The sequence below is a fragment of the Williamsia sp. R60 genome (genome assembly GCF_054063855.1).
In genome coordinates, this window is the sequence record NZ_JBSSGR010000005.1 from 114242 (window position 1) to 156042 (window position 41801).

The 41801-nt window shown below is 62.6% G+C and carries 36 protein-coding genes (1 of these 36 cut by a window edge); 24 read left to right on the plus strand and 12 right to left on the minus strand.

Features of this window, described 5'->3' with window-relative positions; genetic code table 11:
• Positions 1-2068 carry the 3' portion of a cation-translocating P-type ATPase gene (locus ACVWY6_RS23315; RefSeq protein WP_457541341.1) on the plus strand. It extends 689 nt beyond the left edge of the window, so the window shows 2068 of its 2757 coding nt (coding positions 690-2757); its start codon lies off the left edge, out of view; its stop codon occupies positions 2066-2068.
• Between the two features lie 10 nt (positions 2069-2078).
• Positions 2079-2612: an N-acetyltransferase family protein gene (locus ACVWY6_RS23320; protein ID WP_457541343.1), complete on the plus strand. Its 534-nt coding sequence runs from the start codon at positions 2079-2081 to the stop codon at positions 2610-2612.
• Positions 2613-2659: 47 nt separating this feature from the next.
• Here the strand turns inward: ACVWY6_RS23320 and ACVWY6_RS23325 are convergent, their stop codons facing one another.
• On the minus strand, positions 2660-3550 hold the full coding sequence (locus ACVWY6_RS23325; protein ID WP_457541345.1) for a universal stress protein: 891 nt from the start codon (positions 3548-3550) through the stop codon (positions 2660-2662).
• Between the two features lie 185 nt (positions 3551-3735).
• Here ACVWY6_RS23325 and ACVWY6_RS23330 point away from each other — a divergent pair, with 185 nt between their 5' ends.
• The 3 genes from ACVWY6_RS23330 (at position 3736) to ACVWY6_RS23340 (ending at position 6409) form a co-directional block, all read left to right on the plus strand.
• Positions 3736-4626, plus strand: coding sequence for a universal stress protein (locus ACVWY6_RS23330; protein WP_457541347.1), 891 nt, complete (start codon positions 3736-3738; stop codon positions 4624-4626).
• Between the two features lie 85 nt (positions 4627-4711).
• Positions 4712-5362, plus strand: a complete 651-nt coding sequence (locus tag ACVWY6_RS23335) for a response regulator (protein ID WP_457541349.1) — start codon at positions 4712-4714, stop codon at positions 5360-5362.
• Between the two features lie 66 nt (positions 5363-5428).
• Positions 5429-6409, plus strand: a complete 981-nt coding sequence (locus ACVWY6_RS23340) for an Acg family FMN-binding oxidoreductase (RefSeq protein WP_457541351.1) — start codon at positions 5429-5431, stop codon at positions 6407-6409.
• A 106-nt stretch (positions 6410-6515) separates the two neighbouring features.
• Here ACVWY6_RS23340 and ACVWY6_RS23345 read toward each other — a convergent pair whose 3' ends face one another.
• Both ACVWY6_RS23345 and ACVWY6_RS23350 read right to left on the minus strand, forming a co-directional pair.
• On the minus strand, positions 6516-7409 hold the full coding sequence (locus tag ACVWY6_RS23345) for a universal stress protein (protein ID WP_457541353.1): 894 nt from the start codon (positions 7407-7409) through the stop codon (positions 6516-6518).
• 126 nt (positions 7410-7535) lie between these two features.
• Positions 7536-9251, minus strand: a complete 1716-nt coding sequence (locus ACVWY6_RS23350; RefSeq protein WP_457541355.1) for a GAF domain-containing sensor histidine kinase — start codon at positions 9249-9251, stop codon at positions 7536-7538.
• Positions 9252-9481: 230 nt separating this feature from the next.
• Here ACVWY6_RS23350 and ACVWY6_RS23355 point away from each other — a divergent pair, with 230 nt between their 5' ends.
• Entirely contained in the window at positions 9482-10360 is an 879-nt protein-coding gene (locus tag ACVWY6_RS23355) for a universal stress protein (protein ID WP_457541357.1), read from the plus strand.
• Positions 10361-10463: 103 nt separating this feature from the next.
• Here ACVWY6_RS23355 and ACVWY6_RS23360 read toward each other — a convergent pair whose 3' ends face one another.
• Together ACVWY6_RS23360 and ACVWY6_RS23365 are read right to left on the minus strand one after the other, a co-directional pair.
• Entirely contained in the window at positions 10464-11936 is a 1473-nt protein-coding gene (locus ACVWY6_RS23360; protein WP_457541359.1) for a bifunctional aminoglycoside phosphotransferase/ATP-binding protein, read from the minus strand.
• Positions 11933-12706, minus strand: a complete 774-nt coding sequence (locus ACVWY6_RS23365; RefSeq protein ID WP_457541361.1) for an SDR family NAD(P)-dependent oxidoreductase — start codon at positions 12704-12706, stop codon at positions 11933-11935. Before ACVWY6_RS23365 ends, ACVWY6_RS23360 begins: the two co-directional genes overlap by 4 nt.
• 226 nt (positions 12707-12932) lie before the next feature.
• Between ACVWY6_RS23365 and ACVWY6_RS23370 the strand changes: the two genes are divergently transcribed.
• The gene (locus tag ACVWY6_RS23370; protein ID WP_457541363.1) at positions 12933-13916 is read left to right on the plus strand and encodes an Acg family FMN-binding oxidoreductase; all 984 of its coding nucleotides are present in this window, start codon (positions 12933-12935) and stop codon (positions 13914-13916) included.
• A gap of 17 nt (positions 13917-13933) precedes the next feature.
• Positions 13934-14857 carry a 1-phosphofructokinase family hexose kinase gene (locus ACVWY6_RS23375; RefSeq protein WP_457541365.1) on the plus strand — a complete coding sequence of 308 codons (924 nt, stop codon included), beginning with the start codon at positions 13934-13936 and terminating at the stop codon, positions 14855-14857.
• Positions 14858-14977: 120 nt separating this feature from the next.
• Here ACVWY6_RS23375 and ppsA read toward each other — a convergent pair whose 3' ends face one another.
• Positions 14978-17284 (minus strand): phosphoenolpyruvate synthase, encoded by a 2307-nt coding sequence (gene ppsA, locus ACVWY6_RS23380; protein ID WP_457541367.1) that lies wholly within the window; start codon positions 17282-17284, stop codon positions 14978-14980.
• A 215-nt stretch (positions 17285-17499) separates the two neighbouring features.
• Between ppsA and ACVWY6_RS23385 the strand changes: the two genes are divergently transcribed.
• Genes ACVWY6_RS23385 through ACVWY6_RS23410 form a run of 6 tightly spaced genes read left to right on the plus strand, consistent with a single transcriptional unit; the run spans position 17500 to position 23484 of the window.
• Positions 17500-18426: a universal stress protein gene (locus ACVWY6_RS23385; RefSeq protein WP_457541369.1), complete on the plus strand. Its 927-nt coding sequence runs from the start codon at positions 17500-17502 to the stop codon at positions 18424-18426.
• A 51-nt stretch (positions 18427-18477) separates the two neighbouring features.
• A complete protein-coding gene (locus ACVWY6_RS23390; RefSeq protein ID WP_457541371.1) occupies positions 18478-20016 on the plus strand; it encodes a DUF4389 domain-containing protein in 1539 nt (512 codons plus the stop codon).
• Positions 20013-20555 (plus strand): flavodoxin domain-containing protein, encoded by a 543-nt coding sequence (locus ACVWY6_RS23395; protein WP_457541373.1) that lies wholly within the window; start codon positions 20013-20015, stop codon positions 20553-20555. Before ACVWY6_RS23390 ends, ACVWY6_RS23395 begins: the two co-directional genes overlap by 4 nt.
• 8 nt (positions 20556-20563) lie before the next feature.
• Entirely contained in the window at positions 20564-21469 is a 906-nt protein-coding gene (locus ACVWY6_RS23400) for an ABC transporter ATP-binding protein (protein ID WP_457541375.1), read from the plus strand.
• Positions 21466-23046: an ABC transporter permease gene (locus tag ACVWY6_RS23405; protein WP_457541377.1), complete on the plus strand. Its 1581-nt coding sequence runs from the start codon at positions 21466-21468 to the stop codon at positions 23044-23046. Before ACVWY6_RS23400 ends, ACVWY6_RS23405 begins: the two co-directional genes overlap by 4 nt.
• 15 nt (positions 23047-23061) lie before the next feature.
• Positions 23062-23484 (plus strand): hypothetical protein, encoded by a 423-nt coding sequence (locus ACVWY6_RS23410; protein WP_457541379.1) that lies wholly within the window; start codon positions 23062-23064, stop codon positions 23482-23484.
• Here ACVWY6_RS23410 and ACVWY6_RS23415 read toward each other — a convergent pair.
• On the minus strand, positions 23469-23789 hold the full coding sequence (locus ACVWY6_RS23415) for a hypothetical protein (protein WP_457541381.1): 321 nt from the start codon (positions 23787-23789) through the stop codon (positions 23469-23471). The genes ACVWY6_RS23410 and ACVWY6_RS23415 overlap by 16 nt on opposite strands.
• 145 nt (positions 23790-23934) lie before the next feature.
• Between ACVWY6_RS23415 and ACVWY6_RS23420 the strand changes: the two genes are divergently transcribed.
• The 6 genes from ACVWY6_RS23420 to ACVWY6_RS23445 all read left to right on the plus strand — a co-directional run bounded on the left by ACVWY6_RS23420 (position 23935) and on the right by ACVWY6_RS23445 (position 33125).
• On the plus strand, positions 23935-24366 hold the full coding sequence (locus ACVWY6_RS23420; protein WP_457541382.1) for a hypothetical protein: 432 nt from the start codon (positions 23935-23937) through the stop codon (positions 24364-24366).
• A gap of 55 nt (positions 24367-24421) precedes the next feature.
• Positions 24422-25549, plus strand: a complete 1128-nt coding sequence (locus ACVWY6_RS23425; protein ID WP_457541384.1) for a cation:proton antiporter — start codon at positions 24422-24424, stop codon at positions 25547-25549.
• Positions 25543-26184 (plus strand): YoaK family protein, encoded by a 642-nt coding sequence (locus tag ACVWY6_RS23430; protein WP_457541386.1) that lies wholly within the window; start codon positions 25543-25545, stop codon positions 26182-26184. The genes ACVWY6_RS23425 and ACVWY6_RS23430 overlap by 7 nt, the downstream gene beginning before the upstream one ends.
• A gap of 192 nt (positions 26185-26376) precedes the next feature.
• Complete coding sequence (locus tag ACVWY6_RS23435) at positions 26377-30864, plus strand: amino acid adenylation domain-containing protein (RefSeq protein WP_457541388.1); 4488 nt, start codon at positions 26377-26379, stop codon at positions 30862-30864.
• Between the two features lie 286 nt (positions 30865-31150).
• On the plus strand, positions 31151-32587 hold the full coding sequence (locus tag ACVWY6_RS23440) for a wax ester/triacylglycerol synthase domain-containing protein (protein WP_457541389.1): 1437 nt from the start codon (positions 31151-31153) through the stop codon (positions 32585-32587).
• 73 nt (positions 32588-32660) lie between these two features.
• Complete coding sequence (locus tag ACVWY6_RS23445; RefSeq protein ID WP_457541391.1) at positions 32661-33125, plus strand: GyrI-like domain-containing protein; 465 nt, start codon at positions 32661-32663, stop codon at positions 33123-33125.
• Positions 33126-33288: 163 nt separating this feature from the next.
• Here the strand turns inward: ACVWY6_RS23445 and ACVWY6_RS23450 are convergent, their stop codons facing one another.
• Positions 33289-33627, minus strand: coding sequence for a hypothetical protein (locus ACVWY6_RS23450; RefSeq protein ID WP_457541393.1), 339 nt, complete (start codon positions 33625-33627; stop codon positions 33289-33291).
• Between the two features lie 226 nt (positions 33628-33853).
• Here ACVWY6_RS23450 and ACVWY6_RS23455 point away from each other — a divergent pair, with 226 nt between their 5' ends.
• The 4 genes from ACVWY6_RS23455 to ACVWY6_RS23470 are packed head-to-tail and all read left to right on the plus strand — an operon-like array spanning position 33854 to position 38522.
• Entirely contained in the window at positions 33854-35293 is a 1440-nt protein-coding gene (locus ACVWY6_RS23455) for an amino acid permease (protein WP_457541394.1), read from the plus strand.
• 34 nt (positions 35294-35327) lie between these two features.
• Complete coding sequence (locus ACVWY6_RS23460) at positions 35328-36560, plus strand: arginine deiminase (RefSeq protein ID WP_457541395.1); 1233 nt, start codon at positions 35328-35330, stop codon at positions 36558-36560.
• Entirely contained in the window at positions 36557-37582 is a 1026-nt protein-coding gene (gene argF / locus ACVWY6_RS23465; RefSeq protein ID WP_457541397.1) for an ornithine carbamoyltransferase, read from the plus strand. The genes ACVWY6_RS23460 and argF overlap by 4 nt, the downstream gene beginning before the upstream one ends.
• Before the next feature lies 1 nt (position 37583).
• The gene (locus ACVWY6_RS23470; RefSeq protein WP_457541399.1) at positions 37584-38522 is read left to right on the plus strand and encodes a carbamate kinase; all 939 of its coding nucleotides are present in this window, start codon (positions 37584-37586) and stop codon (positions 38520-38522) included.
• A 9-nt stretch (positions 38523-38531) separates the two neighbouring features.
• Here ACVWY6_RS23470 and ACVWY6_RS23475 read toward each other — a convergent pair whose 3' ends face one another.
• From ACVWY6_RS23475 to ACVWY6_RS23490, 4 genes are all read right to left on the minus strand, one after another.
• A complete protein-coding gene (locus ACVWY6_RS23475) occupies positions 38532-38693 on the minus strand; it encodes a hypothetical protein (RefSeq protein ID WP_457541401.1) in 162 nt (53 codons plus the stop codon).
• Positions 38694-39110: 417 nt separating this feature from the next.
• A complete protein-coding gene (locus ACVWY6_RS23480; RefSeq protein ID WP_457541403.1) occupies positions 39111-39824 on the minus strand; it encodes a hypothetical protein in 714 nt (237 codons plus the stop codon).
• A 122-nt stretch (positions 39825-39946) separates the two neighbouring features.
• A complete protein-coding gene (locus ACVWY6_RS23485) occupies positions 39947-40894 on the minus strand; it encodes an ABC transporter ATP-binding protein (RefSeq protein ID WP_457541405.1) in 948 nt (315 codons plus the stop codon).
• 487 nt (positions 40895-41381) lie between these two features.
• A partial coding sequence (locus tag ACVWY6_RS23490; RefSeq protein WP_457541407.1) for a mycothiol-dependent nitroreductase Rv2466c family protein occupies positions 41382-41801 on the minus strand: 420 nt, incomplete at its 5' end.

The following is a 41801-nucleotide window of genomic DNA, read 5'->3' on the forward strand; positions in this document are numbered from 1 at the left end:
TCAGCGAGTCACCCACGAGGAAAGCCCGCTGGAAGCGCAAGTGAAGCGGGTAGCCTGGCTGATCGCGGGAGTGGCGGTGGTGATGGGTCTCGCCTTCATTCCTCTGGGAACTCTCCTGGCCGGCCTCTCACTGCAGGATTCGGTGAACTTCGCGATCGGTCTGCTTGTCGCAAATGTTCCCGAAGGTCTGTTACCCACCATCACCCTCGCCCTCGCACTGGGTGTCCGTGTGCTTGCCCGCAATGGGGCGCTGGTGAAAAGGATTTCAGCAGTCGAAACGCTCGGCTCCACGACGGTGATCTGCACCGACAAGACCGGCACCCTCACACAAAACAAGATGCAAGCGACGAGGATGTGGACGCCTCAGGGTGCCATCGCACTTCCCACTGACCACCCGGACGCGGCAGCGCAGCGTGCAGCTCGGGTGATGATCAACTGCTGCACGGCCACAATCACCACCGACGACGCGGGCAACACCCTCGAGCACGGGGACCCCACCGAAGTGGCCGTGCTGCGCGCCGCGAGAGAAATGCTTCTCCCATCGTCCGCACACGGCGACGAGGTATTACGTGGATACCATTTCGAATCCGCCTTGCGCCGGATGTCCACGGTGACGCACTCAGCCGGCGGCGCCACCATCAATGTCAAAGGTGCTCCGGAAGAGTTGCTGCAGCGGTGCTCTCGAATTGTCGATGACACCGATCGATTGCTCACCGCTGATGACCGCTCACAGATCTCCGCGCTGGTGAATCAGTGGGCCAGTGAAGGACTTCGGCTCCTGGCTGTCGCCGACCGAAGCATTGACGCCGCCGCCGTCGCCACCCTTGATCGCAACGACGCCGAGACCGATCTGACTCTGGTCGCCATCGTGGCGCTCATCGACCCGCCTCGGCCAGAGGTGGCTGATGCGGTGGCCAAATGCCACTCGGCCGGTATACGCATTCTCGTGGTGACCGGCGATCACGGGCTCACCGCCAAGGGAATAGCGGAGAGCGTGGGTATCGGTTCCACCACGGGCCTTCGTGTGGTCAGCGGCGCCGAGCTCGAGGCCATGCCGGAGACGGATCTTGACACGTTGCTCGCCGCACCAGGTGAGATCGTGTTCGCTCGCAGCTCCCCAGAAGCCAAACTCCGAATAACCGACGCATTGCGCAGCCAGGGCCACGTGGTGGCGATGACCGGGGACGGCGTGAACGACGCACCGGCCCTGCGCCGTTCGGACATCGGTGTCGCGATGGGTAGATCGGGCACCGACGTCGCGCGAGAAGCCGCAACCATGGTGCTCACCGACGACAACTTCGCCACCATTGTCACGGCCGTGCAGGCCGGTCGACGGGTCTATGACAACGTCCGCAAGTTCATCGTGTACATCTTTGCCCACGCCACTCCTGAAGTGGTTCCCTTTCTGCTGTACGCCCTTTCGGGTGGACAGATACCGTTGCCGCTAACGGTCATGCAAATTCTCGCCATCGATCTCGGCACCGAAACGTTGCCGGCGCTGGCGTTGGGGCGCGAACGCGCCGAACCCGGGTTGATGGACCGCCCACCACACAAGCGAACTCAGAACGTCGTCAGCCGTGAGGTTTTACTGCGGTCCTGGGGAATCCTTGGCGGTGTCTCAGCGGTGCTGGTGCTCGGGCTCTTTCTGGGAACATTGCTCGACGGTGGTTGGAGCTGGGGCGCCTCGGTGTCGCACGGAGCGGCCCACGACACCTGGCAACTCGCCACAACCATGAGTTTTCTGGGGATCGTGTCCTGCCAAATCGGTACAGCCCTGGCGTCCCGGACCCAACGTGCGTCGTTACGCCAGGTCGGAATCGGCACCAATCGGCTGTTGCTGGGGGGAATCGCGTTCGAGATCGCTTTCGTTGCACTCATTGTCACAGTCCCGTTCTTGCAGAACATCTTTGGGACAGTCAACCCACCTCTGCATCTCGCCATGTGGCTGCTACCCATGCCGTTCATCGTCTTGGGCGCCGATGAGATCTTCAAGGCGCGCGGCCGACGACGGGCTGCCGTAGGTGCCGCCACAGCGAAGACAGCAGTGAAAAGTCAGCACAGTGAGTAGTATTCGCCCCGTGCCAGGACCCGTTGTCCATGCTCTTCCGTCTGATGTGTCGATCAGGTCCCTGGATCAGGACGACGTGCCCGCTGTCGAACAGCTGTATGCCCGACTGAACGAGCACGACGCATATATGCGCTTCTTCGGAGCCCGCCCCAAACATCTACGGGCGCTGGCCCAGTACACGTGCCGGCACGATGACGGGGACTGCGCTCTCGGCGCGTTTCGAGACGACCACCTTCTCGGTGTCGCAAACTACGTGCGCGGACCGCTGCCCCACAACCGTCCACACTCCGACGTCGAGATCGCGATCATCGTCGACCACAACGCACAATCACACGGCATCGGATCCGCACTGCTCACGCGTCTGGCAGCACACGCCCGCGCTGCGGGGATTCGATGGATGACCGCTGAAGTCCTGGCAGAGAACAGTCTCATGCTCCAGGTCATCCGCGAGCTGGGTCTTGGTCACCGGCTACATCTAGACGGCTCCACCATGTCTCTGGACATCGACCTGAAGGCCGGCGACCTCGCTGCTCCCCCTGCGTGACGACCTTGCCCGCCCTGAACGTCGATCGGTGGGGGGCCTCGTTCCGATCAACGCGCTGTGGGAACGATCATCACCGGTACCTGCACGGTGTGCAGGACTGCCTGGCTGGTCGAGCCGATCAGAATGGACGGAAAGCCGCCTCGCCCGCGGCTACCCATGACCACCAGCTGGGAGGTGTCGGCTTCGTGGACCAGTTGCCGAACAGGTCGGTCGCGTACCACCCGAGGCCGGATCTGAACGTTCGGGAATCGCTCTTGCCAGCTCGACAGCATCTGCGCCAACGCCATCTCATCGAGAATTTCCGGTGGGAACAGGCTCTTTGCCAATCCTTCGGGGAACGCCCGGTCGGCGTCCACGTCGACCAGCGCGTGCACCGCCACCAACTCGACGCCCCGCAGGGCTGCCTCACACAGCGCTTGCTCCAACGCCGGCTCACTGTTTGTGGTGCCATCGACACCGACAACCACCGGAGCCGTTCGCCCGAGCGAAATGTGCGCCGGCGGTTTGACAACCGTCACCGGGCATCGGGCGTGCGTTGCGACCGCCGTGCTCACTGATCCGATCAGCCCACCGGTGAATTCGCCCAGGCCGCGGGATCCGACCACCAGCATCGCTGCGGTCTGGCCAAGACGTACCAGGACGTCGGCCGCCGGGCCCCGTTCGATAAGCGTGGAGACCTGAAGCTGTGTCTCCGCCGCCCATTCTCGGGCCACCTTCTCCGCCTCGGTGAGTATCCCCTCCGCGTGATGCCTCTCGATTGCCGAACTGTCGCTCCGCAGATTGACGGCATCGGAGAACGATGGGGTCCGTGCATGAAGCGCGGTGACGATGGTCAGCGGCAAAGAGCGCAGCGCAGCGTCCTTCGCAGCCCACCTCACGGCGTCGAGCGCCTTCGACGATCCGTCGATCCCCACGATCACCGGCAGAACACTCGACATGGCAGCACCTTTCGACAGCGGCATGTGGCAACCGCACCAATGAACTCTTCCCAGTCTTGCCGGGTGCGTCCGCGGTCCCAAGTGCCTTTGGGCACCCAGGCAGATGCCCAGGGGCCCTATGAACATTCGCCCGCAGAGGAGAGAGTCGTGATCAACACGGACAACTCGAGCGCAAAGGACTCATGATGGACAAGCAACCGGTGGTGGTAGGGGTCGATGGATCGAAGGAGTCGCTCGACGCGGTGCGATGGGCGGCACGCGAAGCCATTCTGCGCTCGAGCTCGCTGAAGATGTTGTGCTGCGTCGATGATGACCTGATCACCCTCAGCGACTACCCGATTCCAGATCGGTACTTCAACCTTCTTCGCGAGCGCGCTCACAAGGACCTCGCCGAGGCAAGTTCGCTGGCATTGGCGGAGGTTCTCAAGGCAGGCGCTGACATCGCGATCGACACGAAGATGCTTCTGTGCGAACCGCGTGTCGGATTGCGCAGGGTTTCTGAGAACGCGCAGCTGCTCGTCCTCGGTGCCCATGGTGAAACACACAGCGTCCCAGGCCTACTCGGGTCGGTCGCATCCGCGATGTCGGCGCACGCCGAGTGCCCGGTAGCGGTGATACCTGCGCGGTCCGGCGCCATGCCAGAAACGTTGCCCAACACTGTGGTGGTTGGGGTGGACGGGTCGGCGGCCAGCCGGCGAGCTGTGCAGATGGCGTTCGAAGAGGCAGACCTGCGAGGCGCCAAGCTGGTGGCCATTCACGCCTGGAACTTCAGCAAGGTGCACTCGGTGTTCGCCACGGACCATGCCAAACTGTCGTGGACCGAAGCGCGAACTGCAGAGGAAGCCGTGCTGGCCGAAAGCCTGGCCGGTTATCGCGAGCAGTATCCGGACCTCGAGGTGTCGCTGCAGGTGTTCAACAGTGATCCTGTCGGTGCGCTTCGTGATGCTGCATCCAATGCCTGCCTGCTCGTGGTGGGCTCGCGAGGCCGCAGCGACTTCACTGCCAGGTTGCTCGGCTCGACCAGTCGGGCTGTGCTGCACTCGGCGACGAGTCCTGTACTCATCGCCCGCCCGTGATAAGCATGCCGTAGTACTGCCGCAGGTGGTTGCCAGTCCCTAGACTGGGTCGGGCCGTGCTCGGTGCGTTATCTGAGGAGGTCACGTGATTTCAGTGTTCCTGGTCGACGACCACGAAATCGTCCGCCGCGGGCTGATCGAACTCATCGACTCCGACCCTGAACTCACTGTCATCGGTGAGGCCGGCACCTGTGCGCAAGCTCTGGCCCGAATACCGGCCCTGCGACCCGATGTGGCCGTCCTCGATGTGCGCTTGCCTGACGGCAATGGCATCGAGCTGTGCCGGGAGGTGCTCACCAAACTCGACGGCCTGCGGTGTCTGATGCTCACCTCGTTCACCGAGGACCAGGCCATGCTCGACGCTATCCTTGCCGGCGCAAGCGGATACGTCGTCAAGGACATCACCGGTATGGAGTTGACGAAGGCGATCAGAGAGGTCGGCGCAGGTAAGTCGCTGCTCGACAATCGTGCCGCGGCTGCTCTGATGGACCGACTACGGACCCGGCAGAACACGCCGGGGCCGCTCGACGGATTGACCGAGCAGGAACAGACTCTGCTAGCACTTCTCGGGGAGGGTCTGACCAACCGGCAGATTGCCGCGCGCATGCACCTGGCCGAAAAAACGGTCAAGAACTACGTCTCGAGATTGCTGGCGAAATTGGGTATGGAACGCCGCACACAGGCAGCTGTGTACGCTACCAAGCTCGACAAGCCCGGCGACCAGCCCAAGAGGTGATCGGCGGCGGCCCTCTCCCCCTCTTCCGGTGACCTAAGACCCCGGACGGCAACCAAGGACCACAACGTGACTCAGCAGCCCGATGCCGACACACTCCGCACGATCATCGAACTGGCCTGCCGCGCCCCCTCTGTCCACAACAGCCAGCCGTGGCTCTGGACTCTGAACGGAACCGAACTCCGACTGAATGCCGATGCCCGCCACGCAGTGCCCGTCGCGGACCCCCACGGTCGACAGATGGTCCTCAGCCTCGGCGCAGTCCTGCACCATCTCGAGGCCGCAAGTGCCGCTTCTGGTTTCCGTACCTCGATAAGCAGGCTGCCCAATCCCAACCGCCCAGACCACGTGGCGACCATCGAGTTCGGTGGTCGCCGGCCGCCGCTTCCCGCCTTCGGCGAGCGCGGAGCTGCCATCAAACGAAGATTCACCGACAGATTGCCTATGCGGGCACCCGCCGAACCCACCTTGCAGTCCGTTCTCGACGGTGTCACACCCACGATCGACGCTCAGCTGTCGCTTCTTCCGGAGACCAGTCGCCAGGAAGTGGCGAGAACCTCCAAAGCCATTGCGGCCGAACGGCGCTATGACTACGCCTACCACACCGAATTGGATTGGTGGACGTCAGACCGCGACGGTCGAGACAGCAACGAAGGCGTGCCCACACCTACCCTGCTCACGGCGTCCGAGGCGGAACGTGTGCCAGTGGCCCGGGACTTCTCACCCGCTGCCACAGGTCAGCCCCGGCGAGCGGACATCTCGGCTGACGAGGCGGCAATAGTTGTGTTATCCAGTCCCACCGGTGGTCGACACGACCTGCTCCGATGCGGAGAGGCGTTGTCCGTGTTGCTTCTCGAAGCGACAGTGGCCGGTCTGAGCACCTGCATCGTCTCCCATATGACAGAGTCGCCCGCCGGCACAGCCACGATCAGCCGGTTGATCGACGGGGTCGGACAGCCTCAGGTACTCGTCCGCATAGGCATACGAGAAGGGCCGACGCCGAAGTTGACGCCCAGGCGGCCGGTCGACGACGTTTTCGACATCATCTAGCTCCCACTGTTCGCTCTAAATGCTCTCTCACGTCTCCGTCGACAACGAAGGTGGTCCGCGCTCATTTTCGCGGACCACCTTCATCGTTCGATATTCAAACTGCGGGTCAATGGACCACCAGCACCGAGCAACAAGAATGGTGGAGAAGATTCTGACTGACCGAGCCAAGGAGAGTTCCACTGACAGCACCGCGGCCGCGTGAACCGACGACCACTACACCGGCCGATGCCGACAGATCAGCCAGACCGTGCGCCGGGGAGGCATCCCCGTAGATCAGGCGGACCTCGACATCGGGGAACTTGTCGCGCACTCCGGCGACGTGATCATGCAGCCAGGCGTTTCCGTTGTCGCGAAGTTGCTCCCAATCGATCAACGCGCCGGTGTACCCGACACCGACCAGTGCCGAGACCTGCCAGAAGTGTGCGATCACCAACCGGGCACCGGTGAGGTGGGCGTGCTCGAACGCCGCGAGGAGGGCCTTGTCCGCGTGCTCGGACCCATCGATTCCCACCACGACGTCAGTGTGCATGTCCACTGCGGCGTCCGCGGATGGGCGCCATGCGAGCACGGGGCTCTGTGCAGCATTGGTGATCGGGATGACCTGGCTTCCCAGCAGCAGATCTCGGACCGGCCCCGAACGTCGCGAACCGATCACAACGAGCTGCGCATCGGACGATCGTTTTCGGATGAAGTCGACGATCTCGTCTTCGCTGATGGTGGCGGTGGTTCGTACAGTGGATGCTGCCTTGCTCGTGGCCTCCTGGGCCTCGTCGAGATATCGGGCACCGACCTCGCGCAGCTGATCAAGCAGCGCGCGTTCACTGATCAGCGCAGCTTCCCCCAACGCCATGTACCAGTCGTTACCCGGCAGGGCGAACACCAGTTCTACGGGCGCATTGACCTTTTCGGCATATTCTGCGGCCCAGCGCGCGGCGCCGAGCGCCGATTGCGATCCGTCGATCCCCACGATCACCGGCGCCGTTGTGCTCTCAATCGTCATCGAAGTCTTCCTCTCCAAGGTGGATGTTCGCAGTCAACGCGAGATCGACCTGGTTCCACAGCTGGCTTTGAGCATGACTTTCAAGGACTTTCGTCACCCCAGGAGATAATGTGCGGAATCTCCTCCCTACGGCAGAGGCACGCGCCACCTGAGCGTGAGACCCGAACCGCTGTCGGGCGTCGACAACACCATGTCGCCACCGAGCCGCTCAGCACGATCCCGCAGGTTCGCCAGTCCGCTGGGCGTGATGTCGCCGGCCATCCCTGTACCGTCGTCGGTCACTTCGACCGTGAGGTTGTTGTCCACTGAGATCGTTACAATGATCGTCTCGGCCGCGGCGTATCGGACAGCGTTGCTCACCCCCTCCCGGACGACGGCCACGACGTGATCTGCCAGTCCGGGTTCGACCACCGACAACGGTCCGGACATCCGCATATAGGTCTTGAGTGCCGCATCGCCGACCTGCTGATCGACCGCCTCATGGACCCGTTGCCGTAGCCGGGTCGTCTCCTGCCCGTCGCTTTGCAGGTCGAAGATGGTGGTACGGATTTCCTGCACGATGTCTTGCAGGTTGTTGATCGTCTCGGTGAGGCGCCTGCGCACGTCGGGGGATTGAGTGCGCTGTAGCGTCCCCTGCAGGTTCATTCCGGCCGCGAAAATCCTCTGGATGACATGGTCGTGCAGGTCTCTGGCAATGCGGTCACGATCGGCGAGCACTTCGAGCTCACGTGTGCGTTGAATCGCCGCCGCCATCGACAACGCGAGCGCCGCTTGATCGGCGAAATTCGCGACCAACGCGAGCATGTCTTCGCTGAACGGTCGTTGGTCAGTCCTTCGAAGTACCACCAGCACGCCGTTGAACGAATCACCCGTGCTCATCGGGGCGACCATCGCGGGTCCGCGCGTACCGACATCATCCGGGGCCAGGTCGTACTCGAGCTTCTCGCGAAGGAAGGGCGTCAGCCTCGAGAATGCTGCACCGGAAGTGGACCCCTCCACAGGTATGGTGCATCCCAGCAACTCAGTGGCAAACTCACCCTCTGCAATAGTGACAACCAGCTCGTCCACCGAGTCATGCGGTTGCTCGGGATCGTTGGGCCGAGCGATGAAAGCAACGTCGCCGTCGGTGAGGTTGAGTGCTTTGCGCGCAATCATCTCGAGGACGGCGTCGATATCCGCGCCTGCCAGTAGCTCAGTCCGGATGTCGCGGGTGGCCTCGATCCACGCAAGCCGGGACTGTGATTCCTCATACAAGCGGGCGTTGTCGATGGCGATGGCGGCCGCCGAGGCGAGCGCCTGAATGACCACCTCGTCGTCTTCGGTGAAGCGGCCCCCGCCGTTCTTTTCGGTGAGGTAGATGTTCCCGAAGATCTCGTTGCGCACCCTGATGGGTGCGCCGAGGAATGTGGTCATGGGCGGGTGGTGAGACGGGAAGCCCACCGAGTCGGGATGCTCGGACAGATCATCGAGACGAACCAGCTTCGGCTGATCGATCAGCAGTCCCAAGACACCTTGGCCTGTAGGTAGGGGCCCAATCTTGGCACGTGTCTCTGCGTCGATCCCGTGGTGAATGAACGCTGCCAGATCGTGGCCTCTGCCCCGCACCCCCAGTGCCCCGTATCTGGCGTCGACCAGTTTCACCGCCGAGGTCACGATGGAACGCAATGTGGCTTCCAGATCGAGGTCGGCCGTGACGACGAGCATCGCCTCGATCAGCCCGTCGGTTTGCTCGCGCGCAGCGGCTATCTGTCCGATCCGGTCCCGCACTTCCTGCAGCAGCTCATTCAGCCGCAACTGAGATAACGCTCCCTGCGGTTGCTCGGATGCTAATGACGGTTTCATGGTATTCCCCGGCGAGCTTATGTCTCATGACGGACACACGTCCGTGTCCAATGTCGATGGCCTCGCTACCCATAGTGCGCCTGAAGTCGGTACAGGGGGAAGTCCTCAACCCACTATGTGCACCAAGCATGCGATTACTTAGGTCCCGACGCTTGGTGGTTTTAGACAGGTTTGCGAACAGCAATTTCTGGGTTGAATGGGCGTACAAGCCAACGATCAAGGAGAACCCGATGTCTACTTCTGCCCCCACGGTCGTCGGTGTGGATGGTTCGTCGACGGCGCTGGATGCAGTGCGCTGGGCCGCTCACGACGCCGTACTGCACCATTCGGAGCTGATGCTGGTCTCGTCAATCTGTCCACCGGCCAATGCCATGTTGCCCACCAGCTATTACGAGGCGCTGCAGTCCGACGCCGAGCGAGCGTTGACCGAGGCCAAAGCGCTGGCACTGCAAGCTGTCGACGACAGTGCCGGCCTGCACGTATCGACATCTGTGGTGTCGCAGCCACCTATCCCTGCTCTGCTGGAGTTGTCGAGAACAGCCCGGATGGTGGTGACCGGCAGCCGGGGCCTGGGCAGGATCAACCGGGCCCTCCTCGGTTCGGTGGCTTCAGCGCTTGCCTCTCATAGTCACTCACCCCTGACCGTGGTCCGTGAATGGGCCGCGAGCGATCAAGCCGGTCGAAAGACGATTGTGGTCGGCACCGACGGGTCCTCGGCCAGTCAGGCCGCGCTGGAGATGGCGTTCGAGCAGGCGGCCGCGCGAGGGGTGGGCCTGACCGCGGTACACGCATGGTCTGACGGTGACTTCGCGCTTGTGCACGCCAATCAGGGGCTCGAGCCCTGGGCTTGGCCGACTGTTCGCGAGGAGGCCGAGGGTGTGCTGGAGCGCAGTATCGGCGACCTTCGCCAGAAGTACCCGCACGTGCAGGTTCGGGCCGTCGCGGTTCGGGATCGACCGGTGCAAGCACTCCTCGATCACGCTCAGGCGGCGCAGATGGTCGTGGTCGGCTCACATGGGCGGGGTGGTTTCGCCGGGATGCTTCTGGGTTCGACGAGCCGCAAAGTGCTCCATTCGGCGCTGTGCCCGGTGATGATCGTCCCGAAGTAGACCAACAGACGAGTCAGGTCCGCGATGTCGATCAGTCATCACGGACCTGAGCGTTTGAAGGGGGTGTGAACGGCCGGCGCCTGAGGGCACGTGTCGCCAACACTTACGGCGCGAGCACGGGGATCGTGGCAGCGGCCCAAATCCTGGCAGCCTCGTTCACGCTGTCGCGCAGCACTTTCGACGTGTCGATATGTGCCACTCCCTGCCATGATCTGTCATCTACGACGTCTTCTGCCATCGAGTGTGCGATCGCAGGCGTGGCATCGGACGGGCTGTGAAGCCGGCCGGCGATCCGCTGATCGGCTGTCTCCTTGTCCACCACGCAGCGCATCTCCACGAGTACTGAACTGGTGTCGGCGGCAACGGTTGCGGCGAACCGGCGTTCTTCAGGGTCAGTCCACGATCCGTCCAACACCACCGAACGGCCCATGAGTAGATGGGTCTTAGCTTGTTCGAACATCGATCCGTACACAATGGCTTTGTTGGCCGGTGAGTAGAGACCCTCTCCATACTTTCCCGGCGCCCCCGCGATGACTCCGGCCCCCACCAGCTCTCTGCGCACAATGTCACTCGACAGTATGACCGCGTCCACTGATCTCGCCAATGCGGTTGCGACAGTGGTCTTTCCCGTTCCTGGAAGCCCGCCGACAATCGCCAGACGCACTTGTCCAGAGAGCAGGTGCTCGCGTGCCAGCCTGAGGTGCAGGTGAGCGTCGTCGTGGGCGGTGGGGACGCCTTGGTTTGCTCGGATCATGTCGACTTTTGCACGAACCACTGCGCGGTAGGCGATGTAGTGATCTATCAGGGATGTCGGCGCGTCGTCGTTGCCGGCTTGGCGGTACGCCGTCAGGAACTCATCAGCCAAGGCGCGATGCCCGTGGAACTCGATGTCCATGGCCAGGAAGGCTGCGTCGTCGATGCCATCGACATACCGCAGGCGGTCATCGAAGTCCAGGCAGTCGAGTACTCGCGGCCCGTCGGGAAGACAGAAGATGTCGTCGGTCAGCAAGTCACCGTGGCCGTCGACGATGCGGCGAGTTCTGATGCGGTCCGCCAGGAGCACCCCGCGGCCGCGCAGGTAGTGGTCGCACAGCAGCCCGACCTGATTTGCCAGCGCGACGTCGTCAGGATTCGGGCACAGGTCGCCGAGTTCGGCGATGTTCTGTTGCCACCGGTTGAGCACAGCCGATGGTGTCGCGTCCTGGTCGATGACATCACTCCGCTGCGCTGTCTGGTGAAATCGAGCGATCATGCGCGCGAGTTGATTGATCACTTTTGCTGCGGTGGTGTCGTCGAGTCGCCGCGAAAGCTTGGTGTCTTCTGGCATCCGGCGCATCACGACGACGGGTTCAGGATCGCGTTCGGGCGACGTCAGGTGTCCCAGACCGAGGTACGCGTCGGGAGCGAGACGCCTGTTGAGGGCTATTTCGCGGATGCACGCAGCGTCGCGCTGTGCAGTCGAGCTGAAGTCAAGAAACGGTGTTTTGACCGGCTTTTTGGTCTTGTAGGCACGATCGCCGTACAAGAACACCACTCCTGAGTGGGTTTCGCGCACTTCGGCGAACGGCACATTCATCGGGCGGCGATCTCGCGGTCACGGATGTGGTCGGTGACCACAGGGCCAGTTCCTGTCACGGCCCCGCCGTCGACAACAAACTCAGACCCGGTGGAGTAGGTGGCCTCGGTGATCACAAAACGAATCATGACCGCCACCTCTGACGGCTCACCGAATCGGGGTATGGGCTGCCCGGCAGCGGTCGCCTCGTCGAGTCCAGCGGTCATGGGAGTGGTGATCGGACCAGGATGGATAGATACGACTCGGACCCCGCCGTCGCTGAGATCGAGCGCCGCGGACTTTGTGAGGCCGCGAAGTCCCCATTTACTGGCAACATAGCCCGCGATGCCCTGATAACCCATCAATCCCGCCGTCGAGGACACGTTGACGACGACGCCCGCGCCGGAGTCGCGCAACTGGCCGGCCGCACAGCGGATACCCAGAAAAGGGCCGACGAGGTTTACTTCGATGAGGTGCCGAAATGTCTCTGGCTCAATGTCTTCCACCCCGCCGAACGCAAGGATCCCGGCGTTGTTCACCAGGGCACTGAGCGGGCCGAACCTGCGTTGGCTTCGGGTCAGCACTGAGTTCCAGTTGGCTTCATCGGTCACGTCGAGGTGCTCATAAACAGCAGAGTCGCCCAGCGAGGCTGCTACAGCAGCACCCTCATCATCGAGAACGTCGGCCACCACAACGTTCATGCCCGCAGCACTGAGTTCGCGCACAGCGGCTTCACCGATGCCTCGCGCTCCGCCCGTGACCAGGACTGTTCTACCGCTGTACACACTCATCGCTTCCCCTCAATCAGCTGTGTTTGACCGCTTAGATCAGCATCGGACGGGAATGGGAACAATCGCGACGGCCAATGGTCACCTCTGCGCGGCCGTTCGGCACTTCTAAGCGGGCGGGCGGTGCCAAGTGCCCCCAACCGGGGTCTTTCGCCCCTAACGACCCGCCGGTCCAAGTGGCACAGTCTGGAGACTATCGAGCGATGGGAGTCGACCTATGAACCACACGATGCCGGATAGAACAACGCTGGAATCCGCTGCGGCGTTGGCCCTACGTGCGCCCTCGGTGCACAATTCGCAACCCTGGCGGTGGCGGGTGAGCTCCGAGGGCATCCATCTCTACGCCGATCCGCAGCTTCACCTGGTTCACACCGATCCGGACGCCCGTGACCTCTACCTGAGTTGCGGAATTACCCTGCACCACATGCGAATAGCTCTTGCAGCGCTCGGCTGGCGAGCGGTGGTGCGACGCTTCCCCACCGTCGAGGACCCGTACCACATCGCTGCCGTTGAGATGCATCCTCAGTTCGTCGCAGAAGACGACATCGCCCTCGCGGCCGCAATCCCGCGACGGCGTTCTGACCGGCGTTGGTACAGCTCCTGGCCAGTCCCTGACCGCTACCTGTCGATGCTCAACAAGCGCGCGGCGGTCGAAGGTGTGGTGCTCGATCGCGCCCACATGTCCACCTACTTTCGACGCGCTGCGGCGATGGCCGCCGACCACCACGCCGCGGACCCGGCCTACCAAGCCGAGCTGGCGATCTGGAGCGGCGGGTATCGCGTCCACGACGGCGTCCCATCCAGTAACGCACCCGCCCAGACGACTCCCCCATCACCGGCGTTGCGCGAGTTCACTTCGCCCGCTCTGTCTCAATCAGCACGAGCAGACTCTGAGGAAGACGCCGGCATCCTCCTTATCGTCGGTACACCTGGAGATGATCGCGCCTCGCAGCTTCGCGCCGGCGAAGCAGCAAGCGGGGTCCTCCTCGAGGCCACCGCGCTGGGTCTGTCGACGTGCCCCTTCTCAGAGCCACTCGAGATCGCTGAAACCCGTACCGTCATCCAAGAGCATGTCGCCACCAACGACTGCTACCCCCAGCTCATCCTGCGGATCGGGTGGGCGCCGGCAAATGCCGATCCGCTCCCGCCGACGCCGAGAAAGCCATTGTCGTCGGTGTTGGTCGGGCTCGATGCCGCGCAGTCGGCCCGCTGACGCAAGCGACCGCACCGATGGCGCCGATCCTCACCCTTACCCTCAACCCCGCTCTGGACATCCACACGTCAGTTCCCGAACTGATACCAACCGACAAAATGCGTTGCAGTACAGCGCGCTACGACCCCGGCGGCGGCGGGGTCAACGTGGCGCGGGCCGTCGTCGCGTTGGGTGGGACCGCAGAGGCCGTCATCACTTCAGGCAGCTATTCTGGCGCTCACATCCGAACAATGCTCGGCAAAGACGGAATCGCCGTCCACGCTGTCACCATCGCCAACCCCACACGCGAGAGCTTTACCGTCACCGAGGAATGGACAGGCCAGCAGTACAGATTTGTCCTGCCTGGGCCCCACCTCACGAGTGGCGAGGAGAAGCGTTGTCTGCAGGCGGTTACCCGATGCGCTTCCGGCGCCGACTACCTCGTAGTCAGCGGCAGTGTCCCTCCAGGTTGCTCGGACAGCATCTTCGCAGGTTTGGCACGGATCGCGGAGAAACACGCCTGCCGACTCATCGTCGATACCGCTGGTCCTACCCTCAAGCTGGTCAGCGGCGCCTACTTGATCAAGCCCAGCCTCCGCGAGTTACGAGAATGCGTCGGGAACAGTCTGATCGACAGAGCTTCCCAGGTCGCTGCAGCACGGGATCTCATTGACGCCGGAGTCAGCGAGATCGTCGTGATCTCCTATGGCAGCAATGGAGCCATGGTCGTCACCGTCGAGGAGGCGACGGACGTAGCCAGCATTCATGTGCCTGAGGGAAGTGGGGTCGGCGCAGGTGACAACATGGTCGCGGCCATCACGTACGCGTTGGACCAGGGGTGGTCGCTCATTGATGCGGTTCGATTCGGGACAGCCGCCGGCGCAGCCACACTCCTGACGCCGGGAACTCAGCCGTGCCGGCGAGTGGACGTCGACCGGTTGTATCAGCAGTCGCCGAGGTAGGCACCAATAGCCGATATTGTCTGCAGAGCAGGCCGTAAAGCTCTGGCCCTCAGCACTGCTCGCCCAAGGGTGAAGCCGGTGCGCGATGTGAGACGCCCGTGGTGTGCTGCTCGAGCAGTGTCATTGCCGGCGTGCAGCGTCGAGCATCAAACGACGTTCGGCTCGTGCAACGTGCCGGTGGGTGGCGTCGACAGCGTCGGGGTTGACCGAGATGGACGTGATTCCCATGCGTACCAGTCGTTCTGCGAACTCGGGGTGTGTTGACGGCGCTTGCCCGCACAGCGACGAGGTGATCCCGTGCTTGCGCGCTGTAGCGACTATGTGTTCGATCGCGTCGAGAACGGCGGGGTCGCTCTCATCGAAGAGTTCAGCGCAGGTCTCGGAATCGCGGTCGACTCCCAGCATGAGTTGAGTCAGGTCATTGCTGCCGATGGACACCCCGTCGATTCCTGCGCCCACGTACTCGGGGAGCCAGTAGACCACCGACGGCACCTCGGCCATCACCCACCGATGCATATCCCGGTGATCACCTAATTCGCTCGAATCGACAAGCTGCAGACAGCGTTCCAGTTCCCACTTGGTTCGGACGAACGGGATCATCAAATGCACGTTGGGATGAGTTTCTCGAGTTTTCGCGAGTGCTGCCAGCTCTAACCGGAACACGTCCGGGTTCTGCGTATATCGGTAACACCCGCGGTAGCCGATCATCGGATTGTGCTCGATCGGTTCGTACTCATCGCCGCCGGCCAAACCGCGGAACTCATTGGTACGAAAATCAGTGGCCCGATAGATGACCGGCCGCGATCCGAACGGTGCGGCGATTCGGCTGAGGGCGTCCGCCATTGCGTCGACGAACACGTCCTGATCACCGTCGGCGATCACGGCACGGGGGTGCTTTCCGCCGAGTGCGTTCGTCAGCATGAACTCTGCTCGAAGCAGCCCGACACCGTCCACGTTCTGCGCTGCAACAGCTTCAGCGACCTCGGGCGAGGTGAGGTTGACGTAGATCTTGGTCGCGGTCACTTCCGACATGACCGCTGCCCCGCGTGCGGGCCCTCGAGGATTCGTCGCAACGGATGCGATTGCTGTCCGCGGTTGCCCGGCAGACACTTCCCCGGTCTGCCCGTTCACGGTGACGATCACACCGTCGGTCAGGTCCGTGGTCGCCGAGTGCGCGCCCACCACACACGGAACCCCGACCTCACGGGCAACGATCGCCGCGTGGCAGGTGACGCCGCCGCTGTCGGTGACCAATGCCGCGGCCCGCCGAATGGTGGGCAGCCAATCCGGGTTGGTCATAGGTGCCACCAGGACCTCTCCGTCGCGGAGTAGCCGCCCATCATGCGGATCGGTCAAGATCCGAACTGCCCCGCTGACAATGCCAGGTGCGGCCGGTAGACCCCGCACCAACACAGACTGAGTGCCGCTTTCAGCGCGGCCGCTCGTCGCGACGGTGGATCGCTCGTTCCCGAGGGTGGTGATCGGCCGCGACTGCACAATCCAGATGGATCCGTGGTGATCGATGGCCCATTCCATGTCCTGTGGCCGGCCATAGTGCTTCTCGGCTCGAAGCGCCAGTTCAGCAATCCGCGCGATCGTCGGATTGTCGAGCACCTTCTGATGTCGGACGCCCGCGCTGAGCGGCACCCGCTGGTCGTGTCCGTCGAGCCCCTGGGTGATCTGGAAATCCTGTTGGCCGATTCTGGCGTTGATGACGGTGAGGTCGTTTTTCGACACCAGGTAGGTATCAGGTTCCACTGCACCGGACACAACCACCTCGCCCTGACCTCGAGCCGCCTCAATCACCAGGCGGTCCCGGTCCCCGGTGGTCGGATCGGCGGTGAAAACGATCCCCGCCCTGGCCGGCACGATCATCTTCTGAACCACGACTGCCATCACGGGTGCATCCGAAAGCCCCTGATTCGCACGATAAGTGAGCACCCGAGGAGTAAACAACGACGCCCAGCAATCCCTTACGGCCTCGAGCAACTCGGTTTCAGAGCCGATGTTGGTGAAGGATGCATTCATCCCTGCAAACGAAGCGTCGTTGCCGTCTTCGCCGACTGCCGACGACCGGACGGCGACGTTGAGATCATCACCGTTACCGAGGCGTTGGTAGGCAACACTGAGCGCGAGACAGACCTCTCGGTCAATCCCGGCCTTGGTCACGAGTTCGGTCAGCCTGCGGCACAATCGGGTCAGCTCGCCATCATCGTTCACCGCGGCGAGCGCCGCATTGTGGGTCGCCGTCATCTCACTCAGTATCCCCGCCTCCCGCATGGTGTGAGTGAAAGCCGATGCCAGCAGCACGAAGCCGTCTGGAACCGGCAGGCCGGCACGGGTGAGCTCGCCGAGGTTGGCGCCCTTACCGCCGGCCTCGTCGGCGTTGATCAACAACAAATCGGCGAAAGACTTCACAAACGTCATGGCCCCCACCCTTGTCCGTCTATGAAGGCGCTTCCAGTGCCCAATGTTGCTTCATCAATGGCACTTCGATGCTTCGCGAGGGACCTTGGTCCCACGGGACAAGCCGGACACGCATTCGGCGGGCATGGGACCTATTCCCGGCGAGGAGGTGACCACCGACTCTAAAGGTAAACGGGAACGCCATCGCAAGATGTGTACCGGAGTTAGGAGAACAAATGCCCACACGCCGCCCGATCATTGTTGGTGTCTCCACCGCATCCAGCGATCCCGCCGCCACTGAATGGGCGGCGAGCGAAGCAGCTCTACGTTCTCGAGCCCTGCACATCGTTGCTGTGGCCGACGACCTCGACTCCATTGCCGGTGCCTCACCGCAAGCAGCCGACTACTGTCACGACATCGAGCGCGCGGCACAGACTGTCCTCACCGAGGCGAGGGTCGTCGCGCGGCAGGCCGCCCATCGCGTCGGTGTTCCAGACCTGGCGATCGGTACCCGCTTGCTCAAAGGGTCTGTCCGCGACCAGCTGATAAGACAATCCATCGACGCCGACATGATCGTTGTCGGGATCGACCCCGCTACCGGCCGCGGGGCCGATGTCGTCGCCTCCGCCCTGGCGACCCATGCCCACTGTCCTGTCGCACTGGTCCCGTCAGGCTGGAAGCCGGCCGCAGGGCGACACATCGTTGTCGGGCTCGACGGATCAGCGCCCAGTGCTGAGGCGGCGGCCCTGGCGTTCGATGAAGCCGACCTTCGCCACGTACCGCTGGTGGCCGCGCATTCGTGGCTCGATACTGGTGGCCGTTCCGCCTACGTGGCTGCCAGCCCCAACGTCATCGACGGCCGTGATGCCGAAAGCACCCTCCTCGCAGAGCAACTGGCTGGTTGGTGTCGGGACTACCCTGATGTGTCGACCACCCTGCACACCATGCACGCAGACCCCGTCGACCTACTCACCCGACTGGGGACACAGGCAGAACTCCTGATTGTCGGAAGCCGTGGCCTCGGCGGATTTTCCGGCATGTTGTTGGGCTCCACCAGCCAAAGGCTCCTGCCCAAGCCGCCCTGTCCATTGATTGTCGTCCGAAGCCCACACCTCAGCAGTGGGCGGATCTTCCATCGTCTTGCCCGCAGCGTCGCCCGCTAATCCCGCCACACCCAACCCAATCACGTCACACCATTCGACAAGGAGACCTTCATGCGAACCAGCAGAGTGGTCATGCTCATTCTCGGGTGCTTCTCGGCGCTGCTCGGAGTCGCGCTTCTCTGCGCTGGCGCCTTTCTGTCATGGGGGTACTTCATTCAACGGGATGGCGGAGAGATCACCCTGCCCCAGGAGAGGTACGAAACCGCCTCCAGCGCTTTGGTCTCCAATGACATCGACATTTTCGATTCCGCGAATCGGCCCGACGCCCTGGGCTTTGACAGCCTGGGTCGTATCACCCTGAAAGCCACTGCCAGCAACCCCGGCAGTCCCGTCTTCATCGGCATCGGACCCACCGACGAGGTCAACCAGTATTTGCGCAACGTGGCCCACACGCGCATCGACGAGGTCACTTACGACCCTTTTCGGGTGAAGTACGACGAGGTCCCCGGAGACCGCACCGCAACACCTCCCGCACAGGAACAGCTGTGGTCCGGAAGCATCGCCGGATCTGGGACGCAGGAACTGTCGTGGGACTTGCAAGACGGTTCCTGGACAGCGGTGGTGATGAACGCCGACGCCAGTCCGGGGGTCGCCGTCGAACTCCAACCTGGAGTGCATTTCGACTTCCTCGGCCCTCTGGCCGTCACCGTATTGGCAATCGCCGCAGTCTTCCTCCTCATCGGCATACCGCTGATCGTGGTCGGAGCAATCGGACTCGGGAGGCATCCTCAGGCACTTCCCACCGCACCCGCGGCGGCCGCCAAAGACACTGCAACGTCCACGGCACCGTCTGACGCCTACCCCGCCACTCTGACCGGAGAACGCGACCCATCACTGTCGCGATGGCTGTGGCTCGTCAAATGGCTGCTGGTCATACCGCACTACATCGTTCTGCTGTTCCTCGGCATTGCATTCCTCTTCACGACCATCGCCGCCGGGCTGTCCATCCTGTTCACCGGCCGATACCCACGAGGCCTGTTCGACTTCAACGTAGGTGTACTTCGATGGGCATGGCGCGTGCAGTTCTACGCCTACTCGGCACTGGGCACGGACCGCTACCCACCATTCACCCTGCAGCGCACCGACTATCCCGCCGACTTCAGCGTCGACTACCCCGAGAAGCTGTCCCGCGGATTGGTGCTGGTGAAGTGGTGGCTGCTGGCCATCCCCCACTACATCGTTCTGGCAATCCTTGCGGGTGGTTGGTACGCGGGCTTTCGCATCGCCGGCGATGACGGCGTCGGCTCCGCCGGACAGCCCTACCTGTTCAGTTCTTTGCTCGGTCTGCTCATCCTGATCGTCGGCATCGGCTTGTTGTTCACCGGCCGCTATCCCGGAGCACTGTTCGACTTCATCATGGGAATCAACCGATGGGCCTTCCGAGTCGCGGCCTACGCAGCTTTGATGCGCGACGAGTACCCGCCGTTCCGCATGGACCAAGGCCCGTACGAACCGACGAGTGGCCATCAGTCGCCCGGCTCAGCACATTCCACTCCCCCACGCCCCGAACCATCACCTGTCGGTGCGCCTGCCCGTCTGGGCGAACACCCCAGCCAACCGCCCGAACACCGCGATTGGTTCAACGCATGACAAACACAGTCGTCGCCTATGCGACTGCTCACGGAACCACCCAGAGCATCGCGCGACGGATCGCCGAGATCGTTGGTGGCAAAGGAGATGACGTCGAACTCCGTGCACTCGACGAGCGCAGCGGACTTGGCGATCTCGCGGAGGTCGACTGCCTCATTATCGGAAGTGCCATTCACAACGGGCAATGGCTTCCCGCCGCAGAGGCCGCGGTTCGTGCTCTTCAGCAGCCCCACGATCCCCTTGTGGTATGGGCATTCTCGGTCTCCTCGGTGGGAGCAACCAGCTCTTTTCTGGTCCGGCCGGTAGCACGCGCCCTTAGTCACGTCACTTCCGAGCCGCGTGCAGTCACCGAGCTCAGGACCCAGGCAGACGTCAGATCGCATCGCTTCTTCGCCGGCGCAATCGCACCCGGCGATTGGCCCAGGACCGGACGGATCCTGTTCCGTCTCATGGGAGGTCGATACGGAGATGCTCGCGACTGGGATGACGTCGACGAGTGGGCCGGCCGCATCATCAGCAGTTTGACCGAACCGAGATAGGCGTTTCAATGGACGATCCCATCACTATCATCGACCTCGAGAAGAGGTACGGCACCACACGCGCCCTGGATGGTCTGACGATGGCTGTCGCGGCAGGATCGGTCCACGGATTTTTGGGACCAAACGGGTCGGGCAAATCCACCACATTGCGGATCCTTCTCGGCCTGGCGCGCGAAGACGCCGGCTCTGTGCGCGTCTTCGGTTACCACCCGTGGCGTCATGCCGGCCTCGTGAACACGAGGCTGGCGTATGTACCCGGCGACGTAAGCCTGTGGCCTTCGCTCACAGGAGGAGAGGTACTCAATCTGCTGGGCGAAGTGCACGGGAACGTAAACCTCACTCGCCGTGCTCAACTGGTGGATCGATTCGATCTCGACCCCACCAAGAAGACGAGGTCCTACTCCAAAGGCAATAGACAAAAGGTTGCCCTGGTTTCTGCACTGTCCTTCGACGCCGAATTGCTGATTCTCGATGAACCGACCACGGGGCTCGACCCGGTGATGGAAGCGGTCTTTCGCCAGTGCATCGAAGAGCGGCGCGACGCGGGGACAACGGTCCTACTTTCGAGCCACATGCTCGCCGAGGTGGAGGCCCTATGCGACAGTGTGACGATCATTCGTGCCGGACGGACCGTCGAATCGGGCACCCTTCAACAGTTTCGCCGACTGACACGCCTGGTCGTGCGCGCCGAGCTGATCGGATCCGGGGCAGCACTGCGAAGGGTTTCCGGCGTCCACGACGTCGAGATCGCCGGCAGTACCTTCAGCTGTACCGTCGACCGCGACCGCCTGACCAACCTTCTGGGCAGGCTCGCCGACATCGGGGTGGGAGATCTCAGCGTCACCCCACTCGCCCTGGAAGACCTGTTCTTGCGCGACTACCCGGACACCTCCAAACAGCCGGCGCCGACATGACGACGACACAGGGGTTCCGCACGCTGCTGCGCGTCGACGCGAAATCAGATCGCACACTGAGCGCGTCATGGCTGGCAGTTCTTGCCGTGACAACCTGGGTTTCGGTGGACGCGACCAAAGACTTGTACTCGACGCCGCAATCGCTGGCCGGCGCCGCGTCCGCCATCAACTCCACACCTGCGGTGACCGCCTTGTATGGCCGGGTCACCTCCGTGGGATCACTCGGTGAACTGGCGATCCTCAAACCGTTCATGCTCGGCGCGATCGCTGTGTCCGCTGTCGCGGCATCCGTCGCCATCCGCCATACCCGCGCCGATGAAGAGACCGGCCGGACAGATCTTCTCATCGCTTCGGGTGCCGGACGGAAGTCACCGCTGATCGCCGGCTGCCTCAGTGCAGCGGTGTTCAGCGCGATCGCCGGCCTGGGCGTTGCCGCCGTGCTGCTAGGCCTGGGGCTCCCGACGCACGGATCGATGATGGTCGGTGCCAACTTGGCCACCCTCGGAATACTGTTCGGTGTCGTAGGTGCCTGTTGTGCACAGGCTTTCGGCACCGGTCGCACGGCGCGCAGCGCTTCGTACACGCTGATCGGACTGTGCTTTCTCATTCGAGCCGTGGCCGACAGCACCAGCTCCCTGAGCTGGGTTCGGTGGCTCTCGCCCCTGGGTTGGTCCCAACAGACCCAACCCTATGCAGGTGAGAGATGGTGGCCGATGCTGCTTCATCTGGCATGTGCCGGTCTGATCACACTGTGGGCGTGGAGAATCGACGAATCCCGAGACGTAGGCGAAGCCCCGTGGTCACGTTCATCCGTCTCCAGTGCCACCGACCTGCACAGCCACCTCGGATTGGCGTGGAGGTCACTGCGGTCAGGCTGGTACATATGGGCCGCGGGCATTACCGCACTCAGTCTGGTGGTCGGCAACGTCGCTGCCAACGCAGACACGATGCTCTCCGATAGCGGTATGAACGACTATCTCGAGCGCCTCGACGACTCCGGCGCGGTCATCGACACCCTGTACTCGGCCGAGCTCACCTACATCGGGTTGTTGGCTACAGCCTTCGGCATCCATGCCATGGTCGATCTCGTCCGAGATGAAGCGGCCGGTCGCGCAGACCTTCTCCTGACCGCGGCCCCGTCTCGGTCACGTTGGCTCGGGGCACACCTGGTCGTCGCTTTTGTAGGAACAGCCACGCTGATGGGCATCTCCGGGGGCATCCTCGCTGCCGGGGAGGTCATCGCTACTGGGGACAACGCACACGCTGGGAGAATATTCGCAGCTGCCATGGGGCAGGTTCCCGCCATCTGGGCGATCTGTGCGGTGGCGACCGTGCTGGTCGGGATCACCCGCCGTGCAGGCCCGTGGGCGTGGGCGCTGCTCGTCGCAGTCATGGTCACGAGTGTCTTCGGGCCTTTGATCGACGTGGACGTGAACCTCGCCGAACTCTCCCCCTTCAGCCACACCCCCACCGTCACTGGCTCCCAAACACTCACACCCGCAATAGGGATGATCGCCCTCGCCGCTGCCCTTGCGCTGACCGGATCCTATGTGCTCAAACATCGCGACATCGGCTGAGAAGGGTGGGCTAACATGCGCAGCAAGCGGATACCGACGATGCGTGCGTTCACTGACCGACGTTGGTCGGCCATCGCCGCACCCACGTGCGCAGTCACCGGAGGCCTTGCTTTCGCCGTTGCCATCGCAATAGCGGATGGAGAGGATGACTTCGGGAGACAGGCTGCCGCGCATGTGCCCTGGGACAGGCCGCTCGTGGCCGCGCTTGCACTGGCGCTCGTCGTGGGCGTACCGATGATGCTCAGCGCATACACTCTCTGGCGGGCAACACCTTTCGCGGCCGTGACCGCTGTGATCGCGGGAGGCTTGCTCATCACGTGGATTGCCGTGCAGATTGTGGCGGGTGCCTTCCACCCGCTGCAGATCCTATTCGGCCTGGTCGGCTTGTTCGTGATGGCAACCGGTTGGCACATCGCGACTGGTCAAGCTCGGGTGTAAACAAGTCTCCACGGGTCATCACCGGTTTCCCGTAGGTGCCAACCATCTCCCTCGATCTGCTTCTGGAGATCCTTCAAAGCCTGGTTCATTCCGGGAGCCCACGCCTCTCGCGGCGGAACCGTGCCCCAGATCCGGGGCAGCGGAAACGTCGCACTGAGGTAAGTCGGCTCGCCATCGACGGCACCGACAAAACGCATGTAGGCATTTCCGGACTGCGACGCCAACGTCGCCAACAGGGCGACCCACCATCGACGAGCTCCTACTTCTTCCACACCCACAACCAACGCCGAGTATTTCGCGGTCACGTGTCAAGTGTCCGCTGGCATGGGCTGGCCGCACATGGCAATTGGTCACCCGAACTGACGTCGAACGACCCTCTCGAGATCCGCCTCGACCGCGTTCAATGAGCATCAATCGTTGACGCCCGCCAGATGACGAGGAGAAGTCGAAATGCTCACTGCGCGCACCCAGGCCATTGCCACCGGCACCGCAACAGATCGGAGGTTGAAGACCGTCGCTACCATCGCCGCCGCTCTGACCGGGTTACTGGCGTTCGCCGGGGCCATCGGAGTCGCCGGCGGTGGAGCCGACTTCGGCAAAGACGTCGAGCAACGCCTGCCATGGGAAAGCCCCGTGTTGGCCGGCATTGCCCTGGCACTTGTGGTCGGTGTGCCCACCACCCTGGCCGCCTTCACCCTCTGGCGGTTGATGCCCCAAGCCGCAGTGACCACCCTGATCGCGGGAGTCATGCTTGTCGCCTGGATTGCCGTCCAGATCGCCGTGATCCGCGAGTTCAACCCCCTACAAGTGGTTTTCGGTATCGTGGGCCTGCTTCTGATCGCGACAGGATGGCACTTCGCCCGCAGTGACTCACCGGACTAGGCCGTGTCAGGGTGCCGAGGTCTGACGGTTTTTTCGCTTGGTGGACATTGAACACATGGATTTTGGCACGCTGGCGTTGCTGTGCGCGGTAGGGCTGCTCGGCCCCCTGCTCGCTTTGCCATCGCACCTGCGTGTTCCGGTGGTCATCGGAGAAGTGATGGCGGGCGTTGTGATCGGCACGTCTGCCTTGGGGTGGATCGATCCGCATGATCACACTGTCGAGTTCTTGGCGAATATCGGCTTCGCGCTGATCATGTTCGTCGCGGGTACTCACGTACCGATCCGCGATCCCGCCCTCGGGCGCGGGATCAGGACGGGTCTCGTCCGTGCAGTGTTGGTGGGATTGGTAGCGAGTCTGCTTGCTTGGCCGATCGCAATCCTTGGGGGAAGCGGCCACGGCGCCCTATACGCCGTACTGATGGCATCGTCGTCGGCGGCGATCATCATGCCCATCGTCTCGGGCGAGAAACTGTCAGGCAGAAGCATCATGACCTTGCTCCCGCAGATCACGGTCGCCGACGCCGTCTGCACGGTGGCCGTGCCGATCGTCGTTGACCCCGGCCACGCGGCGCGGACCCTGATCGGCACGGTGGTGGTGATCTGTTGTGCAGCAATTGTGTACGTGTTCCTCCGCTACGGACTGACCGACACCGCACGGTTGTGGCTACACAACACGTCCCGTAGGAAACATTTTGCGCTTGAACTACGGATCGACTTGGTGATCCTGTTCTCTCTCGCTGCACTGGCGAGCGTTGTGCACGCTTCGGTGATGCTGGCGGGCTTCAGCTTCGGGCTTGCAGTCGCCGCGGTCGGCGAGCCGAGACGGGTCGGCAAGCAGCTGTTCGCCCTCACCGAGGGCTTCTTCGGCCCTGTGTATTTCATCTGGCTCGGAGCCACGCTCGATCTGCATGCTCTGATCGATCATCCTCGGATGATCGTCCTCGGTTTGGCACTCGGAGTAGGCGCTGTTGTCGCACACGCCGCGATGGTTCTCACTCGTCAGCCCCTTCCTGTCGGGGTTCTTGCGGCCGCCCAACTCGGTGTGCCGGTATCGGCCGCGACGCTCGGAACCCAGCTCGATCTGATGAGCCCTGGCGAAGCACCCGCAATACTGCTCGGTGCGCTGGTCACCCTCGCATTGGTCAGTATCATCCGGCCACAACGTGCGGCAATGCGATGCTGAGCCATCGAAGGCAAGAAGTCGCTCTTGCGGCAGCCCTCACGGGTGTGGCCGGCGCAGTCGACGCAATTGGGTTCCTGAGTTTGGGCGGGTTTTTCGTTTCTTTCATGAGCGGTAACACGACGCGGGCGGGCGCCGCACTCGCCGCAGGTGACTTGAACGATTTTGCGCTGGCTGCCGGTTTGATCGTTTCGTTTGTGGCCGGCGTTATCGCAGGGTCCGTCGTAGGGCACATCGCGGGCAGATGTCGGCGGGCGGCTGTGCTGGGGCTCGTCGCATTGGTGCTGGCTGCGTCATTCTCGATGAGTGTTCCAGATGTGACCGGAGCTGTGGCGGCCCCACTACTCGCAGTGGCGATGGGCGCCGAGAACGCGGTATTCGAAGCCGGCGGCGAAGTCCGGATCGGATTGACCTACATGACCGGCACATTGGTGAAGATGGGCCAGAACATGGCGCAACGACTGATGGGCACTGGTCAGCGCGCCACCTGGCCACGTCACGGGGCGTTGTGGGCGGGTATGGGCGCGGGCGCTTGTTCGGGTGCCGGTGCATACGAGTTGATCGGTTTCGCCAGCGTGGCCTGCGCTGCGGCGTTAACGTCGATTGTTGCAATCGCGGTAGTCGTATTGGACCTGTGACGAGCGACCCGGTGGGCTCAAGGCACAACGACCCCTGATCCTGGCGGCAAACGTGACCATCGCCCTGAAGTGACCGCCGCCCGTTGAACCCCCACCCCTTCAACAAGCAAGCAGTGGGGTTCAGCATTCGCTCAGGTCGCTTGTGCAACGATGGCTGGTCTTGGATGACACGCGAATCTGACCGCGCCTGAGGTGTTTCGCAGTGGGTTTTCGACGCATAGACAAACGAGGGGGGCGATCGCCACGGCAACGAACTTTGGGTCGCCGCGCGGCGAGGAGGGGCATATTCTTCCGCTCACCGCGGCCCAGGAAGCCTTGTGGTACACCCAGCTGGCTCTCGGAGATACCCCACTGACCATCTCCCAATACATGGATATCTCCGGCGATCTCGATGAACGCGCCTTACGCCAGGCCGTGGACACTGTCGGACGCACGATGGGCACCGCCGTCACCACGATTGTCGAACGAGATGGGCGGCCGCGTCTCTGCATAGACGACACGACCCCCACGCCAATGCTGGAGATCATCGATCTTCGCACCAATAGGCAGCCGACGAAAACAGCCCGTGAGCAGATGGAGCGCTGGTCCCGCGCACCGAAGCCCCTTGACTCCAGACACCTCGTCACCGCCGCCCTACTACGCGTTGACGACCGGCGATGGTTTCTGTTCTCCCGCGCCCATCACATCGTGCTCGACGGGTTCGGAGCCTATGTGCTGCTGGTGAACATCGCTCGGATGTACCGGCAGTTGGTTGCTGATGACCAGACGCCGGGAAAACGCAAGAAAGTCCGGGCATCCGGGCGCGGGCGCACCATCTCCGCAATTGCAGGCCAGCAGGCCCTGTTGGACCACCAATCGCGCTACCTCGTGTCAAAACGCTTCACGCGCGACTGCGAGTACTGGGCCGACATCTGTGCCACATTGCCGGCCGCTACCACCCTGGCCCGCAAATCTGCACCGCCATCGGCGGATCCCATTTTGGTGGCCGAACAGCTTCCCTCCGCTTCGGTCAACCTCTTGTCTGCCAGCGCGAACAGACTGGGGTGCAACAGTACTGTGCTCCTGATAGCCGCGCTGGCGCTGTACGTCTCCAGGGCGTCGGGGCAGCCCGTCGTCGCCCTCTCCTTGCCCGTCGCCGCCCGCCTCACAGGCGAACTTCGGCAGACCGCGGGGAGCGTGAGCAACGTTTTACCAATTGTCGTCGAGGTCATCGAGGACATGACCGTCGCCGCGTACGTTTCCCAGGTCTCATCGACATTGACCGGCGCCCTACGGCATCAGTCATACCGGCACGAACAGATGCTTCGCGACCAGGGCGCAGTCACCGCACACATCGCCCATGCAGGCCCGGTGGTCAACGTCTTTCCCGCGCAGCTGGTGGTCGATCTCGGCAGCTCTCTGACCGCGGAATACCACGTTCTTTCCACCGGACCGGTTGCCGATCTGAACGTGAACATCTACCCGTCGGGAAACGCAAAGACGCCGACGATTGATTTCGAGGCAAACGCCGAACGTTATGACCGCGCCACGGTGACGCAGCATCGCGACAATGTGATCGCCATGCTCGAAACACTCTGCGGAGCAGTTGACAGCTCTCTCCTCGGTCAGCTGTCGATCCCCGTCGTCGGGCCTCAAGACGGCCCACCGCCCGCCTCACCTGTTTTGTTACGCGATCTCCTCGACCGACACGCCAGCTCTGCCGGCGTCGCCGTCATCGATGGAACATCGGAGTTGACTCATCGAGACCTCACCGCCGCGGTTGACAAACTTCGTCATACATTGCGATCAATAGGCATTGGACCCGAAGACCGGGTTGTCTCCACACTGCCGCGAAGCCTGGCCGAAGTGGTTGCCTTCCGTGCTGTGGCGGCAGTGGGTGCTTGCTATGTTCCGGTAGACCCGCAATATCCGCCTGCCAGACAGCAACTGATCATCGAGACCTGCCGACCCTCGCTGATTCTATGTACCCAACCGTTCATGAATCACCCGCCAGGTGACATAGGCGAGCTGCTACTGGGCCCGCATGGTGAGCACACCGCTGAACACCTGGCCACCTCGCCCACCGCCACTGGCCCACCGTCGTCGACGCTGGTGGAGCGGGCCGCGTACGTCATCTTCACGTCAGGGTCGACCGGAAGTCCCAAGGGAGTGATCAGCACCAGCACCGGCTTGGGGCCACTCGTTGAGCACATCGAGCGGACATATGGATTGACTCCCGATTCGGTTGTCGCGCGCGCCGCTTCCACCGCGTTCGATACTTCCGTTGTCGAAATGCTCGCTGCCTCCGTGACCGGGGCAACGCTCGCGGTGATCCCCGACGGAGTCTTCGGTGGCAGCGAGTTCGCTCATCACCTTACGTCCGTGGGAGTGACTCATCTGATGACCACGCCTGCGGTCCTGGCCACGTTCGAACCAGCGGACATCCCCACTGTCACCCACCTCATCGTCGGTGGTGACGTGTGCCCGCCTGACCTGATGCGAAAGTTCGCCGAGCATGCTTCTGTTCGTTGCGCGTATGGTCCCACCGAAACAAGCTGCAGTGTCACAATGACGGAAGCCTGGACCAGGCAACCACTTTCAGAGACCTCCGCGTCGATTGGGTGTCCAATGGTTGCGGTTCGTACGCACGTGCGTGACAGCCGATTACGACCAACGCCCGCCGGAGTGGCAGGTGAGCTATACATCAGCGGGCCGGCCCTTGCCCGAGGATATCTGAACGACCCAGCGTTGAGCTCGACAAGATTCGTCGCCGACCCCACGTCAACAAACGGCGGGCGAATGTTTCGCACAGGCGACCGCGTGATCTCGCGTCGCGACGGCTCGCTCGACTTTCTCGGCCGCGTTGACGATCAGGTGAAGATTCGGGGTGTCCGGATCGAACCCTCCGAAATCGATGCGACGCTACGCGCTGCCGAAGGCGTCACCGACTCGGTGACCGTGGCGACACACCATCACGGCTCGCCGCTACTGGCGGCGTATGTGACGACCTCCAAGCACTTCAGCATCAGCATGACTCGGCAACTATTGGCTCAGCAGTTGCCCAGCCACTTTATTCCGGCTGCCATCACAGTGCTGGACAAGATGCCATTGACACCCGCAGGAAAAGTCGACCGGCAGGCCCTTCCAGCGCCCGATCTGTCACCCTCAGCACCCTTTCGCAGCGCGGTATCCGACGACGAGCGTTGCGTGATCGGCGCGTTCGCCACGGCAACCGGGGCAACAACAGTCGGAGCCGACGACGACTTCTTCGACATTGGCGGCGATTCCCTCTCTGCGACAACACTTGTCGCCTGCCTCAACACCGAGCGCGACGTCACGCTGTCGGTTCGAGACATCTTCGAGTGCCGGACGCCGGCGCGCCTCGCCTTGCGGCTCGCCAGCGCCCAACAGGTGGCCCCCCTGACCCATCGCACCGATGAGGCCGGCCCCATTAAGCTTGCGCCGGCCCAACGCAACGTCGACATCGATGACCGCAGCCCGGCGAACTGCATACCATTCACACTTGAGTTCGCCGACCATCTCGATCATCGTGCTCTCGAGAGAGCCATCTCCGAAGTCATTGACTCGCATCCGATGATGCGAACCCGCTTCATCAACGGATCAATGGTCGTGGACCCGCCCACGTACCCCGATGCCCCTGTCACACTCGACGGCTCGAATCGATCATTCGACACTTTCTTACATCAACCGTTCGATCTGACCGTCGACCATCCGATCCGATTCGGAGTCCATCACCGACCTACGACCACGCTGGCGGTCGCGGCCCACCACAGGGCGATCGATGGATGGTCACTGAGCATCATCGCTCGAGACCTCATCACCGCATACCTCGCGACCCCGAACCCTTCACGCGTATCGGCCACCGAGGACGCACCGGGTGCCACCGACCCCGTGCAAATCGACTTCCTCGACTACAGCCTGTGGGCTAACACCCGCCTGGGCGATCGACATGACCCCACGTCCCTCGCCTATTGGCAAATGCAGTTCTGGCGCTCAGAACTCTCGGATTTACCGGCTGCAGCCACCCTTCGCAGTGATCGATCACGACCCAACCCATGGCAACGTGAGGCGTTGCGTGAACGACTGTCACTGCGGCAGTACTGGTCCGACATCGCCGGCGTCGCACGCAGCAACTCGGTGTCGACCACCACGGTTCTGCGCGCATCGCTCGCAAAGGTGTTGCTGACCGCCAGCAATGACCCAGCGATCGCGATCGCCACACCCGTCTCAGGCCGCACCCGCAGCCACCTGCACAACATCGTCGGCATGTTTGTGAACACCGTTCCCGTAGTGTGCCGGAGAGACGACGTCCAGACCGCCGCCGGCCTACCCGCAGTGGCTGCCGCCGAACTACGAGCCTTCTCCCACTCGGACATCCCCTACGTCGAGATCGCCCACGCCATCTCAGACACAGAAAGCAGCAGTGCCCACCCGCTCTTTCAGGTTGTCCTCTCCATCGAGAACAGCACGCCGACAGCACAAATCATCGATGCGGCACACCAAGCGGGGGTGGTCATCACAGCTCGACCGCCAGACATCGCGAAATGCGACTTACACTTCGCAGTCACCACCGGACCAGAGGGGTGCATCGAAATCCTCTACCCCACATCCATGTTCGATTCGGACACCATTGCGTACCTGTTGGACGACTGGCTCCACCTGATCAGGCGGTGGCTCTGAGTCACGGCCTCCACCCCGGATTTGCCGGCGGGGTGGTTAGACAAAGTCGCTGACCCACCTGCGAAACCCGGACGAGCCACTTGGATCAACGCCGAACAGGCATTGCCACGGGCTGGTGTGCGATAGCCTCCAGGTGCCGCCCAAGGCGAGACAACCGCAGAAGAGGCCCCGTGATAGATCGTCGACGAGTGTTGACCGACACCGACGTGCGCGCGGCCTGGTCGCAGCCGCGGCCCCCGTTGGGGCATCCCGAAATCCCCAGTGCTCGAACGTGCGGCGGTCGGTGATGGTTGATTCCAGGTGGGGTGAACTGTCCCCGCATGACGCCGCCTATATCTACCTTGGCGGTTCCGCGACGACCTCAACAGTGTTGTCGTGCAGTGTCATTGCCGCCGAGGACGGCGGTCCTGTGGATATCAAGCCCGCCGAGGTTATCGAGTACGTCCTGCCGCGACTGCACCTCTCGGACATGTTCACAGCACGTCTGGTTCGGCTGCCCGGCGACATCGCCATGCCCTACTGGACCCGACACGCACACTTCGATGTGACCGAGCACCTCACCGTGCACCCTGCTGGCCTCACGTGGACGTCGGTGCAACAGATGTTGTCCTCGCTTGCCGATGCACCAGTGAACACAGACCGCCCCTTGTGGTCGTTCGACGTGCTCCCCAACGTTCCTGGCTACCCCAGCGCCCAAGGTCTGGTGACCCTGGTCGCAATCCGCTTGCACCACGCCGCCATCGACGGCGTGTCGATGGCCACCGTGCTCGCCGCACTATGCCGCGAGGACATCGGCACCGACACCCTCCACCAACTGTTGCCCAACCGCGAGCACCGACGACGTCGTCACCTGATGCGCGCAATCGTGGGCTTGCCGTTGACCTGGATTCGGTTCCTGACGGCCATCGGTTCAACCCTGCGCGCCAGGCGAAAGTCCCCGCCATCGACAGTGGGCAAGCAATGGCCGGTCACCCGTTTCAACACCGGATTCACCGGGCCACGCGCCACCACCCTGGTCGAGATGGACCTCGAAGATTTGCGGGCCATGAAACGCACAGTCCCTGGGGCCACCGTGAACACGGTGCTGTTGTCCGTGATCGGGGACGCCGTCATCCGCTACCTCGACGAGCACGACGAACGCCCCCCGAGATTGTCAGCGTTGGCTCCGATGTCCACCCGCGCCATCGTCGGCACCCGAGACACACCCTCGCGCGGGTCGAATCAGTTCACACCGCTGGTCATCGACCTCGCCGCCGACGAGCCTGACCCCACCCGTCGACTCCAGCACATCACCGACGCCAGCAACCAGGAAAGGATCAGAGCAGCCGCGCTCACCTCCAACACCACCGCGCCGCTGTTGGAAACCGCACCTCCGGCTCTGCTGCGGCTCCTCGGATGGCTCACCCGCCGACAACAACAGCGACGCCGGGCCGTACCGGCTGCGGCGACCGCCAACATCATCGTCTCGAACGTCTACAACCCGAATCCCTCGCGAACGGTGTTCGGACATCGCATCGTGAGCAGCTTCGGTGTCCAGCCCCTGACCCCGCTATCGACTCTGGCGCACGCCGCGTCCACCAGAGACGGCACCATCTCCATCTCCATCACCACCGACCGGACCGTGATGCCGGACCTCGACCGCTACAGCCATCTACTGCACACCACCTACGTCGAACACCGAGATGCCCTGCTGGCCCACCAGCAGAACCCGCCACGTAGCTAGGGGACCGTGCTGGGGTCAGGGGTGTGACGTTCGGCTCTATCCGGCGCACGTCTACGCGATAGATCATTGAACAATGACCTCAATTCGTCTCGTAGACAACGCCGTTCAGCAGACCGCCGGGATCAGAGAACAAGTGCCCATTTCCGAGCTGAGTGAGTTCTTCGCCCGAGCATTCGGGTCCACGATGGCCGCACTTCAGGCACAAGGTGTGGACACCGCCGGCCCACCTTTCGGCAAGTACTTCGGTCAACCGTCCGACGTGGTCGATGTCGAGGCAGGTTTTCCGGTTGCCACCCCAATCACACCAGTCGACGATGTTGTTCCAGGGACTTTGCCTGGTGGCAAGGCTGTCGAAGCGGTCCATGTCGGGCCTTACGACACCATGGCGGGAACATACGCCGAGCTGGAGCGCTACTGTGCAGACGCGCGGCTCAAGCCAGGTGTGGTGATGTGGGAAAGCTACCTCAGTGACCCCGAAGCTGAGCCGGATCCTGAGAAGTGGCGTACTCAGATCTGTTGGCCAATCGACGCGTCGTAAACGGCGTCGCTGACCGCTACCGCTGCCAAGCTCACGACGGAAATACACCAACACGTGTGCGTACTGGCTCTTCGATCAGACAACATCCCGCAGACCGGGTTGTCCATGTCCAGCGGGCACCGATCTATCGGGATCGGCGCCCTCTCACCGAGGTGGCCGGTATTCAACGGTTGCACTCCCGATCTGCCGCCAGGGCTGCGATAGTCACCAACATCTTCCGGCTCATGACAAACGAGATCGGCTCGAGAAACAGCGGTGAGAAGGCCAGACGACTGCCCAGCCCCCTGCCATAGGCGCGTTCGATCAACCTGCTATGCCCGCCGCCGGCATCGACGATGTGAAATGCCCACAGCGACGGGTCTGGTGAACCCTCCGAGCCGCCACGGCTCTGGCCGATCTGAACCAACCAGGGCCAGATGTGGTCCGGTGACGCCGCGACATCGACAGCGTGGGTGTATTCCCATCTCGGGTCCCACCAGGTTGTCGCCGGGATAGGTGGCACGAGCGTGCCGCATCTTCAGCGCTTTCGCCAGGGACCGAGGTAACCGAGCCCTGCCTCGCGTCCTGGTCGGTGGTGCAGCCATCAGTGGACGCGCTACCGCCTCGGGACGAAAGTCACTAGACCCGTGTCCGTTGGCACTTGGTCAGGAACCGGTCATTCCGCGACGATGTGCACAGTCAAACACTGCTGGTGAAGCAATGCGCCTGTGGGGAAAAGGATTTCACGAATGAGCCTCATCGAGTCGACGCCCGGCGCGGACAGCGCACCAGAGTCACGGCCAGATCCCAAAATTCAGCTGGGGTTGGTGGCGTCCACGGCGCTCATCGTCGGCAGTATCATCGGTGTCGGAGTGTTCAGCCTTCCCTATGCTCTCTCAGCGTATGGCCCGATCAGTCTTGTCGCGATGGGAATGGCAACTGTCGGCGCCCTGGCTCTGGCGCTGCTCTTTGCCGCGCTGACCAGACTTATACCTGCTGAGGGTGGGCCATACGCGTACGCGCGTGCGGCATTTGGCAACGCGGTAGGGTTCGGTAACGCTTGGACCTACTGGATCACCGCGTGGGCGGGCAACGCCGCCATCGCCGTTGGCTGGGTGTACTACGTAGAGCATTTCATCAATAAAGGCGGGTCCACGTTCTGGTCGATTGTCATCGCATTGGTCGGGTTGTGGGTGCCGGCTGCGGTCAACCTCACCGGCTTGAAGAACGTGGGCAGCTTTCAGGTGGTGACCACGGTCCTCAAGTTCCTTCCGCTGCTGTTGGTCGCTACAGTCGGTCTGTTCTTCATCAAGAGCGCCAATTTCACACCGTGGAACGTCAGCGGGGACTCCACGTGGTCGGCGATCGGCGGTGCGATGGCCATCTGTCTCTTCAGTTACCTCGGGGTAGAGACGGCAGCCGTCGCGGCAGCCGACGTCCGAGATCCCGAACGCAACGTTCCCCGCGCCACGATCATGGGCACCTCGGCGAGCGCGGTGGTGTACCTGCTGTCGATGGTCGCGATCTTCGGCATGATCTCCACGCAAGACCTGTCGTCGGATGCTAACAAGGCTTCGTATTCGGTTGCTGCGGACCATATCTTCGGTGGCGGATGGGCCGGGAACCTCGTCGCGATCGCCGTGATCATCTCAGGACTCGGAGCGTTGACCGGTTGGACACTCATCTGCGCCGAAATGCCTCGAGCAGCGGCACATGACGGGTTGTTTCCGGAACGGTTTGCCCGCGAGTCCCGTCGCAAGGTGCCCGCATTCGGGATCATCTCATCGACTGCCCTCGCATCGCTGGCAGTGATCATCAGTTTCATGGGCGCGAGCGGCGCAACCGTATTCACGACCCTGGTCTTGATGAGTGGCATCACTGCCGCTGTGCCCTATGCGTTTTCTGCCCTGGCCCAGCTGGTGTGGACCGTGCGCGACCGCCGCACAACCCAGAGTCGCCAGCAACGCAGTCGGACCATCCGCGACATGCTGGTGGCGGTTCTCGCCTTGGTGTTCTCCGCCGCGTTCATCTACTACTCCCGCAACACCGGAGCCGATTGGTATGTCATCTGGGGCCCCTTCCTGATGACAGCAGGTGCACTCGCGCTGGGCATTCCCGTCTACGCGGTGCAACGCAAACACATGCTCGCACCCGATCCAGTCGGACCAGCCACCGCCGGATCCCTCTAAAGGCCAGAACATCTAGAGAAACGAGCATGCCGCTATGAACACCCTTCGCGTGAACTCCGAGACAGGGCGACTTCGGGAAGCCATCGTGCACTGCCCCGGGCCAGAATTGGATCGTTTGACGCCCGACAACGTCGACAGCCTGCTATTCGATGACGTGATGTGGGCCGAGCGGGCGCGAGAGGAACACGCCGCGTTCACCGCAGTACTGCGCGAGCACGGCACACTGGTCCACGAGTTCGGCGACCTGTTGACCACTGCCCTCGATATGCCTGGAGCCCGTGGTTTCTTGGCTGAGCGACTGATCACGGAGAACCAGTTCGGACCGGCTCTGGACAACCCCCTGGAAGTGCTGATCAAAGCGACTCCCGCTTCCGAGTTGACCGACATCCTCATCGGCGGGGTGACCAAGCAGGAGCTGCTTCCGCTGGTCAGCACGTCGAGCCTTTTGTGGGAGTATCTCGACAACGATGACTTCGTGCTGGCGCCGTTGCCGAATCATCTGTTCCAGCGGGACAACTCGGCATGGATCTACAACGGGGTGAGTGTGAATCCGATGGCAAAAACCGCACGGAAACGCGAAACGCTGAACTCGCGACTGATTTACAAGTTTCATCCACGATTCGCCGATGCAGACTTCACCTTCCTTTATGGCAACGACTCACTTCCCCATGAACCGGCCACCATCGAGGGCGGCGACATCACGGTCATCGGCAATGGTGCTGTCATGATCGGAATGGGCGAGCGAAGCAGTCCTCAAGGGGTCGAAATCCTCAGTGAACGCCTCTTCGAGACAGGTACCGCGGACAAGGTGATTGTCGTCGAACTGCCGAAGTCGCGGGCATTCATGCATCTCGACACCGCCATGACGATGATCGATCATGACGCATTCTGCGTGTATCCGTTCCTCCCCGAACAACTTCGCTCCTTCACGCTGACACCGGTCGGGTCCCGCGGCGGGTACAAAGTCGAAGAGAACGCAAAATTGTTCGACGTGGTTGCCGACACTCTCGGACTCGACCGTGTCCGCGTGCTCCGAACCCCGATCGATCGCAGCGGCGCCGCCCGGGAACAGTGGGACGATGGCAACAACTTCCTGGCGCTGTCTCCCGGCGTGATCGTGGGCTATGACCGCAACACCACCACCAACGCCTACCTCACCGATAACGGCATCGAGGTCATCGGGGTCGCCGGGTCTGAGCTCGGGCGCGGCCGCGGTGGCCCTCGCTGCATGACGTGCCCGGTCGTGCGTGACGCGGTGTCGGCATGACCGCCGTGACCAGTGTCCTCACTTCTTCTCTGCGCGGTCGATCCTTCCTCAAAGAAGCCGACTTCACTGTCCGGGAATGGGATTCACTTCTCGACCTGGCGCGTGTTCTCAAAGCCGACAAACGGGGAGGCGTTGAGAAACAACAGCTCACCGGCCGAAACATAGCGTTGGTATTCGAGAAGACCTCCACCCGAACCCGGTGCGCCTTCGAGGTCGCAGCGTTCGACCAAGGCGCACATGTCACCTATTTGGATCCGCAAGCCTCCCAGCTCGGACACAAGGAGACGGTCACCGATACCGCGCGGGTGCTCGGCCGGATGTATGACGGCATTGAATACCGTGGGTTCGCGCAAGAAACCGTCGAGGAACTCTCCCGCGCATCGGGGGTTCCGGTGTACAACGGGTTGACCGACCAATGGCATCCCACCCAATCCCTCTGCGACATTCTCACCATGACCGAACATGCAGGCTCCTCTCTGGACCGGCCGATCGCGGTCGGCTATCTCGGGGATTGCCGCAACAATGTTGCCAACTCCTTGCTGGTCGCCGGCGCGATGGCCGGTATGGACGTTCGGATGATCGGGCCGAGCACGTTCTGGCCGAACGCCGACGTTCGGGCCACCGCACAGCAATTCGCCACACAGACCGGGGCCGTACTCGGATACAGCGACAACCCGCTAGAAGCGGTGGAGGGCTGCGACTTCCTGTACACCGATGTCTGGCTGTCAATGGGGGAACCTGCCGAAGCCTGGGACGAACGCATCGAAGCCCTACTTCCCTATCAGGTGACGGCGCAGATGCTGCACGCCACCGGGAACTCGAACGTCCGATTCATGCATTGCCTGCCGGCCTTCCACAACACCGCCACGGCCGACGGCGCCAGGGTGATGGCGGGCCGCGGTTTGACCGCGTTGGAGGTGACCGACGAGGTCTTCCAGTCACCGCAATCGATCGTGTTCGACCAGGCCGAGAACCGTCTCCACACCATCAAGGCTGTTCTCGTCGCCACGCTGGGACGGTGACATGCGAATCGTGATCGCGTTGGGTGGCAACGCGATTTCTCCCCGCGGCGCACCACTGACCCGGGCGGCCGAGAAGCTGGCCATCGAGGCTGCCGCTGTCCACCTGGCACCTCTCGTCGTCCACAACCAGGTTGTCATCACCTACGGCAACGGGCCGCAAGTCGGGGATCTGGCGCTGATGGCGGCGGCTGAGGGCCGCGACGATACGTTTGACATCCTGGGCGCGGAGACCGAGGGTGCCCTGGGCTATGAGTTCGAACGAGCTCTGCGGAACCAGCTGCAACCTGGGGCATCCATCGCGACACTGGTCACCCTCACCCAGGTCGACGCCGATGATCCGGCGTTCACCCGTCCCACGAAGTTCATCGGTCCCGTCTATGACGCCGACACCGCAGACCGTCTCGCTCGCGAGCATCACTGGACGATTCGGCCCGACGGTCCCGCATGGCGTCGTGTTGTTCCCTCACCTGCACCGCTGCACATACTCGAGACCACGGTCATCTCGTCCTTGTCAGCGGCCGGCACGACCGTGATCTGTTGCGGCGGAGGCGGTGTGCCAGTCGCTCTGGACAAATCCCGGCAGCTCATAGGCGTCGAAGCTGTCGTCGACAAGGACCTGACCAGTTCTGCCCTGGCCCGCGGACTCGATGCTGATCTACTCGTGATCGCCACCGACGTAGATGCGGTGATCGACGGCTTCGGAACTCCCCGACCACGTTCGATCTCCCATGCCCACCCTGACACGCTCGCCGAGATGTCCTTCCCGGCCGGATCGATGGGCCCCAAGGTCGCTGCCGCCTGCGGATTTGCCGCGACGGGCGGCACATCCGTCATCGGTTCATTGGCCGATCTTCCGAACCTTTTGGAAGCTCGCGCCGGAACAACCATCGATGCCCGATACAGCGGCATCACCTACGCGGAGCTTCCTCTCATGTCCTGACGGACCCGGTCATGATCTGCGACTGGCACTCGTCACACACCATCTCAACAGCCCGCTGTACATGTGCACGCTGGCGGTCAGCAGCGCTGCATCGACGTGCTTGAGATTCGACGCATCCACCGGCGCAAGGCCATGAAGCTCGAGCAACTCGAGCAGTTCTGTATTCGCCATCCCATCAAACCTGGTCCATAGCCACGTAGCAGCCACCCGCAGCGGTCCACTGTCACGGACCGCGCCACGTCCGACAATCGCATCGAGCATCGGCACCGACGACGAGGGTCTTGTTCGCCGTCGCCGCGCGCAAGGGATGCTGCGGCACGGGGTGTTGGACAGTTCACAACGGCCGGCCACATCGGGCGCTGAGGCTAAATCGTTCAATTGGACCGGACTCCGTTGTTGGTTGTGGCAGTGACTCTGCCACGCAAGTCTTTTGACGAGTGTGCGTCGGCGGTTGCTACCGCGACAGAGCCCATAGTCCCCAATTCAGTTCTGTCCGGGACAGCGCTGAAAAGCACCCGGTCAGAACAAACAGTTCGCTGACTACGGCGCCCTCAACGGCATGACTTTCGGCAGTGCCAGAGCGAGCAGCTACGCGTCGCGGCTTTTCAACATGTACGCAGCCACGCTGATCAACAATGCCGCCCAGATGGCCGCGACGCCGAAACCTTGCCAGGGCGACAGCAAATCGCTCGGCGCCTGCCGCGGTGAGGCAATCAGTATTCCGGCCTCCGAGGGCAGATATGCGTGGATGTGCTGCCCGATCGTTCCCGGTAGTAACTGAGCGAGGGGTCCGAGAACGAGAACGAACCCGATGATCCCGGTGATGGCTCCTGCGGTGTGACGGACGAGTACGCCGACCGCGATCGCCATCACCCCGAGCAACGCCAAATACAGCCCTGTCCCGAACACCGCACGCAAGACTCCGGGATCGGCAAGCGACACCGATGCACGCGGACGAATCAGAACTGATCCTACGAAGAACGCCAGGAATGCCGTGATCTCACCAACGACGAAGACGACCACTGCAAACACCCCACATTTGGCGGCGAGTGCGGGCACCCGGGCCGGAACCGCCAGCAGGCTCGCTCTGATCGTGCCGCTGGCATATTCGCTGGTCATCACCAAGACACCGAGAACACAGACCGCCAACTGTCCGAACTGGAAGCCTGCGCCCAAAATCTGACGAGCCGGGTCAGCCACGATTTGCGCTTGCGCTGCGGAATCGACCCTGCTCCAATTGGCCACCGTGAACCACGTGAACAGCGCGGTGAAGCCGACGGTCACGAGCATCAACGACGTCAAGGACCAAACCGCCGAGCGTAAGGACACGAGCTTGGTCCACTCCGATCTCAGGAGCCCGATGACGTTCGGGCCGCGATTTTGCCGCACAATCGGTTTCGCTGCTTGAACGGGTAGCGAGATACTCATGACAACACCTCTTTCATCGCGATCGTCGTGTGCGCCGATTCATGTGCCATCGCTGTGGGATGTGTGAGCGTCATGAATGCCTCCTCCAGTGATGCATCCATCGGAGTCAGTTCGTAGAGCACGATGCCGAATCGGTCAGCGAGTTCGCCGACACTGCGAGCCGACAGCCCGCGCACGGTGAGCAGGTCATGTTCACCAACCACGGGCTTGCCACCGGCCGTCGCGATGCGCGCGGCCAGCTCGGACGGATCGGACGATCGCACGAGTACCGACGCCTGCCCGCTACTGGCAATCAACTCTTTGGTGGTGCAATCCGCAATGAGCCTACCGTGCTCGATCACGATGAGATTGTCAGCGGTCATCGCCATTTCGCTCATGAGATGACTGGAGACGAACACTGTTCGCCCTTCGCCTGCCAGCTGCCTCATCAGATTTCGCATCCATAGGATCCCGTCCGGATCCAGCCCATTGATCGGTTCATCCAGAATGAGGACCGGAGGATCGCCGAGCAGGGCCGCCGCGATCCCCAACCGTTTACGCATACCAAGTGAGAACGACCCCGCGCGTTCACGTTTGACGTCAACGAGCCCGACCAGTTCGAGCACCTGGTCGACGCGATGCCGCGAAATCAATTGCGTCTGAGCGAGATAGAGTAGATGGTTGAACGCCGACCTTCCGGGATGAACAGCCTCCGCGTCGAGCAGGGTGCCCACTGTTCGAAGCGGCTGAGGCAGACGGGCGTATGCAACGCCCCCCACGCGTGCACTGCCATGGTCCGGATGATCCAATCCGACGATCAGCCGCATCGTGGTCGATTTACCGGAGCCATTCGGTCCCAAAAATCCTGTGATGACACCGGCTTCGACATCGAAGGACAAGTCGTCGATCACCAGTTTGCTGCCGTAGCTCTTGCTGAGTTCTCGGACCTCGATCGAAGGACTCATCGCTGCCCGATCGCGGGCGGCTGCGCCGAACTGTGCCGGCGCACAATCGCTGTCAATTGACTCACTCTGGACATCCTTGATCGAGGGGGCTTCGAGAGGGCACGTCGCACGAGTGCGGCGGCCAACACATCGACACCAACCACTGTCGGCGTTGAAAACGCCATCCACTCGTCCTTGTATGCTCACCGTCCAGTGAACGCGCACAAGTCCGGCTAATGCAGTAGCCGAAGACCTTCGGAACAAGTGACCAAGGTAATCAATGCGCGCGCCAGTTCCCAGCCGCCCCTGTGCAGGCCCGCCACCTGCTGGCGGCGGTAGATTGGCGCGAACGCACCAATCTTCGCTACCTGTGGGGTGATGTCGTCGAGCTCGGTCGAGCGTGCCTGACCTGGGCGGGGCAGCCTCGGTTCAGTCCACAACCGACTGGCCGTCTGCCGTCCAGGCATTTCACCTCTGCGCTGATCCCAGGCGCGGGCAAGCTTCTGTCCTAGGAGGTGAACGTAGGAGGTCCGCTGTGTGGTCGTTGCAATTGCGTGAAGGCACTCGTTGCCGCCAGCGTCTGTAGGGCGTCGAACAGCTCGACGCCCTCGCGGTCATCGGGGATGGCTGTGAGCACAGGCCCGAAGAAGCAACGTCCGTTGATGCACATGATCGGGCTACCGCCAGAGTCACCGAGACTGTCTTGGCTCTCCTGGTGTGCCACACGCACTGCACTGTCGTAGGTGGAGTCGTCGAGACTGTCAGCAAGGTGGGGATCGAGACCACTCTCGGAGAGTGCGCCGGCCACCATTGCTGTGGTGACGTCGGCGCCTTGGTGGTGCACACGCTGGCCCAGGGCGGTGTAGAGCGGTCCGAGTGCGCTGTCGCCGGCCCTGTCATGCGCTGCGGCCAGGACACGACCCAGCCG

What these genes read in the sequence shown, in the direction of transcription:
- ACVWY6_RS23325 (WP_457541345.1), bottom strand. Translation starts at nt 3,550, where the DNA reads ATGTCGAGTGTTCTGCCGGTGATCGTGGGGATCGACGGATCGTCGAAG.
- ACVWY6_RS23330 (WP_457541347.1), top strand. Translation starts at nt 3,736, where the DNA reads ATGGACAAGCAACCGGTGGTGGTAGGGGTCGATGGATCGAAGGAGTCG.
- ACVWY6_RS23345 (WP_457541353.1), bottom strand. Translation starts at nt 7,409, where the DNA reads ATGACGATTGAGAGCACAACGGCGCCGGTGATCGTGGGGATCGACGGA.
- ACVWY6_RS23350 (WP_457541355.1), bottom strand. Translation starts at nt 9,251, where the DNA reads ATGAAACCGTCATTAGCATCCGAGCAACCGCAGGGAGCGTTATCTCAG.
- ACVWY6_RS23355 (WP_457541357.1), top strand. Translation starts at nt 9,482, where the DNA reads ATGTCTACTTCTGCCCCCACGGTCGTCGGTGTGGATGGTTCGTCGACG.
- ACVWY6_RS23360 (WP_457541359.1), bottom strand. Translation starts at nt 11,936, where the DNA reads ATGAATGTGCCGTTCGCCGAAGTGCGCGAAACCCACTCAGGAGTGGTG.
- ACVWY6_RS23365 (WP_457541361.1), bottom strand. Translation starts at nt 12,706, where the DNA reads ATGAGTGTGTACAGCGGTAGAACAGTCCTGGTCACGGGCGGAGCGCGA.
- ACVWY6_RS23370 (WP_457541363.1), top strand. Translation starts at nt 12,933, where the DNA reads ATGCCGGATAGAACAACGCTGGAATCCGCTGCGGCGTTGGCCCTACGT.
- ACVWY6_RS23375 (WP_457541365.1), top strand. Translation starts at nt 13,934, where the DNA reads ATGGCGCCGATCCTCACCCTTACCCTCAACCCCGCTCTGGACATCCAC.
- ppsA (WP_457541367.1), bottom strand. Translation starts at nt 17,284, where the DNA reads ATGACGTTTGTGAAGTCTTTCGCCGATTTGTTGTTGATCAACGCCGAC.
- ACVWY6_RS23385 (WP_457541369.1), top strand. Translation starts at nt 17,500, where the DNA reads ATGCCCACACGCCGCCCGATCATTGTTGGTGTCTCCACCGCATCCAGC.
- ACVWY6_RS23390 (WP_457541371.1), top strand. Translation starts at nt 18,478, where the DNA reads ATGCGAACCAGCAGAGTGGTCATGCTCATTCTCGGGTGCTTCTCGGCG.
- ACVWY6_RS23395 (WP_457541373.1), top strand. Translation starts at nt 20,013, where the DNA reads ATGACAAACACAGTCGTCGCCTATGCGACTGCTCACGGAACCACCCAG.
- ACVWY6_RS23400 (WP_457541375.1), top strand. Translation starts at nt 20,564, where the DNA reads ATGGACGATCCCATCACTATCATCGACCTCGAGAAGAGGTACGGCACC.
- ACVWY6_RS23405 (WP_457541377.1), top strand. Translation starts at nt 21,466, where the DNA reads ATGACGACGACACAGGGGTTCCGCACGCTGCTGCGCGTCGACGCGAAA.
- ACVWY6_RS23410 (WP_457541379.1), top strand. Translation starts at nt 23,062, where the DNA reads ATGCGCAGCAAGCGGATACCGACGATGCGTGCGTTCACTGACCGACGT.
- ACVWY6_RS23420 (WP_457541382.1), top strand. Translation starts at nt 23,935, where the DNA reads ATGCTCACTGCGCGCACCCAGGCCATTGCCACCGGCACCGCAACAGAT.
- ACVWY6_RS23425 (WP_457541384.1), top strand. Translation starts at nt 24,422, where the DNA reads ATGGATTTTGGCACGCTGGCGTTGCTGTGCGCGGTAGGGCTGCTCGGC.
- ACVWY6_RS23430 (WP_457541386.1), top strand. Translation starts at nt 25,543, where the DNA reads ATGCTGAGCCATCGAAGGCAAGAAGTCGCTCTTGCGGCAGCCCTCACG.
- ACVWY6_RS23440 (WP_457541389.1), top strand. Translation starts at nt 31,151, where the DNA reads ATGGTTGATTCCAGGTGGGGTGAACTGTCCCCGCATGACGCCGCCTAT.
- ACVWY6_RS23445 (WP_457541391.1), top strand. Translation starts at nt 32,661, where the DNA reads ATGACCTCAATTCGTCTCGTAGACAACGCCGTTCAGCAGACCGCCGGG.
- ACVWY6_RS23455 (WP_457541394.1), top strand. Translation starts at nt 33,854, where the DNA reads ATGAGCCTCATCGAGTCGACGCCCGGCGCGGACAGCGCACCAGAGTCA.
- ACVWY6_RS23460 (WP_457541395.1), top strand. Translation starts at nt 35,328, where the DNA reads ATGAACACCCTTCGCGTGAACTCCGAGACAGGGCGACTTCGGGAAGCC.
- argF (WP_457541397.1), top strand. Translation starts at nt 36,557, where the DNA reads ATGACCGCCGTGACCAGTGTCCTCACTTCTTCTCTGCGCGGTCGATCC.
- ACVWY6_RS23470 (WP_457541399.1), top strand. Translation starts at nt 37,584, where the DNA reads ATGCGAATCGTGATCGCGTTGGGTGGCAACGCGATTTCTCCCCGCGGC.
- ACVWY6_RS23475 (WP_457541401.1), bottom strand. Translation starts at nt 38,693, where the DNA reads ATGGCGAATACAGAACTGCTCGAGTTGCTCGAGCTTCATGGCCTTGCG.
- ACVWY6_RS23485 (WP_457541405.1), bottom strand. Translation starts at nt 40,894, where the DNA reads ATGAGTCCTTCGATCGAGGTCCGAGAACTCAGCAAGAGCTACGGCAGC.